This window comes from Leucobacter chironomi DSM 19883 (assembly GCF_000421845.1).
GTDB lineage: Bacteria > Actinomycetota > Actinomycetes > Actinomycetales > Microbacteriaceae > Leucobacter > Leucobacter chironomi.
The window spans coordinates 171,690-216,808 of record NZ_ATXU01000007.1; the positions used below are offsets into that span (position 1 = coordinate 171,690).

Below are 45,119 nucleotides of genomic sequence, written 5' to 3' on the forward strand. Positions count from 1 at the left end.
CGACGCCGACGGCCGACTGTGGAGCCCCGGCGTGCGTCTCGGCGTCTCGGCGTCGTCGTCGTTCTGGGACGATGCCCGCGGGGTTCCGGTGCTGGGCATCGCACACGCGCACACGCTCGATGAGGCGCTGCGGCTGCAGAACGCGGTGGGCGGCGGCGTCGCGGCGGGTCTGCAGTCGAACGACGCCGATGAGATCCTCGACTGGCTCGCCGGGGTCGAGGCGGCATCGCTGACGATCAACCGCCCCACCACGGCGGCACGCATCGAGCGGCATCCCGGCGGCGCTTGGAACGACGCCGCGATGGGCCTGCCTGCGCTCAGCGGCGGCCCCAACCGTCTGCTGCCGTTGGGTGCCTGGCAACTGCGAGAGGGCACGCGCAGCGAGACGCTGCACCTGCGCGGGCTGGAGCCCGAGGTGCGGCTGCTCATCGAGGCGGCGCAGTCGGTGCTGCACTACGAGGAGTTCGACGAGGTGCGGCGTGCGGCGCTCGCCGACGCACTCGCCTGGCGCACCTCATTCGGGCTGGAACGCGACACGATCGGCCTCGGTATCGAACGCAACGTGATCCGCTACCTGCCCGTCGTCACGCAGCTGCGGCTCGCCGAGGGCGGCAGCATCGCGTCGCTCGTGCGTGTGCTCGCCGCGGCGCTGCTCGTGCGCGCGCCCGTATCGGTGTCGACCGGCGAGGTGCTGCCGGCGGCGGTCACCGCCTTCCTCGAGCGGCAGGGCGTCGAGGTGTCGCTCGAACGCGACGACGACTGGGTGGAGCGTCTCGCGGTCTCCGGCCCGGTCACCGCAGATGGTGTGGTGGCCGACCGGGTGAGACTGATCGGCGGCGACGCGGTGCGGGCGGCCGAGTGGATGGGCGGGCTGGATCGCGTGGCGCTCTGGGCGCAGCCTGTGACGATGGCGGGTCCGGTCGAGCTGCTGACGCTGCTGCGCGAGCAGTCGGTGTCGGCGCGCGCGCACCGGCACGGTCTCGCGACCGAGGTGCCGGGCCTCGACGAACTCATCGAGGAGTGACACGGCACGGCCAGCGGGTCTTGCGGGGCTGGAGCGGACTCCGCCCGGGTGTCAGCCGAGGCGCATCGGGGTGTGCGGGATGCCATCTTCGAGGAACTCCTCGCCGCACGGCGTGAAGCCGAAGCCGCCGTACCAGGAGGCGAGGTGCGACTGGGCGTGGATCAGGATCGGGCGGCCTGCGCATCCCTCGATGGCGGCCCGCAGCAGCGCGGCGGCGACGCCCCGGCCGCGCCAGGCGGGGGCGGTGACCACGCGCCCGATGCTCACGAGGTTCGCTTCCTGAGCGCTCTCGTCGAGGACGCGCACGGTCGCGGCGATCTCGCCGTCAGCGGTCTGCGCCCAGAGCTGCGTCGCGCCGGCTTCGAGATCGCGGCCGTCGAGGTCGAGATAGACGCAGTCCTGCTCCACCACGAAGACCTCCTGCCGCAGCCGGGCGATGCGGTAGAAGGTGCTGGTGGGGATGTCGTCGACGCGGTCGGCCGTGACCAGGGTGAGTTCTTCGGGGAGCGCGGGCATGTTCCGATCCTGCCATGCCGGTGCGGCGCACGCCGATTTCCGTTCGCGAGAGTGAGACGCTAAAGTGGTCTCTTGGTCGTGCTTGCACGGCCGACGGCGGATTACCCGAGCGGCCAAAGGGGGCTGACTGTAAATCAGCTGGCACTGCCTACGGGGGTTCGAATCCCTCATCCGCCACCAGCAAAAGCCCGGTCAGAAGAAACTTCTGACCGGGCTTTCTCGTTGTCTGGACTGGCTGGGTGTTTCGAGTTGTATCGGCGGATGCCCCGGCGCGATCCGGTGGGCTACATTAGCGATATGCAATCACCCGATGCGCGGGGCATGAGTGGTGCCCGATCCTTCACGGAGTCAGCGGAACGCGTCGTCGCCTACCTCAATTCGCACACGCCGCTCACCGATTGGTCGGTGTCGCGCGTCGCCGGAGGCGAGCAGATCCACCTGCACGTGCATCATGATCATCTGCTCGAAGTGGGCGACCGCGTCGCGTGGACGGAGTCGTTCTGCAGCCGCATGTCGGCCGGCGCGAAGCACGTGGTGCGCAACTCCCTCAGCGACCCCGACTACGCCGACCTGGCCGCCGCCGCGACGGTGGGCGCGTATGCCGGGTACCCCATCGGGGACGATCGGGACGGGATCTTCGGAGTGCTCTGCGGTGTGCGGCCCGCACCGCTCAGGGACGACGAGGGGGTCGACGAGAGCCTCGTGTTCCTGCTCAGCGAACTGCTCACCTCTCAGCTCACGCTCTCACGGCGCATCGACCACGAGCGCAGACGGCTCGAGTTCACGGAGACGCTCGCGCAAACAGACCCGCTGACCGGCGTGCTGAACCGGCGAGGCTGGGAGCGCGTCGTCGCGGACGCGCAGGAGCGCCTCGACGCGTTCGGCGACCCGGTGGCCGTCGCGGTCATCGACCTCGACGGATTGAAGCGCATCAACGACGCGCGCGGGCACGCCGCCGGGGACGCCCTGATCGTTCGCGCGGCGCAGGCGCTGACGGGTGCGTGCGCCGCTGGCAGCCACGTCGCCCGCTGCGGCGGGGACGAGTTCATGGTGCTCGTGAACGGCGTCACCCCGTCTCAGCTCGAGGAGTGTGCGGCGGCGCTCGCGGCGGCTCTCGCCGCAGCTGAGGTGGAGGCCTCGGTCGGTCTCGCTGTGGCCGAGCCGGGTCGGGTGCCGATGGCCGAGGCGATCGCGGCCGCCGATGCCCGCATGTACCACCAGAAGCGCGTGCGGAAAGGCAGCGGACTGCTCACCGCCGGCTGAGGCCAGGCACCGATCACGGTCGCTCGCTCCGTGACCACGTCGCGGCCCTGAGTGCAACCCGCAGACAGCAGCAGGGCCCGGCCGGGAGCTGATCCCGGCCGGGCCCTGCGGTGTCGCGTGCTGCGCTTCAGTCGCGCAGCTCGTCCTTGATCTCGTTGCGCGCCTGCGTCGCGTCGCGCTCGGCCTCCGCCTTCTTGACGTCGGCCTCGGCCTTCTTCACCTCGGCTTCGGCCTTCACCTCGTCGAGTTTGTCCTTGGCCTTGTCGACGCCGTCCTCGACAGCGCGGCTGACCTTCTTCGCCGCGGCTTCAGCGGTTTCCTTCGCGTCCTCAAGAAATCCCATGATCGGTGCTCCTTTCTGCTGGAGCATCCAGGTTGTCGAATCAAGCTGAGGAGGAGGTGTGCGGATCGCGCGACCGGGATCCGCCCGCTCCTTCTGCCGCGGGGCCGGTTCGTTCCATCCCGGGGCTGGCGGTCCGGCTCAGGCGGGGGCGAAGCGGTTGCGCAGCTCGGCGGCCCGGCGGATGTCGCCTTCGATGGCGGTCTGCTGCTCGGCGGCCAGCGATCCCGACTTCTTGGCCTCGTCGAGCTTTTCGAGCCCGGCCTGCACTTCGGCGTCCAAGCCGTCGACCACGAGCTTCTGAATGCTCTCGGGGAGCCGCTCAAAATACGAGGTGTCCATACCTATTACCGTACAGCCAAGTTTGGCGCAGCGCTGCAGCGGGGTTCCGAAAACCGGGGGGCTCCCGCAGCGGATCGTGCCGACACTACACTCGATCGTATGTCTGACCTCGTCGTCTCCCTGCCCGCCGAAGAGCCGCTGCGCGACGTTCTGGGCGAGTTGCCCGGGGTCGAGTTCGTGGACTGGGATCTCGACACTCCGGCGCCGCGGCCGTTCTTCGACATCGTGGTGCCGCCGTACTGGGGCGGTGCGCGGTGCCTCTCGGCGCTCGCAGGGGTCGAAGCTCGGTTGGTGCAGTGGCAGTCGATCGGCTACAACGGCGTGGCGAAGCATCTGCCCGGCGGCCTGCCGTTCGCGAATGCGGCGACCGTGCACGAGGCCTCGACCGCGGAGCTCGCCCTGGCTCTCACCCTCGCCGCCCAGCGCGGCCTTCCGGAGTTCGTGCGCGCGGGTGATGAGAGCCGGTGGGAGCTGCGGAGCTTCCCGAGCCTGGCCGACCGCCGGGTGCTGCTCGTGGGCTATGGCGGTGTGTCGCAGGCCGTCGAGGCGCGGCTCGCCGGCTTCGAGGTGCAGATCGAACGGCTCGCCCGTTCGCCGCGGGAGCAGCGGAACCTCGCCGGCGACGCGGTCGAGGTGCGCGGGTTCGCCGAACTGCACGAGCGTCTCGCGGAGGCCGAGATCGTGATCCTCGCGGTGCCCCTCACCGACGAGACACGGGGGCTCATCGACGCAGCTGCGCTCGCGGCGATGCCCGACGGCGCGCTGCTCGTGAACGTGGCCCGCGGCCCTGTCGTCGAGACTGACGCGCTCGTCGCCGAGCTGCGCTCGGGGCGTCTGCGGGCGGCGCTCGACGTCACCGATCCCGAGCCGCTGCCCGAGGGGCATCCGCTGTGGGAGTGCCCGAACACGCTCATCACGCCTCACGTCGGCGGTGATTCGAGTGCGATGATGCCGCGGATGGCGGCGCTGCTCAAGCGCCAGATCGCGCACCTGCGGGCGGGGGAGTCGCCCGAAAACCTCATCGACCTCGGCTGATCGGGCCACGGGCTCGGTTCGCATGGTGCGTGCAGCCCGCCCATACGATTCGCATAACTCTCTTCGTTGGAATGGAGCACAGCCGGAACCCCTCGCGGTCTCCGGCTCCGTTCGACGATAGGAGCTCGGCGTGCCCGCCCCCAGCCTCACCCTCATCGCCGTCGACATCGTCGCGGCGCTCATCCTCACTCTCGGCCTCTACTATCCGCGGCACCGCCGCAGAGATCTCATGGTGGCCTTCCTCGGCGTGAACATCGGGGTGCTGGCGGTGACGTCGGTGCTGGGCGGTGCGCAGATCGCCGCGGGGCTGGGGCTCGGGCTCTTCGGCGTGCTCTCGATCATCCGGTTGCGCTCGTCGGAGATCTCGCAGCGCGAGGTCGCCTACTACTTCTCGGCGCTCGCGATGGGCCTCATCGGCGGTCTCGCGACCGACGAGCTGCTGATGCCGGTGCTGCTGACCGCGATGATCCTCGCGGTGATGTGGGTGGCGGATCATCCGGCGGTGCTGGCCCGCAGCCGGCATCAGGTGGTGCGATTGGACCGCGCGATCGCCGATGAACGCGAGCTGCGGGGCGAGCTGGAGCGTCGCTTGGGCGGCCGGGTGACCGCCGTGTCGGTGCAGGAGCTCGACTTCGTGAACGACACGGCGCTCATCGACGTGCGCTACCGGCTGCCGCAGGAGGCCCGGGGCCGCCTGGTGGCACCACTGCGGACGCGCGCGGTGCAGATCGCACCGGAGGAGGCGCGATGACCGCCGTCGAACGAACCGTCGAGCGATTCCCCGCGGTGACGCTCGGAGAACTCGTGGCGGGTGCCGAACTGCTGACGCGGGTCGATCGCAAGTACCTGCTGCCGACGGCGGATGCCGTGGCGGTGATCCGCGGTCTCGATGCGAGCACTCGGGTGCTCGACCTGGAGGGTGCGCGCGGATGCGAGTACGCCTCGGTGTACTTCGACACTCCGGATCGGCTGAGCTACCGCTTGGCCGCGCAGCCCCGCCGGCGCAGATTCAAGCTGCGCACGCGCGTGTACGCCGGCACCCGCACGGCGTTCCTGGAGATGAAGACCCGCGGAGGGCGCGGCGCGACGGTGAAGGATCGCATCCCGTACGCCGCGCAGCACCTGGATCGTCTGACCGCGGCGGGTCGCGCCTACGCCGCGGAGTCGCTGGAGAGCATCGGTTTCGATCCGGATCTCGAATCGCAGCTGCGCCCCGCGCTCACCACCCGCTATCGGCGCACCACCCTGCTGCTCGCCGACGGGAGCCGCGCCACGGTCGACAGCGGCCTCGCCTGGATCGACGCCGACGGGCGCTGCTTGGCGTTGCCGGGCCAGGTGATCGTCGAGTCGAAGTCGGTGGGTTGCATCACTCCGCTCGACCGCGAGCTGTGGCGATCCGGCCATCGTCCCCAGAACATCAGCAAGTTCGGCACCGGCACCGCGGCGCTGCATCCTGAGCTGCCGGGCAACCGGTGGGCGAGGCTGCTGCGCGGTCCGTTCGCTGCAGCATCCCGCACCCATCCGCACACCCTGAAGGAGCACCCATGACCCGCCCGATATTCGCCGCCGCTGCGATCGCCCTGTCGGGGGCGATGCTCGCGGGGTGCGCTGCCACCGCCGATGAGGCCGAGACGCCGACGGCGGTGGCCTCGGTGTCGGCCGGCGCCGATGTCTTCTCCGGAGATCTCAGCCCCGGCGAGGTGCTCGCCGCCAACGCCGACTACACGACGGTGAACGACGACGAGTGGTCGGCCGCCGACGCGGTCGACGTGGAGCTCTCCGGCTCGTCCGCCTCGTCCGCCGCGGCCGGGGTGCGGGTCGACGGGTCGACGGTCACCATCGCTGAGGCAGGCGTGTACCGGATGCACGGTGCGCTCGACGGGCGGCTCGTGGTCGCCGCCCCCGACGACGCGCTCGTGGTGCTGATCCTCGACGGCGTCGACATCGCCGATGCGGCCGGGCCCGCGATCGAGGTGCAGAGCGCCGACGACGTGGCGATCCACCTCGCCGACGGCAGCCAGAACACGGTCTCCGACGCCGCGTCGTACGCCGATGACGCCACCGCGAACGCCGCGATCGACGCTCGGGCCGATCTCACGATCTCGGGATCCGGATCCCTCGCGGTGCGCGGCAACGGCAATGATGGGATCTCGAGCACTGACGACCTGGTGATCCTGTCGGGCGACCTCACGGTCACGGCGGCCGACGACGCCCTGCGCGGGAAGGACGCGCTGGTGGTGGAGGGCGGCGCGCTCACGCTCGCAGCCGGGAACGGCGACGGGTTGAAGAGCGATCAGGAAGAGGATGAGACGCGGGGCTACATCCTCGTGACCGGAGGCGATATCGACATCACCGCAGGCGATGACGGGATGCAGGCCCGGACGGACACGGTGGTCACGGGCGGCACGGTGACGGCCGCGGTGGCCGACGACGGAGTGAAGGGCGAGGCGATCGTCTCGGTGGGCGGCGGCGAGATCACCGTGACCGAGTCGACCGAGGCGATGGAAGCCGTGAGTATCGGCATCTTCGCGGGCGTTCTCGACCTCACGGCCTCGGATGACGGGATCAACGCCGCCGGGCTCAATACGGGCGGTGCGGATCGCGAGACCGACACCGGCGAGCGCCTCGAGATCTCGGGCGGCACGATCACCATCGCCGCGGGCACCGACGGGCTCGACTCGAACGGCACGATCGGCATCTCTGGCGGCGACATCACGATCACGAGCGCGGACAACGGGGGAGATCTGCCGGTCGACGCCAACGGAGAGGTCACGGTGACGGGCGGCACGGTCACCGCGAATGGCGCGGCATGGGATCCGGCGACCGCTCAGCGCGGGAACGGGGGGATGGGCGGCCCCGGTGCGGGTGGCCTCGGCGGCACGCCCCCGGCGGCGGGCGAGGGGCTGCCGCCCGGCGCGCCGATGCAGGAGCGCTAGCGGCCGGGCGTCCAAGCGTATGCGATCCGCGGCACCTGCACTCGGCGTCTGCGAGCCGGATCATCCGCAGCCCGTCGCCCGGGGCGATCCGCACGCCCGGCCCGGAGCGCACCCGAGGGCGTAGGATGGTCTGATGCGCCGGGCCCGGAGTCCGTCGCGGCCCAAGATCCCCGCTTGCCCCTTGGAGTGAATAGAACATGGCTGAGCAGTCCCGCCTCGACAAGGTCATCGCCCTCGCCCGCCACCGCGGCTTCGTCTTCCAGGCGGGTGAGATCTACGGCGGTTCGCGTTCGGCCTGGGACTACGGCCCCCTCGGCACCGCGCTGAAGGAGAACATCAAGCGCCAGTGGTGGAAGACCATGGTGCAGAAGCGCGACGACGTGGTCGGCATCGACTCGAGCGTCATCCTGCCGAAGCAGGTGTGGGAGGCCTCGGGTCACGTCGAGGTCTTCAGCGACCCGCTGGTGGAGTGCCTGAGCTGCCACAAGCGCCAGCGCGAGGACCACCTCATCGAGGCCTTCGAGGAGAAGAAGGGCCGCGCCCCGGAGGGCGGCCTCGCCGAGATCGTCTGCACCAACTGCGGCACCCGCGGCCAGTGGACCGAGCCGCGCGCCTTCTCGGGCCTGCTCAAGACCTTCCTCGGCCCCGTCGACGACGAGTCGGGCCTGCACTACCTGCGCCCCGAGACCGCGCAGGGCATCTTCGTGAACTTCGCGAACGTGCTGCAGGCGGCGCGTATGAAGCCGCCGTTCGGCATCGGCCAGATCGGCAAGAGCTTCCGCAACGAGATCACCCCCGGCAACTTCATCTTCCGCACCCGTGAGTTCGAGCAGATGGAGATGGAGTTCTTCGTCGAGCCCGGCACTGACGAGCAGTGGCAGGAGTACTGGATGAACGAGCGCATGAGCTGGTACACCGACCTCGGCATCGACCCCGAGAACCTGCGCTTCTACGAGCATCCGAAGGAGAAGCTGTCGCACTACTCGAAGCGCACGGCCGACATCGAGTACCGCTTCGGCTTCCAGGGCAGCGAGTGGGGTGAGCTGGAGGGCATCGCGAACCGCACCGACTTCGACCTGTCGACGCACTCGAAGCACTCGGGCAAGGATCTCAACTTCTTCGACCAGACCAAGAACGAGCGCTACACGCCGTACGTGATCGAGCCCGCGGCGGGTCTCACGCGCTCGCTGATGGCCTTCCTCGTCGATGCGTACCGCGAGGAGGAGGTGCCGAACGCGAAGGGCGGCACCGACACGCGCACCCTGCTGGCGCTCGATCCGCGCCTCGCTCCGGTGAAGGTGGCCGTGCTGCCGCTGAGCCGCAATGAGAAGCTGTCGCCGCTGGCGCGCGAGCTCGCGCAGGATCTGCGCGACGACTGGAACGTCGACTTCGACGATTCGGGCGCGATCGGCCGCCGCTACCGTCGTCAGGACGAGATCGGCACCCCGTTCTGCGTGACCGTCGACTTCGATTCGCTCGACGACAACGCCGTGACCGTGCGCGAGCGCGACACGATGCAACAGGAGCGCGTGTCGCTGGCCGAGCTGCACGGTTACCTCGCGGCTCGGCTGCGGGGCGCGTAGCAAGCCGGCCGCGCGGCACGGGATCGGGCCGGGTGCCGGCGGATCGCCGTTCCCCTGAGAATGTCAGAGGCATGGGGCAGGATTCTGTTACGAGGATCCTGCCCCGATCTGCGCGCTGAGCGAGCGTCGGCAGGAAGTGAAGGAGACACCATGACCGTCCCAGAGCAGCACCCGGCCCCGCAGGCGGCTGCGCCGCAGCAGTGGGCGTGGGCGGCGCCTGCGCCGGTCATGCAGACGGTCGAGACGGAGCCGCTGGAGTACCACCGTCTGCTGCGGGGCACGGCCAACTACCGCTGGTGGAAGCCGCTGCTGCTGCTCGTGCTCTCGGGGGTGTACTTCGGGGTCTTCACCGTGATGCTGACGGTCGTGTTCATCCCGATTCTGATGGTGGGCGATCCGGGGTACATGAACGACCTCGCGGCGGGAACCACCGAGATCATCGACACGCAGCGGCCGCTCTCGGTGCTGATGAGCATGCTGTCGATCATCATCATGCTGCCCGCGGTGATCCTGGCGATGCTGTCGCTGGGGATGCGGCCCGTCGGGCGCATCTGGTCCGTGGCCGCGCGCGTGCGCTGGGGCCTGCTGCTGCGACTGCTCGGGGCCGCGGTGCTCGCTCTGATCGCGATGACGGTGGTGGGCATGGGTGCCGAGATCGGCCTGCAGGCGATCGTGGATCCGTCCGCGCTCTCCGAACCGTCCGCCGAGGCGACCCGCGACTTCGACGTGAGCGCCGCGATGGTCTCCCTGGTGCTGGTGCTGGTACTCGTGCCGATCCAGGCGGCCACCGAGGAGGTCGTGTTCCGGGGGCTGTTCATGCAGGTGCTCGGCTCGTGGCTGCGCAACCCGTGGTTCGCGATCCTGATCCCCTCGGTCGCCTTCGCCGCGGCGCACATCTACGACTTCTGGGGCCTCGCGGCGGTGGGCCTGCTGGGAGTGGTCGCGGCCTGGCTCACCTGGCGCACGGGCGGCCTCGAAGCGGCGATCGCGATCCACATCGTGAACAACCTGGTCGGCTTCGGGTTCATGGTGACCGGCTTCGGCGGCGAGACGGCGCAGACCGCCGAGGGCGGCAGTGCGGGCGGGCTGCTCGGTCAGATCGTCGGCCTGGGGCTGTTCGTCTGGCTGACGCTCAAGATCTTCCGCCGGGGCGGGCACGGGCGCTCTCGCATCGACCTGGTGCGGTCGCCGGCGCCGGCAGGGCCGGTGGAGCCGGTGACCGCGGCGGTTCCCGAGCAGCCGTCGCTCGCCGGTGATGCTCAGGCCGCGTCGCCCGCCGAGGCCGCGTCGCCGGGGCCGTCCGCTCCGGCCGTGCCGCCTGCGCCGTCGTTGCCGGCCAAGCCCGAGACCGAGGAGCAGCAGCGTGGTTGACGTCTATGTGATCGGCGGAGGGCTGCCCGAATTGGCGGCCGCGCTGGAGCTCGGCGAGGTCGGGCTGTCAGTGCGCCTCGGAGACTGGGACCTCGGCTCGGCCGAGCCCGCCGTGGGGCGAGCGCACGCGGAGGCCGGGGGCGATTCCACGAGTGCGCTGCTCGACCCCGACGGCGTGCTGCGCCAGCTGCTCGACCACGTCGCTGCGCCCATCGCCGAGGGCGGGCACGCGCATACGGGGGCGCGCCCTGTGGCGGTGCCGCCGAGCGCTGTGCTCGTGCACGGCGCCAAGGCGCACTGGGTGCCGCAGCCGGTTCCCGCCTCGCTCGGCATCCCCGCGGTGCCGATCTCGTCGCAGGCCGTCGCCGTGCTGGGCGGGCGCGCGGCGGCGCGCGCCTACCTCGACCGGGTGAAACCGGTGCTCACGATCGGCAAGGCGCACTCGCTCGGAGACCTCGTTCGCAACCGGCTGGGCGAGACGGTCGTGGAGCGGCTGGTCGATCCCTTCGTGCGCGAGCGCTTCGGCGTCGCCCCCGACGATGTCGAAGTAGCCGTCGCGGTGCCAGGGCTCAACGAGGCGTTGACGCGGGCGGGATCACTCTCGGGGGCGGTGCTCGCGAACAGCGACCGCGATGTTGCACGTGAAACCGCGGTGATTCCCGAGGCGGGCTGGGGTGCTGCTTTCGCCGGACTGCATCAGCGACTCGAGCTGTACGGAGCGAAGCGCGCCGATGCGACGGTTGTCGCGGTCGAGAGGATCGGCGACGAGGCCTGGCGCATCGAGGAGGCCGATGGCACGACGGTCGAGGCGCGCGCGGTCGTCGCGGGCCTCGATGCGGGATCGGCATTCGCGGCCGGGCGCGTGTTGCACGCGCTGCCGGGCGAGCTGCTGCCGCGGCGTTGGCGACTGGAGGTTCGGACGGCCGTCGCGGGGGCGCCGCTCGAGGCCCGTCAGAGCGACGCGCTGTGCGCCGTGCAGCTCTCCGACGGCTCCCGCTGGGCGGTTCGTATCGAGGCGACCGAGCCCGGAGAGGGCCGTGCGCGCCTCTCGGGGCCTGCCTTCGAGGCCGCCGCGAACGAGACGGGTCTCCCCGCCGAGCACCGTGCGCGCTCCGAGAGCGCCGCAGCCGAGGCGCTCGCGGGTGTCGGCCTGTCTGCGGGAGCCGCGAGCGAAGCGATACTGCGCGTGGCCCCGCATATCTCGGTCGACGAGCGGGATGCGGCCCTGCGCAGCCTGCAGGCCTGTCGAGAGAACACCGACGACCTGCTCGCCGTGGGTGACGCGCTGCATGGCGGTTCGGTCGCGGCCGCCGTGGCCGACGCGCGCACCCAGGCGGTGCTGCTGCGCCGCAGGCTCGCCGGCATCGCCGACTGACGTCGCGCTTCCGGCATGCGGCCCGGGGCGCCGGGCTGGGCCCGTGAGCGAGGCGTTCACGGCAACGGTGACGGGTGTGCTTGCCGTGCTCGCGCTGCCTGTCTACGCGCTGGTACGCTGATCCGTCGCGCGTGCGGATCGATCGGCCGCCATCCTGCAGAATCCGCGAATCTTACAGAACTCACGCGGCCGTGACCACCGGGATTCCCGAAGCGGCATGAACGACGGTGCGGGCGGTAGGCTAACGGCAGGCAAGTGAATCGCCAACGGCGGGAGGCAGTGATGAAGGGCAAGATCGCATTCGTTCTCGGCGCGGCAGTCGGCTACGTGCTCGGCACCCGGGCAGGCCGCGAGCGCTACGAGCAGATCAAGAACGGCGCCCAGAACCTGTGGCACACGGCCCCGGTGCAGCGAGGCGTCAGCGTCGTGCGCGACGCCGCGCAGACCCGCCTCGACGACCTCAAGGCCTCGGCCACGCGCGCGGGCAAGAACGCCGTCGCGGCGTTCCTGCGCGACGACGAGCCCGAGGCTCGTCCGGCTTCGCGCGCCACGGCCTCGGCGACCGCCGCGAAGGCCGTTGCAGACGGCGAACCGCGCGAGCAGAGCGCGTCCGCTCAGTCGGGCGCGTCCGCGAAGAAGTCCTCGAGCGGCACCGCGAAGTCGTCGAAGTCGACCGCCGCGTCGAAGTCGACCGGTGCGGCGAAGAAGCGCAGCTCGGGTGCGGCCGCGAAGTCTGGTGATGACGCATGAGCCGTAAGAAGGATCAGGCGGGCACGTTCGAACTGCTGACGCGCCTGCCGCAGCAGATCGTCTCGCTCGCCAAGATCGAATACGAGAACGCGAAGCGCGAGATCGTCTCGAAGGCGAAGAAGGCGGGCATCGGCGCCGGCGCCATCCTCATCGCCCTCTTCTTCGTGTTCTTCATGCTCGAAGCGCTCGTGATCGCGGCGATCGCCGCGCTCGCACTGGTCTGGCCGTGGTGGCTGGCGGCACTCGTCGTCGCGGCCGGGCTGCTCGTGCTCGCCGCGCTCGCAATTCTCGCCGGTGTCGCGCTCATCAAGCGGGGCAACCCCGTGCCAGAGGAGACCCTCGAGCGCGTGGGCGACGACATCTCGGCGATCAGCGAGGTGCGGATCAACGCAGACTCCCCGGCACCGCGGCACGCCGGCTCGCAGATGCCGCGCGTCGGCGAGGAAGGGAACTGGCGATGAACGCACACGAGAAGCAGCAGGGCGTGGTCCAGGCCGCGCAGGCGCGAGCCGAACTGTACGACACGCTCGCGCAGTTGAAGGATCGCCTCAACTACGCCCAGCGCGTCGACGATGCAGTGGATGACGTGAAGCACCGTATCTCCGAGCAGAAGCGGCGCAACCCGCTCGCCTTCGCAGCCGGGGTCGCCGGTGTCGCGGTCATCGCGGGTGTCGCGGTCTGGACCGTCGCCAGCGCTGTGATCAGGCGCTTTGAGTGATCCGAGCCGGGGTGTACGCAGGTTACAGTTGAGTTGCGTTCCTCCGGCCGCAAGCCCTCGTTTTGCTTCCTGGCGAGACGCGGAGTAAGAATAGGGTCGGATGGATTTCCATCCCAGGCCATACCGAGGGTTCGTTCACGACTGATCGTATGGCTTTTGTATTGGTGTCGAGTGAGTGGGGTGTATGTCGGGAGAGGCGAAACCGCTCAGCGGCCTGCGGGTGCTCGTGCCCAGGGGCGGCACCTGGGGAGACATCGTCTCCAAGGCGCTGCGAGAGCAGGGTGCCCACACGGTCATCGCACCGCTCGTCGACTTCGCGCACACGCGCGAAGAGGAGAAGCTGGTCGAAGCGCTGAAGACCCTCGAAGAGGGTGGCTTCGATTGGATGACGGCCACCAGCTCCACCGTGGCCGACGTGCTCCAGCACCACAACGCCGTGATTCCGCCCGAGACGAAGGTCGCGGTCGTCGGTGAAGCCACCGCGGTCGCCTTCCGCGACGCCGGCTATCACATCACTCGCACCCCCGAGCGTGAGAACAGCACTCACGCCCTCCTGGAGGAGTGGCCCGAGATCGACACGGGCGAGGTGCTGCGCGTGCTGACGCTGCGCTCCGACGTCGCGATTCCCGTCCTCACCCAGGGCCTCATCGAGCGCGGCCACCAGGTCACGCAGGTGCTCGCCTTCCGCACCGTCGGAGTGCCCGCTTCGGTGCACATCCGCGAAGACATCGAGTCGGGCCGCATCAACGCCGTGCTCGTCGCGTCGGCGAGGATCGCCGAAGAGGTCGCTTCGCAGTTCCCCGAGTTCCCCGACGCCACCATCGTGCCCTGCGTCGGCGTCAACACCATTGAAGCGGCGGCCGCCGTCGGGCTCCCCTCGGAAGCCGACGACCCCTCGCACCCGCTCTACGCCACCAAGCGCGCCCTCATCGAGACCGTCGAATCGGTCATCGATCAGAGCGACATGCTCGACTAGTTCGAACGAGCCCTGGCTTGGCCTGACCTGGCCCTGGCCTTGGCCTTGGCCTTGGCCAGACCTGGCTTGGCCTTGCCTGGCATGCCCTGGCGTCTGCCTCCCTTGGCACCTGAGTTGCCCGTCTGACCTGCCCGGCCTGCCTGCTGTGCCCCCTGCCCCGCGCCCAACAACGACGAGAGGCGGATTTCGCAGGTTGATCTCGAGATCAACATGCGAAATCCGCCTCTCGGCGCGCATGCGCCGGGTGGCGCAGGGGATCTGAAGCCCCGGAAGGCGCGTCAGTCGCGCACGATGACGAGGTCTTCGAGCGAGAACCGCGTGCGCGGCGCGGTCTCGCGCTCGCGCAGCACCTCCGACAGCTGCTCGGGGGTGCCGATCGCCCCGATCGCGGTGATCGACACCGGCATCAGCCGCTCATCGAGATCGAAGGCGGTGCTGAGAGCCTCGCGGTCGAAGCCGCCCATCTGGTGCGTGTAGTAGCCATCGGCGTGCGCCTGCACGGTGAGGTGCGCGACCGCCTGGCCGAGATCGTATTCGGCCCACGGACGGGGCTTGCCCTCGGCATCGGCGACCTCCGCGATGTTCACGATCAGCGCGGCGGCCGACACGGCCCACTCGCGGTTGAAGCCGAGCAGCGTCTGCTCGACGCGGGCGTAGCTCTCGCTGCCGCGGCGGGCCACGATGAAGCGCCAGGGCTGCGAGTTGTTCGCGCTCGGCGCCCACCGGGCCGCCTCGAACACGCTGCGCAGCGCACCCTCCGGGAATGCGTGCTCCGCATCGAACGCTCGCGGGCTCCACCGCTGCGCGAGCGTGTCGAGAACGGGGGCGGTGGTCTGGGCGGTGCGCGAACTCACGTGAGTCTCCTTCGAGATGATGCGGGAGGGCCCTCCACTGCGGGACCCGTGTTCCGCCTCACTGCAACACGCGATCCGCCGCCGCTATTCCCTCGGGGCCCGGGCCTCGCTCAGGAGCCGAGCAGCCAGGCGATCAGCGCGATGACGGGCAGCGACGCGAATGTCGTGAGGAAGACCGTGTCACGCGTCGCCGTCTCCGCGCGCCGATAGGTGGCGGCGTAGTTGTAGACGTTCTGCGCCGTGGGCAGCGCCGCGATGGTCGTCGCGACGAACACCTCATGCGCGCTCAGCCCGCACAGCATCGCGATCACCCAGGTGACGAGCGGCATGAGCAGCACCTTCAGGCCGCTCGCCGCGAACACCGACGCCCGCCCCGTGCCCCGCTGCAGCGCGCGCTGGCCGCGCAGCGAGATGCCGAAGCTCAGCAGCACCATCGGGATTGCCGCGGCGCCGAGCATGTCGAGGGGCGCCATCACGATCTGAGGCACGGGCAGGCCGGTCAGCGCCACGACGAGGCCCGCAATCGACCCGACGATGATCGGGTTCGAGAGCGCCCGCCCGAGCGCCACCAGGAAGCCGCGCTGGTTGCCGCGCACGCTTTCGAGGATCGCGAGCACCGCCGGAGCGAAGAACAGCAGCTGCACCAGCATCAGCGGGGCCACGTAGGCGGCGTCGCCCAGGATGTAGACCGCGACCGGCAGACCGAGGTTGTTCGCGTTGACGTAGCCCGCGCACGTCGCGCCCAGCGTGGTGCTCGCGAGATCCCGTTTGAACCACAGCCGCGACGCGACAACGAACACGGCCGCGACGATCACGGCCCCCGCGCTCGTCACCAGGATGACGGGCGAGAGGATCACCGCGGGATCGCTGCGGCTCAGCACCGTGAACAGCAGAGCGGGGGTGGCGATGTAGAACGCCACGTTGTTGAGCACGCGCCGTTGATCGCCCTGCACCACCTTGAACAGCGCGGTGAGGTAGCCGGCGCCGATCACGCCCAGGATCAGCGCGAATCCCTGCAGCACCCCCAGCATCGGAGGCCTAGTGCCCTCGGAACGCTTCGGCCAGCCACCACGCGCCCCCGTCGGAGGCGATGCGGGCGTCGAGCACGAGCGGGCCCGACGGGCCGGAAGCGAGCCACTCCCGCACCGCCGCGAGGTCGTTGCGATCCCGCACCGTGACGCCCTGCGCGCCGAAACCGCGGGCGATGCTCGCGATGTCGACGCGAGGGAAGGTCACCGTGCCGAGGTCGGGGGTGACGAAGCCGGGATCGTCGCTCACGCCGAAGTGATGGATCTCGGCACCGTAGGCGTCGTCGTTGTAGACCACCACGAGCAGCGGCAGTCCGAGCCGCACCGCGGTTTCGAGTTCGGCGACGCCCATGAGGAAGCCGCCGTCGCCCGCGCCGAGCACCGGCAGCCGGTCCGGCCGGGCGAGCGCCGCGCCCACCGCCGTGGCGAGCCCCAGCCCGATCGATTGGAACGCCTGCGTGAAGCAGAAGCCGTGCTCGTCAGGCGCATCGAGGTAGGCCGACGGGTAGCCCATGAAGTTGCCGGAATCGACTGAGATGATGCGCTCCGCAGGGATCAGCGCGTTCAGCTCGCGGCTGAGCACGCGCGGATCGATGCGCGCCCCGGAGTCGCTGACCTCGCGAGCGTCGTCGCCGATCTCGCTGACCTCGCGGGCGTCGTCGCCGGCATCGCCGGCACCGTCTCGCCCGGCTGCGCGTGCGGCCCGGACCGGACCGCCGAAATCGGGCGGGTCGAGGGGCACGTCGGCCCAGCGGCCCTCGGCGGCGATGCGGGTCGCGATCTCGGGCGTGCGGTACCGCGGGACGGTGTCGGCCCCGAAGCGGGTGAGCTCGCCCAGCACGGCGACCGCCGTCGATGCGACGTCGCCGAGCACCCCGAGATCGATCGGGCGCTGCGCCCCGAGCGCGGAGACCTCGAGGTCGATCTGCGCGATGCGTGTGTCGGGGCCGATCAGGCGCCCGTGCCGCATGGTCCACATGTTGAGCGCGCACCCTGCGCCGATGATGAGGTCGGCCTCCGAGATCAGCTCGGCCGTGAGCGGAGACGAGAAGCCGCCCGAGATGCCCAGGTCGAAGGGATCGCCCGCGAAGAGCCCCTTCGCCACCGCGGAGGTGGCCAGCAGCGCCCCGGACGCCGAGGCGAGTGCCCGCAGCTCAGGGCCGGCGCCGCGTGCGCCCCGCCCGGCGACGATCACCGGGCGTTCGGCCGACGAGATCAGCTGGACGAGCGCCGACACCGCATCGGAGTCCGCGCACGGCAGCACCGGGGCCGGGGGTGGCGCAAGCGTGTCGAGCGCCCGCAGTGCGTCGGCTGGCGCCGGCTGCGCCTGCACATCGAGCGGCAGATTGAGAACCACGGTGCGGCGTTCGTCACGGGCGGTGCGGAAGGCCCGCACCACATCGGCGAGAGCGCTCGCGGCGGAGTGCACGCGGTGCGCCTCGGCCAGCACAGACCGAGCGAAGCCCGGCTGATCCATCGAGAAGTTCGACCCGACCGCCGCACCGGAGGCCTCCGCTGCGAGTACGATGACGGGCGTGCGGCTCTTCGCCGCCTCGCCGATCCCCGTCGCCGCGTTCGTGAGCCCGCAGCCCTGGTGCACCGACACGAGTGCCACCGTGCCCGACATGCGCGAGAACGCGTCGGCCATGGTGGCCGCCCCGCCCTCGTGCCGCGCTGCGGTGAAGGGGACTCCGGCCCCGCGCAGCGCGTTCGTCACCGCGAAGTTGCCGGATCCGACTACGCCGAAGCAGTGACCGGCCCCGAGACGTGCGAGTGCGTGCCCCACGAGCTCGGCCACGGTGGCGGGATCGGGAGCCACGCTCGGCCCGGCCTCGGCGACGGCTGCATCGGCCGGGGCGGCTTCGGCCGGAGCGACGTGTGGCATCAGGCCTCCACGAGGGCGTACACGCGGGCGGGGCTGCCCGTGCCGCCCACGATGGGCAGCGGCGCCACCACGATTGCGGCGCCCGTGGGCGGCAGCAGTGAGAGGTTCTGCAGCGAGGTGATGCCGTACTTGTCGGCACCGAGCAGGTGGTAGTGCACGGGGAACGGCGGATCCAGCTCGGCGCCTCGCCCCGCATCGATGCCGACGGTCTCGACGCCGACACCCGAGATCTCGGCGCGACCGGCCAGCCAGGCCGCGCACTCGGCCGTGAACCCCGGCGTGTGGGAGCCGGTCTCGTCTGCGTTGAGGAAGGCCTCCTGCGAACCCGAGAAACGATCCCACCCCGTGCGCAGCAGCAGCCAGGTGCCGTGCGCGAACGCGCCGTGCTCGGCCTCCCACGCCTCGACGTGGTGCACGTCGAGCAGGAAGTCGTTGTCGGCCGCGGCCTCGGCCGAGAAGTCGAGCACTGCGGCCGGGCCGAACAGGCGCGCGGGCGGGATCTCGGAGACGTCATGGCCCTCACGGCCGCTGATCCAGTGGATCGGGGCGTCGATGTGCGTGCCGATGTGCTCGCCCGTGTGGATGTTCGCATGCTTCCAGAACGGGCCCGGCTCGTTGTACTCGCTCACCGTCTCGAGCGAGAAATCGATGAGGTTGGCGAAAGGCTCGGGCAGCCGCAGCGTCGGGGTCGAAGCCTGCAGCTTGTTCGTGAGATCGACCACGCGCAGCGATCCCGAGCCGATGGCGCCGAGCAGTTCTGGGATGAGGGACATGGATCCTCCTCGTCGAGGTGCGAATATGCGGTGAGCAGTGCCGTTCCAGGCTATCGCGCACCACTGACATCGAGCGCGACCGCGGCCTCCTCCGCGATGATCTCCGAGAGCCTGTCGAGCACCGGGGAGCGCAGATTCCAGCGCTGCCAGTACAGCGGCAGCTCGAACGCCGAACCCCGGACCAGCTCGACCATGCGACCGCTCGCGAGCGCCTCGGCGCACTGCCGGTGCGGCAGCATGCCCCAGCCCATGCCCAGCTCGACCGCCAGCGCGAACTCGGCCGACGACGGCACGAAGTGGCGGGGAGGCTCGATCGCCGCGGAAGGTCGGTCGCCGTGCCCGGAGCCCTCACCCACCGCACCACGCACGGCGCCGCCCGCGATGCGCTCGATGAAGCGCCGCTGGAACATGTCGTGCCGATCGAACTCGATCATCGGCGCCACCGCGAGCGCCTCCGGCGAGACCCCCTCGGAGAAGTGCGCGGCTACGAAGGACGGCGCGGCCACCGCGCGGTAGCGGTCCACGCCGATGAGGGCCGAGGTGCATCCCGGCACCGCCTCCGCCGTGGCGGTGAGCGCCGCCATCACCTCGCCGCTGCGCAGCCGCTCCGTCGACAGCGTCTCATCCGAGCGCACCACCTCGAAGCGGGCGCCCGTCTCCCGAGCCGCCCGTGCCAGCGCCGGCACGAACCAGGTCGCCAGCGAGTCGGCGTTGACGACGACGGGGATCAGCGTGCCGCCCGACGGTCCCTGCCCCAGCTCGTCGGCCACGTCGTCGAGCACGCGCTCGACCTGCCGGGCGGCCCGCAGCACCGCGGACCCCGCCGTCGTCGTCTCGACGGGGCGCGTGCGGCGCAGCAGCACCGACCCCACCCGCTGCTCCATCGAGCGCACGCGCTGGCTCACGGCCGAGGGCGTGATGTGCAGGCGCCGCGCCGCGCCCTCGAAGCTGCCCTCGTCGATGATGGCGGCGAAGGTGGCGAGGTGCTCGACTGGCAGGTCCACGGGGTCCTCTTCTCGTTCGGGCGGCCGGTGGCCCCTGTGGCCGGTGCGGCAGCTCGACCGCGGATCGGCCGTCGCTGCCGCCGATCCGCCCCCGATGTTTCGGAGCCCGCCCGTGTTTCGGACGCAGCTGCAAGGATGGATCCGAAACACCGGCGACCCCCGAAATATCGTCGGAGCCCCCGGCCGCATCCCACGCTACATGAAGCTCAGCTTATGCTGCATCACAATCCGTAGCGCTGCTGAAGTAGCGAAGCCGCCCCGCCCGCCCGTAACGTCGACTGCGTGATCCTTCCCCTCCTCATCGGCGCCGGCAGCGGCCTCTCCCTCATCGTCGCCATCGGCGCCCAGAACGCCTTCGTGCTGCGCCAGGGGATCCGGCGCGAGCACGTGCTGCCGGTGGTGCTCATCTGCGGCCTCACCGATGCCCTGCTCGAGCTGCTCGGCGTAGCCGGCATCGGCCTCGTCATCGAGCGCGCGCCGATCCTGCTCGAGATCGTGCGCTGGGGCGGCGTCGCCTTCCTGCTCTGGTACGCGTGGTCGGCCGCGCGCCGCGCGATGCGGCCCGAAGCGCTCGTGGCGGGCGATGGGCCGGAGGGATCCGGCAGCAGCCTCAAGCGAACGATCCTCGCCTGCCTCGCCATCACCTACCTCAACCCCCACGTCTACCTCGACACGATGGTGCTCATGGGATCCATCGGCAACGCGCAGGGCGACCCCGCCCGTTGGTGGTTCGTGGCGGGCGGCGCGCTCGCGAGCATCGCCTGGTTCTTCCTGCTCGGCTACGGGGCACGAGCGCTGACGCGGTTCTTCGCGACTCCGCGCTCCTGGCAGGTGCTCGACTGGGTCGTCGCAGTGATCATGATCGTGATCGCCGCCAGGCTCGTCTTCGGCGGCATCGGGGTGTAGCGCGGATCGGGGACCGCGGATCCGCTCAGCCCTCGGCGATCGCGGCCAGCAGCGCGTCGACGTCCTCGGGGCGCGTGTCGAACGCGCACATCAGGCGGTAGAGCCCCGGGTCGGTCGGCCACGCGCCGAACGCGAACCGCGAGCGCACCCGCGCCGCCACCTCGGCCGGCAGCGTCGCGAAGACCGCGTTCACCTCGACGGGGTGCGCGATCCGCAGCCCCGGCAGCGATCCGGAAGCCGCGAGCGCTTCGAGCCCCGCCGCGAGCCGGGCCGCCATCGCGTTCGCGTGGCTCGCCGAGCGCAGCCACAGATCGCCCTCGTACAGCGCGAGCAGCTGCGCCGAGGCGAAGCGCATCTTCGAGGCGAGCTGCAGGTTCATCTTGCGCAGGTAGGGCAGACCGGGGGCGGATCCGGGTCGCAGCACCACCACGGCCTCCGCGCCGAGCAGGCCGTTCTTCGTGCCTCCCAGGCTCAGCAGGTCGACGCCGACGTCGCTCGTCAGTTCCCGCAGCGAGACGCCCAGGGACGCCGCCGCGTTGCCGAGTCGCGATCCGTCGAGGTGCAGCACCATGCCGTGCTCGTGCGCCTGCTCGGCGAGCGCTCGGATCTCGTCGGCGGTGTAGCAGGTGCCCAGCTCAGTCGACTGCGTGATCGAGACCGCGAGCGGCTCGGCGCGGTGCTCGTTGCCCCAGCCCCACGCCTCGCGCGCCACCAGCTCGGGGGTGAGCTTGCCGCCCGGCGCCTCGACCGGCAGCAGCTTGAGGCCGCCCGTCTTCTCGGGTGCGCCCGTCTCGTCGGTGTGGATGTGCGCGGTGTGCGCGCAGATCACGGCGCCCCAGCGGGGCAGCGCCGCCTGCAGCGCGAGCACGTTCGCGCCCGTGCCGCTCAGCACCGGGAACGCCTCGGCGTCGGCGCCGAAGATCGTTCTCGTGAGGTCCTGGAAGCGGGCCGTCCACGGGTCGCCGCCGTACGCGGGAGCGTGGCCGACGTTCGCCGCCGCGATCGCGTCGAGCACCTCCGGGTGCACGCCCGCCCAGTTGTCCGAGGCGAATGAGACGAGGGGGGCGCTGGTGCTGTCGTTCACCGCTTCAGCTTATGCCCCGGGGTTGTGCCGTCGAGTCGGCCTGCTTATATCGAGTCGGCCTACTATTCGCGCATTTTCTGGGCCGACTCGATACAGATAGGCCGACTCAGCGGGGCGGGTTCGCGAGCGGGCATCCACCGGTCGGTGGATGCGGGGCGTCGCGAAGATCCCTCTGCCGGTCGCTGCCGCTGGGTGCGACGGCAGGCCAGGGTGGAAGCATGAACACTCCACACAGCGATCGCGGCGCAGCCGCGATCCGCGTCCGCGGCCTCACGAAGCACTACCGCGAGCAGAGCGTGCTCGCGGGCATCGACCTCGACATCGCCCCGGGCGAGACCTACGCCCTGCTCGGCCCGAACGGGGCCGGCAAGAGCACGACCATCGAGATCCTCGAGGGGATCCGCCGCCCCGACGGCGGCGAGGTGCGCGTGCTCGGCGAGGAGCCGCTGGGGGCGCCCCGCTCGTGGCGGTCGCGGATCGGCATCGTCGCGCAGAGCACCGACGATCTCGGCCCGTACACGCCGCGCGAGCTCATCGCGCACTTCGGGGCGCTCTACCCGCGACCGCGCGGCACCGACGAGGTGCTCGAACTGGTGGGGCTCACCGAGCACGCCGGCAAGCGGGCGAACAAACTCTCGGGTGGCCAGCAGCGCCGCCTCGACGTGGCGCTCGGCATCGTCGGCAGGCCCGAGCTGCTGTTCCTCGACGAGCCCACCACCGGTTTCGACCCCGAGGCGAGGCGCCGCTTCTGGGACATGCTCTCGGGGCTCAGCGACGAGGGCACCGCGATCCTGCTCACCACCCACTACCTCGATGAGGCGGCGCACCTCGCCGACCGTGTCGGCGTGCTCTCGGGCGGGCGGATCGTGGCGGAGGCCCCGCCAGGGGAACTCGGCGGGCCGCAGGCTCGGGTGCCCGTGGTGAGCTGGCGCGACGCGTCGGGGGTGCGGCGTGAGCAGCGCACGGAGACTCCGGGCCTGTTCGTGGCGAGCCTGTGTGAGAGCGCCGGGGCCGGCTCGCCCGGGGTCGGGTCACCCGGTGGGGGCGGATCCGCCGGCGCGGGCGGGGCGGCCGGATCCGCCGGTGTCGAGCCCGCCGAGCTGGAGGTGCGGCGGCCCTCGCTCGAGCAGATCTACCTGGACCTCATCGGAGGGTCAGACGCGCAAGCGCGGCTGGAAGCCGCTCAGATGTCGAACGGAGTGGCACGATGACCGCAGCACGAAGCGGGAAGACCGCGGCGGATGGCCGCATCGAGGCGGCGGACGGGGCCGGGATCGCCGGGCCGGGCCGGGCTTCCCACCTCGCCCGAGATGACCAGACCGCCCGCGGGGCTCGGAGCGGAGCCGCGACGGCGCTGCCCGATCCGCCATCCGCGCCGCGCCGCGCCGCGGGCGCACCGTCCGTTCTGCGTGCCGGGCTCGCCTCGATCGCTCTGGAACTGCGCGCCTACTTCCGCACACCCGACACGGTGTTCTTCACTTTCCTGTTCCCCGTCCTGATGCTCGGCATCTTCGGCGTCGCTTTCGAATCCGCGGGCGAGATCGCGCCCGGCGTCACGATGGCCGACTACTACCTGCCCGGCATGGTCGCGGCGGGCCTGCTGCTCACCGGCGTGCAGAACCTCGCCGTCGACATCGCGCGCGAGAAGAGCGAGGGCTGGCTGCGGCGGCTGGGCGGCACCCCCGTCTCGCCGGTCTCGTACTTCATCGGCAAGGCCGGCATGATCCTCATCACCTCCGTCGCGCAGCTCGCGCTGCTGCTCGCCTTCGCCGCGCTCGCGCTGGGGGTCGAGCTGCCCGCGGAGCCGGCGCTGTGGGGGCGTTTCGCGTGGCTGTTCCTGCTCGGGATCGCGACGATGACCCTGCTGGGGATCGCGCTCTCCGCGGTGCCGCGATCCTCGCGCAGCGCGACCGCGGTGGTGCTGCCGATCGTGCTGCTGCTGCAGTTCATCTCGGGTGTCTACCTGCAGTTCTCGATGCTGCCGGAGTGGCTGCAGAACATCGCCTCGGCGTTCCCGCTGAAGTGGCTGGCGCAGGGGATGCGGTCGGTGTTCCTGCCCGAGAGCTTCGCGGCTGCGGAGCCTTCGGGTGCGTGGGATCTGGGCCTCGTCGCGCTCAACCTGGCGGGCTGGCTCGTGGTGGGGTTGGTGCTCAGCCTGGTGACGTTCAGGTGGCAGCGCCGCTCGTGACCGGAGCGGGTGACCTCGATGCGGGCCGGGCCCGGTCTGGCCCGGCCCGGGCTTGCATCGAGGTCACCCGTGTGGTCTTTTCGTTGCATGTGAAACGACAACACGGGTGCCCTCGATGATCACAGGCGGATCGCGGGAGGCCTGCGCGCAGTCGATGTCAGAGGCCCGTGAGAGAGTGAAGCCATGAACGCACAGCACGACACCCCCGACAGCGAGCGGCCCCGCCGCCCGGTGTTGCGGTGGTGGGATCTGGGCGTTGCGGCCACGCTTGCGGTGCTGGGCGCTATCGGTGGGATCGAGCTGGCCTCCGAAGCGCCGGTCGCGCCGCTCGAGGCGGCCGTGGAGTTCGGGGTGCTCGCTCTCGTCGGGGTCTGGTACGTGGCCCTGGGTCGCGCGGCGCTGCGTCGTGCCGCGTGCGATGAGGGGGCTCAGCGGCGCGACTTCATCTTCCTGGGCGTGCTGGTGCTGCTCTGCGGCCTGGCAGCGTTCGTCATGCCGAGCTACGCCACGCTGCAGGTGATCGGCTACCCGATGATCTGGACGATCGTGGCCCGCTATCGCGACGCGATCAGCTGGAGCGCATTTCTTGCGCTCTCCGTGGGTGCCGGCTTCTTCGTCGGCTTCGCCCCCTCAGGGTTTGCCGACGGGCTGAGCGGAACCGCGGTGATGGTGGTGCTCTCCTTCGCCTTCGCGGTCGCCATGGGCACCTGGATCACGCGCATCTTCGAACAGGGCGAGCGGTACCGGCAAGTGGCCGAGCGCCTGCGCGCCTCCCAGGCGGAGGTCGCGGCGCTCTCGGAGCAAGCAGGGGCCGGGCGGGAGCGGGAGCGTCTCTCGCGGGAGCTGCACGACACGCTCACGCAGACCCTCGCGGGTCTCGTGATGCTGAGCGAGCAGGCGGATCGTGCGCTCGCCGCAGGTGACACTGATCGGGCGCGGGATCGCGTCGCGCGTGTGGAATCCGCGGCCCGAGAGGCGGTGGCCGAGGCGCGCGCTCTGGTGGCGACCACCCAGCCGCTCGGTGACGGCGGGCTCGAAGCCGCGATCGAACGCGTCGTGGCTCGGTTGCGGGCAGACACCGGGCTCGACGTGAGCTGCGAAGTCGAGACGGTGACGCTCGATCGCGAGCGGCAGGTCGTACTGCTGCGCGCGGTGCAGGAGGGCCTGGCGAATGCGCGCCGGCACGCGGGTGCCTCGCGGGTGCATGTGCGCCTCGTCGCGCGGCCCGGGGGCGGGGCGCTGCTGCACGTGGACGACGACGGGGTGGGGCCGAGGGGCGGCGTCTCGACGGCCTCGGCAGTTGCGGAGCAGATGAGCGCTGCCCGTCGGGGCGAGGCTGGTGCTGGTGCTGGTGCCGGGGGAGCTGCCGGTGAGAGCGGGGGCTTCGGGCTGAGCGGCTTGGCGGCTCGCGCGCGCGGTGTCGGAGGGGTGGTCGTGTTCGAGGCGTCGCCGCTCGGCGGGGCGCGCCTCGAAGTGGTGCTCGACGCGGAGCGAGCGGTGAAGGGAGATCGCGCATGATCCGGGTCATGGTTGTCGATGACCACCCCATCGTGCGGGCGGGAATCGTGGGTCTGCTCGACACCGAGCCCGATTTCGAAGTGGTCGCCGAAGCCGAGTCGGGGGAACAGGCGATCGAGCTGGTGCCCGATGCGAGGCCGGATGTCGTGCTCATGGATCTGCGCATGCCGGGCATGGGCGGGGTCGAGGCCACTCGGCGCATCGCAGCCATGCCCGCGGTGCCGCGTGCGGCGCTTGGGCTTGAGTCGGAGCCGGCGAGGTCGGCGAAGGCGAGGTCGGGGTCGGAGCCGGTTGGGTCGGCGAGGCCGGGGCCGACCGGGGCTGAGGGGGTGCCCGGCGCGCGCGGAAGATCCGCCCAGCCGGTGCGGGTGCTCGTCTTCACCACCTACGAGGACGACGACCAGATTCTCGCGGCGATCGAGGCCGGTGCCGGTGGGTACCTCGTGAAGGCCGCGCCGGCCGCCGAGCTCGCAGCGGGCGTGCGCGCCGTCGCCGCCGGGCAGACCGTGCTCGCGCCATCCGTTGCGGCCGCCCTGGCGATGGCCGCCCGCGGCCGGGCGGGAGCGCCCGGGGGAGCGCCCGCGGGTGCGTCCGGGGGTGACGCTGCGGGGGTGCCGGCGCCCGGTAGCCCGGCAGCGGCGGAACTCCGGTCGTCGCCGCGACTGACCGCGCGCGAGATCGAGATCGTCAGTCTCGTCGCTGAGGGGCTGAGCAACCCCGAGATCGCTGCCCGCCTGTTCATCGGCGAGTCGACGGTGAAGACCCACCTGCTGCACGTCTTCGAGAAGCTCGGCGTCTCCGACCGCACCCGCGCGGTCATCCGTGCGATGGAGCTCGGCCTGATCTGAGCCCTGCACCGGTTGAGGAGCCATGTCGCGTTTCCCGCGGTTCCACACAGTTCGTGGAAGAGCTTGTGGATAATTACACCGTTGTAATTCTCGGAGGGCAGGGTGGGGGATCCGCGTGAGTCTGCGGGATACGGCTGCTCAGTCGGGAGCACGACGCGATCTTTCCCCGCAGTTTCCCACAGCGCGCGGCGCAGGCTGTGGATAATTACACTGGTGTAATTCCCCGGGATATCCCCGGCGATATCCGCGTGAAACCGCGGCGGAAAGATGCGCGACGAGAAGCGATTCGCGATCCGCCCTTTCCGCGTTTCTTCGTAGGGCCTCCCGCGGCTGTGGATAATTACAACCGTGTAATTCGATTGGCCGAATCGCGGGAACCCGCATGGATCCGCGGCGGAACGCATCGCCGGGCATGTTCGACGCGATGTTTCCCCGCGGGTTCCCAGAGGGCCTCGATGCGCTGTGGATAATTACACCGTTGTAATTCACACCCCGCGCCCACCGAAGCGCGCCCACTATCAGGCTTTCCACAAGCCCGAGCCCGAGCCCGAGCCCGAGTCCAAGCCCGAGTCCGAGTCCAAGCCCAAGCCCAAGCCCAAGCCCTCCGCCCCCCTGCGCCCGTCGAAAGGCGGAAAACGCAGGTGATCCGCCCCATGATCCTGCGTTTTGCGCCTTTCGCACATGGTGCGGTCGCGCGGAGGGGCGGTGCTCGGGGGCGGGGAGGGGAGCGGCGGGTGAGGGGGTGAGAGATTGGGGCTGGGGGCGCGAATCGCTCAGTGCTGGGTGCGGGAGGCGTGCGGATCGCTGCGTGCTGGGACCGGGTGCTGGGTGCGGGAGGCGCGCGGATCGCTGGGTGCTGGGGCTGCGTGCTGGGTGCGGGAGGGAGCGCGGATCGCTGGGTGCTGGGGCTGCGTGCTGGGTGCGGGAGGGGCACGGATCGCTCAGTGCTGGGGGCCGGGTGTTGGGCGTGTCCCCGAGGCGCTGGCGCCGGGCTTGACACGGCGATCCCCGGTGCGTAGGTTCATTAGTGAAGTAATGAACCAAAGGGGCGATGCGGATCTTGATCCGCTCGCCGCTCCCATCAGAACGGAGGCGCCAGGTGTTCGATGACACGCGCCCCATCTTCCTGCAGCTCGCCGATCGCATCGCCGACGACGTGCTGCGGGGGGTCTACGCCGAGGAGGAACAGGTGCCCTCCACGAACGAGCTGGCCGCGCACCTGCGCATCAACCCCGCCACGGCGGGCAAGGGCCTCAACCTGCTCGTCGAGCGCGGCGTGCTCTACAAGCGCCGCGGCATCGGCATGTTCGTCGCTCCCGGCGCCAGAGCCCTCATCTCGAACGAGCGCCAGCAGGCGTTCGCGCAGCGATTCATCGTGCCGCTGCTGACGGAGGCCAGCAGTCTCGGCCTCGGGGCGCACGACGTCATCCGCCTCATCGAGCAGCAGCAGTCGGCGCAGCAGCAAGCGGCACCGCAATCGCCCGCCTCTCATCTCCCCGGCCCGCACCAGGCCGTGCCACCCGTCGTCGCCCCGTTCGCGGCGCAGCAAGCGAAGGAAGAACAATGACCGCACCAATCATCGCCACGCGCGGCCTCACCCGCCGCTATCGAGGCACGGTCGCGCTCGAGGACGTGACCCTCGACATCGAGCCCGGCGTGATCACGGGGCTCCTCGGCCGCAACGGCGCGGGCAAGACGACGCTCATGTCGCTCATCACCGCGCAGGATCGGCCGAGCGCCGGCACTGTCAGCGTGAACGGCCGTGATCCCTTCGAGCACGCCGACATCATCGAGCAGATGTGCTTCGTGCGCGACAACCAGCGCTATCCCGATGACTACAAGCTGAAGCACGCGATCCGCGCGGCTGCGATCTTCTACCCGAACTGGTCGCAGGAGGTGGCGGACCGGCTGGTCGAGCTGTTCCGCATCCCGACGAAGCCGATCGTGAAGAAGTTCTCGCGCGGGCAGCTGTCGGCGCTCGGCATCGTGCTGGGTCTCGCCTCGCGGTCGCCCATCACCTTCTTCGACGAGCCCTACCTGGGCCTCGACGCCACGGCGCGCGGCATCTTCTACGACGAGCTGCTGCGCGACTACGCGGCGCACCCGCGCACGATCATCCTCTCGACGCATCTCATCGATGAGATGGATCGCCTGCTCGAGCGCGTGATCGTGCTGGATCAGGGCCGTGTCGTGCGGCACGCCGACGTCGACGAGCTGCGCGGCGGCGCCTATCAGGTGGCGGGCAAGGCGGCTGCGGTCGCCGAGTTCGCCCGGGAGCGTCGGGCGCTGTCGCGCCGCACCATCGGGGGCCTCGGCACGGCCGTCATCGAGGGCGTCCTGGGCGATGCGGATCGGGCGGCGGCCGCCGTCGGCGGTCTCGAGATCACGCCGGTGTCGCTGCAGGACCTCGTCGCCGCCTACGGGCTCGGAGATCTCGCGGAGTCCGCGGGCGCCGCGGATCCCGAACTCGCCACTGTTTCGCCGCTCACCGGAAGGAGCGCATCATGAACCGCATCGTCAAGGTGACCCGGCTGCACTTCAACAAGCTCGGCACCTACACCCTCACCCCGCTCATGATCCTGGCGGTGGTGATGCTGGTCTCGATCATCATCCAGATCGCGATCCAGCGCGGCACCGGCCTCGGCCCCTCGTCGCCCGGCTACGCCGAGAACGCCCGCTGGAATCAGGCGATCGTGTGGTCGCTGCCCGGCTTCCTCATCTACTACGGGGTGCAGGCCATCGCGACGACCTACCCGTTCGGGCTGGCGCTCGGCGTGACGCGCCGCAACTTCATCCTGGGCACCATGCTCGCGAACGCGGTGCAGGCGGCCTATGTGGCGGTGCTGCTGCTGGTACTGCTCGGCCTGGAACTCGCCACGAATCACTGGTTCATGGGTCTCTATGTGCTCGACGTCTATGCGACGGGGTCGGGCAACCCGCTGATCCTGGGGCTCGGCGGATTCCTGGGCACCCTGTTCTGCCTCACGGTCGGCGGCCTCTTCGGCGCGGTGTGGGTGCGGTTCGGGCCGAAGGGTCCGGCGGTCATGGGTCTGGCGCTGGGCCTCGTGCTCGCCCTCATGCTGCTGCTGTTCGCCCCGCGGCTCGGCGAGATCATCGCGGCGACCACCGGGGCGTCGCTCGCGCTGGCCTCGATCGTGGTGATGGCGATCGCGCTGGTGGGCACGTGGTTCGCGATGCGTCGCGCCTCGGTGCGGTAGCGGGCGCGGGAGCCGCGATCCGCCGTCTCGTTCCATGAGGCGGCGGATCGCGGCTCCGCTGCTGCGCTCAGGCGGTGGGCGCGGTGGCGGCGCCGTCGGTGAAGGCGTTCTTCGGCACGAAGCAGAGCAGCGCGGCCGCGACGAGGGCGGTGACGCCGCAGATCGTCCACACGGTGAAGTAGCCGGCGAGGGATCCGGCGGTGCCCTCCGCGGCCGCGCCGGTGGCGCCGTGCATGAGCGCGATGCCGAACGTCGCGGACGCCACCGCGCCGCCCACGGTCTTCACCGAGTTGGTGAGGCCGGTTGCGACGCCCGTCTGCGTGTCGGGGGCGGCCGCGGCGGCAGCCGCCGGGAGCGCCGCCACGAGCGCGCCGGAGCCGGTGCCGGCGATCATCATGTTCACGGTGACCTGGAGATAGCTCTCGTGCAGTGGCAGGAACAGCAGGTATCCGATGCCGACGAGGCAGGCTGCGCCGATGAGGGCGACCCGGGGCGTCGCCCACCGCGCCACCTTCGGGAAGACGAGCGCGCCCGCGATCATCGCCACCAGGTACAGGCCGATGATGAGCGAGGTGGTGAAGCCGCTGGTGCCGAGGCCGTAGCCGTACACTTCGGGGTCGGTGCGCGCGAAGGTCGAGAGCGGGGCCTGGGCGCCCAGCACGCTGACGCCGAAGAGGCCCGCGGTGAGGAACACCGGTGCGAGCGCGGGGGAGCGGAACATGCGCACGTCGATGAGCGGATCCGGATGCCGCAGTTCGACCAGCGCGAACGGCACGATCAGTGCGACGCCCAGCGTGGTGACGAGCCATGCGGCGGGATCGGCGGGGCCGTTCAGGCGCAGCAGGCTGAGGCCGCCGGTGAACGCGATGAGCGCGAGCGAGACCAGCACGAGGCCGGTCAGGTCGAGGCGCCCGCCGGGGCGCAGATCGCTCTCTCGCACACCGAAGGCGACCACGACGAAACAGGCGGCGACGAAGATCGCGGGCACGATCAGCACGATCTGCAGGGGGAGCATGTCGATGAGCTGGCCGCCGAGGAGCGCACCGAGGATCGCCCCGAGTTCGAGGAACGCGACGAGGATGCCGGCGGCGCGCGCGGTGAGCAGCGAGGATCCTTCGCGCCCGCGACTGCGCGCCCAGATGATCGCGATCTCGAGCGGCAGCCACACCACGTAGAAGCCCTGCAGCGCCCAGGCCACGAGGAACACCGCGAAGGAGTCCGTGAACGGCAGCGCGAACGAGGCGATCGCGGTGAGTGCGGTCGACCACAGCAGCATGCGTTTGTGGCCGAACATGTCGCCGAGCTTCGCGAAGGCGGGCACTACGAGCGCCGAGAGCATGAGCTGGGTGCCTTCGAGCCAGTTCACGTCGGCGTCGTGCACGCCGAGGTGCCGGGCGATATCGGTGAGCATCGGCGTGTAGTAGCCCTGCAGGATCCCGCTCGTGAACTCGACGAAGGCGAGGAATCCGACCACGCCCGCGAGCGCGCCCAGCCGCACGCGCGGCTTCGCCGCCGGAGTCGCGGCGGCGGTCCGCCTCGCCGCGGTCACGCCGGCAGCCCTTCGATGAGGCGGCGGTGGAAGAGCTCCCCGCGCGCGAGCTCGGACACCTCGACGCGTTCGTCGACGCCGTGGATCGTGGCGCGCTGCTCGGCGTTCATCATGAGCGGCGCGAAGCGGTAGGTCGCCGGGGCGTAGCGGTGGAAGTAGCGGGAGTCGGTCGCCGCCATCGTCACGTACGGCACCGCGACCGCCTCCGGGTGCGACGCCGAGAGCGCGGCCGCGATCAGCGCGAACTGGGGGCCGTCCGAGGGCGACTCGGGCGACGCGTCGTTGCCTTCGAGCACCTCGACCGAGACAGCGTCGTCGCCGATGCGGCGGCGCAGGCGCTGGGCGGCGCCCTCGACGGTCTCGCCGAGGGCGAGCCGCAGGTTGAGGGTGGCGCTCGCCTCTGAAGGCAGCACGTTGTTCGCGGTGCCGCCGGCGAGGCGCGTCGGGGCGATGGTCGTGCGCACGAGCGCGGCCGCCTCGCCTCCGAGCGCGGCGAACGCGCGCGCGTTCAGCCACGGCCAGGAGGCGAGCAGCCGGTACAGCGGCCGCCCGATGCCGCGTGAGCGCGGTGCGAAGAGGCCGAGCATGCGGGGGATGGCGCGGGGCGCCCGGGCGCGGAACGTGCCGGGCGTGAGCCGGTTCACCGCGCGGGCGACGCGGCCGACCGCGGTGAGCTCGGGCGGCACCGAGGCGTGACCTCCCTCGCCCCGGGCGCTGAGCCGCACGGTGGCGATCCCCTTCTCGCCCACGCCCACCATGGCCGCGGTGCCCGTGACGAAGGGCAGCGGCGCGTCGGTCACGGCGCCGCCCTCGTCGAGCACGATCCAGGGCCGGATGCCTCGTCCGTGCAGGGTGTCCGAGATGGTGCGCGCGGCGGCGCCGAAGGTCTCCTCGTTGCCGCCGAACGAGAGCAGCACGTCTCGCGCCGGCGCGAACCCCGCCGCGAGCAGGTTCTCGACGGCTTCGAGCACCACGAGCAGCGGGCCCTTGTCGTCGAGCGCGCCCCGGCCGTGCACGTAGCCGCCCTCGATACGTCCCTCGAAGGCGGGAAAGCGCCAGTCGTCGCTCGGGTCGACGGGCACGACGTCGTAGTGCGCCATCAGCACCGCGGGATCGGCTGAGCTGTTGCGTCCCGGCCAGCGGAAGAGCAGGCCGAAGTCGGTGATGCGCTCCCGTTCCAAGTGCTCGTGCGTGAGCGGGTAGAGCTCTTCGAGCAGCGCGACGAAGGCTTCGAAGGGCTGCGGGCCGCGCTCATCGAGCTCGGCGGAGACCGTGGGGATGCGGATCATGCGCGAGAGGCGCGTCTCGGCTCCGGGCCGGGGTGCGACATCGACGTTGGCTGCCATGGCGCCAGTCTATGCGCGGCTCGAACCCGGCGTCCGGCCCCGGCCCGGCTCGGTCACGGCCCGCTCTGGCTGCGCCCCGGCCTGGCGCGCGTCTACTTCTCCTCCAGCGCTTCGCGCCACCCCTTCTCCTTCTCGATCCACTCGTTGTCCTGCGGGAAATCCTCCTCGCTGGTGATGCGGCGCACCTCCAGCTGGTTGCCCGGGCCGAGCGGGCAGCGCCGGGCCCACTCGACGGCCTCCTCGCGAGTGGGCACGTCGAGCACCCAGAAGCCGTTGAACTGCGATTCGGTGGTGCCGTAGGCGCCCTCGGTGACGAGCGGGGGATCGGCCGAGAAATCGACGACGGCGCCTTCCTCGGGCGGGGTGAGGCCGTCGCCGCCGGCCAGGATTCCCGCCTCCATGAGCGACTCGTTGTAGCGGCCCATGGCCTCGATGATCTGCTCGAACGGCATCTCCTTCGAAGCCTGCAGCGCTTCGTCGGTGGCCCGCATGATCAGCATGTACCTCATGGTGAACTCCATTCGTTTCGGGTGCTGATTCGACCCTGCCACCGCGGGCCGCGAATGGGAACCATCACGATGCCGCCGCGCACACGAAAAGCGGAGCCCCGGATCGCAGCTGCTCGTGGGAGCAAGCTGCGATCCGGGGCTCCGCTTCGGTGGGAGGGCGGGCTACGCCTTCGCGGGCGCCGGATCCCGGATCTCGTCCTGCGACGGGCCGCCGGGGTGCTCGGCGTCGGTCTCCACGTCGGTGTTGTCGAAGGCCTGGCCCTTGCGGGGGGCGTTGTAGAGGTCGATGTCGAGGATGCCCTCGCGCTTCGCGACGATCGCGGGCACGAGCGCCTGGCCGGCGACGTTCACCGCGGTGCGGCCCATGTCGATGATCGGGTCGACGGCGAGCAGCAGGCCGACGCCTTCAAGGGGAAGACCCAGCGTGGACAGGGTCAGCGTGAGCATCACGGTCGCACCGGTGGTGCCGGCGGTCGCAGCCGAACCCACCACCGAGACGATCACGATGAGCAGGTACTGCACGATGGTGAGTTCGATGCCGAAGAACTGCGCGATGAAGATCGCGGCGACGGCCGGGTAGATCGCGGCGCAGCCGTCCATCTTGGTGGTCGCGCCGAGCGGCACCGCGAAGGAGGCGTAGCCGCGCGGCACGCCGAGGTTGCGCTCGGTGACGCGCTGGGTGAGGGGCAGCGTGCCGATCGACGAGCGGCTCACGAAGCCCAGCTGCACGGCGGGCCACACGCCCGAGAAGTACTGCCTGACCGAGAGGCCGTGCGCCTTCACCAGCACCGGGTAGACCACGAAGAGCACGAGCGCGAGACCGGCGTAGAGCACCACCACGAACCAGGTGAGCGAGCCCATCTTGTCCCAGCCGTACTCGGCGACCGCGTTGCCGATGAGGCCGAGCGTGCCGATGGGGGCGATCCGGATGATCCACCACAGCACCTTCTGGATCACCGCGAGCGCGGATTCGGTGAGCTTGATGAACGGCTCGGCCTTCTCGCCGATCTTGAGCGCTGCGATGCCCACCGCGACCGAGATCACGATCACCTGCAGCACGTTGAAGCTGGCGGATCCGGTGAAGGAGCCCGTCTCGGCGTCGACGCCGCCGTTCACGCCGAGGCCCAGGAAGTTCGAGGGCACGAGGCCGGTGAGGAAGTTCCACCAGGTGCCGACGGCGTAGGGGTCGCCGGTCTCGAGCTCGCTCTGGGAGGCCTGCACGCCGGGCTGGAACACGACGCCGAGCGTGATGCCGATCGTGACCGCGATGAGCGCCGTGATGCCGAACCACAGCAGGGTCTGGCCTGCGAGGCGAGCGGCGTTCGTGACCTGGCGCAGTCCGACGATGCTCGACACGATGGCGGTGAAGATGAGCGGCACGACCGCGGCGCGCAGCAGCGAGACGTAGCTGCCGCCGATGGTGGCGAGCGTGGCGTGCAGGCCGTTCGGGTTGTCTTCGGCGTCGGTCCCGATCGAGCGGGCGATGCCGCCGAGCACGAGGCCGAGGACCAGGGCGGCGAGGATCTGCCACCCGAAGGAGGTCATCCACTTGGGGAGGCGGCGCCGCGTTGCGGTGGCGGTCGTTGGTGTCGACACGACGAGGGGTTCCTTTCGCTGGTGAGCGCGGATCGGAGGTGTGGGCGGATCCGCGCGAAGTGCGTGCGGGCGTGAAGCCCGGGCCGCAGGAGAGTGTAGCAAGCTATTCGCCTGAGTTATTCCAGGTATTGCGAAATGTTGAGTCGCGGGTTGCTGGGAGCGTTCTGCTGCGGGCGGATCGGCGGCGCGGTCGAAGCGCGGCTCGCGGCGCTGCCGACTGCGGTGAGGCCGGGGTATCCTGGCCCTATGGCAGATTCTTCGTTTGACGTGGTGAGCAAGATCGACTCGATGGAGGTCGAGAACGCGGTCAACCAGGCCCGCAAGGAGGTCGAGCAGCGCTACGACTTCAAGGGCGTGGGCGCCGACGTGACCTTCTCGGGCGAGAACATCCAGATCAAGGCCAACACCGAGGAGCGCGCGAATGCCGTGCTCGACGTGCTGCAGTCGAAGTTCATCAAGCGCGGTCTCTCGCTCAAGGCGCTCGACAGCGGTGAGCCCTACGCGAGCGGCAAGGAGTACCGGATCGACTCCAAGCTGAAGGAGGGCATCGATCAGGCCACCGCGAAGAAGCTGAACAAGCTGATCCGCGAGGAGGCCCCGAAGGCCGTCAAGTCGCAGATCCAGGGCGACGAGCTGCGCGTCAGCTCGAAGAGCCGCGACGACCTGCAGGAGACCATCGCGCTCCTCAAGGGCGCCGACGTCGACGTCGCCCTCCAGTTCGTCAACTTCCGCTGAGCATGATCGGCGAGAATCTGCTCGGCCCCGAGCCCACGCACCTGCAGCCCGAGCCGGAGGTCGTCGCGGCGCTCGCTGCCGGCACCGATCCCGAGTCCATTGTGCGCCAGCACCCCGAGTCGCCGCTCGCGTGGGCGCTGCTCGCCGACCGCGCCGACGCGGAGGGCCGCGAAGTCGAGGCCTACGCCTTCGCCCGTGTGGGCTACCACCGCGGGCTCGACGCGCTGCGCAAGTCGGGCTGGCGCGGAGCCGGCCCGGTGCCGTGGGCGCACGAGCCCAACCGCGGCGTGCTGCGAGCCCTCTACGCGCTGCGCCGATCCGCCGCCCGCATCGGCGAGCAGAGCGAGGTCGAACGGCTCACCGAGTTCCTCGACGGCGCCGACCCGCAGGCGATCGCCGCCATCGAGGCCGCCGGCGCCTGAGCCGGCATCGGCGAGGGATTCCGGGCTCCGGCGCCTCCCGGACGGCTCTCCGACCCGGCCGAATCGGCTTCGTCGGAGGCGGCGGGTAGACTGGGCCGGTATCTGCCACAGCTGCAAAGGAAGGGGCTGAGATGCCCGCAGTGCTCATCACCGGTGCCCAGTGGGGCGACGAGGGGAAGGGGCGAGCGACCGACCTGCTCGGCAGCCGCGTCGAGTACGTGGTCAAGTTCAACGGCGGCAACAACGCCGGCCACACTGTTGTGGTGGGCGAAGAGAAGTACGCCCTGCACTTGCTCCCGTCCGGCATTCTGACCCCCGGCGTCGTGCCCGTCATCGGCAACGGCGTGGTGATCGACCTCGGCGTGCTCAAGCAGGAGCTCGACGCCCTCAGCAGCCGCGGCGTCGACGTGTCGCGCCTCAAGGTGAGCGCGAACGCGCACGTCATCACCGCCTACCACCGCACCCTCGACAAGGTCACCGAGCGCTTCCTGGGCAAGCGCCAGATCGGTACGACGGGACGCGGGATCGGCCCGGCCTACGCCGACAAGATCAACCGGGTGGGCATCCGCATCCAGGACCTCTTCGACGAGAGCATCCTGCGCCAGAAGGTCGAAGCGGCGCTCGAGTTCAAGAACCAGGTGCTCGTCAAGATCTACAACCGGCGCGCCATCGAGGCCGACGAGGTGATCGCCGACCTGCTGAGCTTCCGCGAGATGCTCGAGCCGATGGTGTGCGACACCGGTCTGCTGCTGCACGAGGCGATGCAGGACGGCAAGACCGTGCTGTTCGAGGCCGGGCAGGCCACGATGCTCGACATCGACCACGGCACCTACCCGTTCGTCACCTCGTCGAACGCGACCGCAGGCGGTGCGAGCACCGGCTCGGGGCTGCCCCCGCACCAGCTCGACCGCATCATCTCGGTCGTCAAGGCCTACACGACCCGCGTCGGCGCCGGCCCGTTCCCCACCGAGCTCTTCGACGAGTTCGGCGAGCACCTGGCGAGCGTGGGCCACGAGTACGGCACCACCACGGGCCGGGCCCGCCGCTGCGGCTGGTACGACGCGCCCATCGCGCGCTACGCGGCCCGCATCAACGGCGTCACCGACTTCGTGCTCACCAAGCTCGACGTGCTGTCGGGCCTCGAGACGATCCCGGTCTGCGTCGCGTACGACGTGAACGGCGTGCGACACGACGAGATGCCCGTCAACCAGAGCGACTTCCACCACGCGAAGCCGATCTACGAGGAGTTCCCCGGCTGGTCCGAGGACATCACGGGCGCGCGCCGGTTCGAGGATCTGCCGAAGAACGCGCAGGACTACATCCTCGCCCTCGAGGCGATGAGCGGCGCTCGCATCTCCGCGATCGGCGTCGGCCCCGAGCGCGAGCAGGTCGTGGTGCGCCACGATCTGCTCGGCTGAGGGGGCGAGCGTGAGCGATCCGACGCCTGAGCAGCGCCTCACCGCGCTGCGCTCCAGCATCGACAACATCGATGCGGCGCTCGTGCACATGCTCGCGGAACGCTTCCGCTGCACGCAGGAGGTGGGCCGGCTGAAAGCCGACCACGACATGCCGCCGTCGGATCCCTCGCGTGAAGCGCGGCAGATCGAACGCTTGCGGTCGCTCGCGGAGGACGCGCACCTCGACCCCGAGTTCGCCGAGAAGTGGTTCAACTTCGTGGTGGCCGAGGTGATCCGCCACCACACCCGCATCGCGAACGAGTCGGAGTAGCGGACGGGCCGCAGGCCCCGCGCCGGGATCGCGCTTGCGAATCATTCGAACATATGTTCGAATGTGTGCATGAGGTGGAGCGGTCAGCGTGTGGATGCGGCGTCGGAGGCGACGCTGCCGGGGCTCGGCCTCGGCGAGGTCGCCGCGCTGCCCGGCCACCTGCGCACGGTCCGCGCCCCCGAGTTCGCCGGCCTGGTCTTCCACGAGGTGATCGCGAAGAGCGCGCTCAACCGGGTGCCCGCCTCGTCGTCGATGCCCTTCTCCTGGACCATCAACCCCTATCGGGGCTGCTCGCACGCCTGCGTGTACTGCTTCGCGCGGGGATCGCACCGCTACCTCGATCTCGACACGGGCCGCGACTTCGACTCGCAGATCGTGGTGAAGGTCAACATCGCCGAGGTGCTCGGCCGCGAGCTGGGCAGGCCCAGCTGGGCGGGTGAGCACGTGGCGCTCGGCACCAACACCGACCCGTACCAGCGCGCCGAAGGCCGGTACCGGCTCATGCCCGGCATCATCGATGCGCTCGCCCGCAGCGGCACACCGATGTCGATCCTCACCAAGGGCACCCTGCTGCGCCGCGATCTGCCGCAACTCGTCGAGGTCGCGCAGCGGGCGCCCGTCGCGCTGTCCATGTCGATCGCGGTGGCCGATCCCGGGCTGCAGCGCTCGATCGAGCCCGGAGTGCCGTCCGCCCGAGCGAGGCTCGACACGATCGCCGCCGCCCGCGACGCCGGCTTCGCCCCTGACGTCTTCGTCATGCCCGTGCTGCCCCACCTCACCGACTCGACCGAGCAGCTCGGCGCGCTGCTGCGCGACATCCGCGCCGCGGGCGCCCGCTCGGTCATGTACGGCCCGCTGCACCTGCGGTCGCACGTCAAACCGTGGTTCTTCGCCTGGCTCGAGCGCGAGCACCCTGAGCTCCTGCCCGCCTACCACTCGCTCTACCCGGGCAGCGCGAGCCGCGCCCCGCAGGCGTACCGCATGGAGCTGGCGGCGCGGATCCGCCCCATTATCCGGCGCCTCGGCCTGGAATGGGCGGCCCCGCGCGATCCCGGGCACCCGAGGGGCAGTGCGGGGCTCACCCCGGATCACGTCGCGGCGATCACTCCTCCGGGGGCTCCGGCGCCCACGCTCTTCTGAGCCGCTGAGCCGCTGAGCCGCTGAGCCGCTGAGCCGCTGAGCCGCTGAGCCGCTGAGGGTTTGGCATCGCCTCCGCGCTCAGGCGGCCGGTCGCGCCCCTGCGTCTTCTGCGGCCCGCACCGCGACGCGAGCTTCGGAGATCGCGTCGAGCACCCGCAAGCGCAGCGCGTTCCCGCGATCCGCGAAGCCGCGCTGCAGGCGGGCGTACTCCCGTTTGCCCGTCGCGGTCTCGATGGGGATCGCCGCGAGCCGTTCCCCCGAGACGCCGACGAAAGCGCTCACGTCGTACGGCGACGCCCGCATGTCGACCTCGCGAATATCACGCGCGAGTTCGAAGGCGTCGAGCAGCGTCTCGCCCGGCACGATCGGGCCGAGCTTCGCCGCCCACTTGTAGATGTCCATGCCGGCGTGCAGGCAGCCGGACTGTTCCAGCTCGGGCTGCGACTCCCGCGTCGGCTGCAGGGCGTTGAGCGGCGCGGCCGCGGGCGTGAAGAAGCGGAACGCGTCGAAGTGGGTGCAGCCGATGGGGTGGCTCTCCACGACGAGATCGGTGGCCTCGTGACCGATGCGCAGCGGCAGCGCCGTGTGCCGCAACTGCTCGGGGGTCATGCGGTAGACCATCGCCCACTCGTGCAGGCCGAAGCAGCCGAAGCGCGGCGCCCGGTCGAGCGTCTGGCGCAGCAGCGTCTCGACGTAGTCGACCGTGCCCCCGCGCTTCGCGAAGAAGCCGGCCACGTCGACGGTCGCATCCGCATCAGCTGAGGCTGCAGCGGGGACAGGGTCGGGCCGGCGCACGGGCGCGTAGTGCCTCCACGATCCGCGATCCCGAGCTGCGCCCTCGAGCACCACTCCGGCCCCCGGATGCCACCTGCGCAGCTCCGAGGGCTTCACCGAGTAGTAGGTCCACAGGAAGTCCTCGACCGGATGCCGTTCGCCGCGGAGCCTCCGCTCGCGATGCGCCGCGGTGAGCGCATCCGCGCGCAGTCGATGGGCGATCTCGCGGGATCGCCACTCCTCCCGACGCAGCATCAGTGCTCCATGCCCCGCAGCCTGTCGATCTCGCGGCGCTCGCGCTTCGTGGGCCTGCCCGCGCCGCGGTCGCGCAGCACCGGTGCCGGGCGCTCCACGCGGGGCGGAGGCGGCGGGGTCAGATCCTCGAAGTAGCGGGCCGCATCGGCGGCACTGCCGCGACGCGACGCGAGCCCCGTCACGCGGTAGACGCGGTCGAAGCCGTGCAATCGCACCCGTACCTCGTCGCCCACACGCACCGGCTGCGCGGCCTTCGCCGGCTGGTCGTTCACGCGCACGTGCCCGGCCCGGCACGCCGCCGTGGCCTGACTGCGGGTCTTCGAGAGCCGAACGGCCCACACCCAGCTGTCGAGTCGCACCGAATCCATGCAGATCAGGCTACCCGCCCTCGCTTCATGCCGGGCGAGGGGATCGGGCAGGATGGGAGGATGAGCGCCGAGTACGAGACCATCGCCGCGCCGGTCGAGGCCGAGCTCGAGATCTCGCGCTCCCGTTTCCTGACGCGGCTCGAGCGGGTCGAGACCGAGGAGCAGGCGCGCGAGGCGATCGCCCGGGTGCGGTCCGATCACCCGCGGGCCAGACACCACTGTTCGGCGTTCGTGCTCGGCCCGGACGGCCGGGTGCAGCGCTCCAACGACGACGGCGAGCCGAGCGGCACCGCCGGGGCCCCGATGCTCGACGCGCTCGTCTCGGCGGGGCTCAGCGACGTCGTGGCGGTCGTCACCCGGTACTTCGGGGGCGTGCTGCTCGGCGCCGGCGGCCTCACGCGTGCCTACCGCGCCGCGGTCGCGGAGGCGGTGCTGCGATCCGAGCGCGTGCGCCGCGGACTGCGCCGCGAGGTGGTGGTGACGAGCGGCTACGAGCTGGCGCCGCTGATCGAGGCGGAGGCGCGGAGGCGCGGCTACGGCGTCGGCGCCGCCGACTACAGCGATCGAGTGGCGCAGTGTTATCTCGTGGCCGAGGCCGAGCTCGCCGCTCTCGCCGGCGTCGCCGCCGAGATCAGTGCGGGAACTGCCGAGGTGCGGCCGGGCGACGCGGCGTACGTCGATCTGCCGGGCTGAATCGCACCTGTTCGGGGCGCGGTTGATTCGTTCCCCTCGGAGGGGCAACACCGAGGGGAACGAAGATGCCCCCGGCGACCTGGGGGACAGGACCGGGGGCTCAACCCCTCCCGCGGAGATGGACACCGGTGGGAGAGAATGACGTCTTCCCGGGGGGAACTGGGTTGAGCGCCAGTATTGATACTAAAAGCGTAGTTTTCACACAGGTGGGAAAAGCATCGAACTTCACCCGACCTTTCACCCGCGGGTGGGGTGCAGGGTGGAAAAGGGTGAAATCTCCGCGCGTAGAGCATCGGCCGCCCGCAGTTCCCCGTCGGAGGCCCGCGATAGCCTGTGGGGGTGAACTTCTGGTCAGAGATCGTCGGTCAGGCCGACGCGGTGCGAGCGCTCCAGCACGCTTCCGATCCCGCAGCCGCCGCACCCCCCGCGCACGCGTGGCTCATCACGGGCCCGCCGGGATCCGGCCGCTCCAACCTCGCCTTCCGCTTCGCCGCCGCACTCATCGCGCGCACCGAGGCCGACCGGCAGAGCGTGTTCGAGCAGGTGCGCGCCCGCACGCATCCCGATCTCGGGGTGCTCACCACGCAGAAGCTGCTCATCGACATCAAGGCCGCGCGTGAGATCGTCACGACGGCGCACTACGCGCCCGCCGAGGGGCGGTTCAGGGTCATCGTCATCGAAGACGCCGACCGCATGCCCGAGCGCACCTCCAACGTGCTGCTGAAGGCCCTCGAGGAGCCGCCGGAGCGCACCATCTGGGTGCTCTGCGCGCCCAGCGAGGCCGATCTGCTGCCCACGATCCGGTCGCGCACGCGATCGTTGCGCCTCGTCACCCCCAGCCCTGACGACATCGCGAGACTGCTCCACGAACGAGACGGCATCGACGCCGCCGCAGCGGAGCGCGCGGCCCGCCTCGCCCAGAGCCACATCGGCATGGCGCGGAGGCTCGCGAGCGATCCCGAGGCGATGGCGCGCCGCGAGCGCTCCATCGAGGTGGCGCTCTCGATCGGCACGCTCGGCGACGCCATGCGCGCCGCCGCGTCGCTCGTGAAGGTGGCCGAGGCCGACGCCGCTGCGCTCACCGAGCAACTCGACGCGCGCGAACGCGACGAGGCCCTGCGCAGCCTGGGCCTCGCGCCCGGAGCGGCGATCCCGCCCCAGATGCGGGCGCAGGTGCGCGCGCTCGAAGAAGACCAGAAGCGCCGCGCGACCCGCAGCCTGCGCGACGGCATCGACCGCATCCTCACCGACCTGCTGTCGCTCTACCGCGACGTGCTGCTCGCAGCCCTCGGCGCAGAGCCCGATCTCATCAACCGAGAGCAGGCGGCGCGCATCGCCGACCTCGCCGAACGGTGGTCGCCGGCGCGGGCACTCGCGATGGTCACCGCCGTCGAGACCGCGCGGCAGCGCCTCTCGCGCGGCATCACGCCCGGGCTCGTGCTCGAAGCGCTGTTCGCGGCGATCATCACGCCGGTGCCGGGCGACGCGTCGGTCGCGATCACGGCAGGAGCCAGGGCATGAGCGCCGGCACCGCCGCACGGCGGGTTCCGAGCCGGGCAGCCCGCCGGACGACGGGCCGCGCGGCGGCCGCGGCGATCCTCTCGGCCTCCCTGCTGCTCACGGGCTGCACGCCGCTGCTGTCGATCCTCGGCGGGGGCGGATCGCCGGCGGTCGAGCTGCCCGAGCGTCCGACGGGCGGTATCGAGGGCTTCGCCGCTCAGCAGCCTGCCTGGTCGTCCTGCGGCGACGGGATGCAGTGCGCCGACGTGTACGCTCCGCTCGACTGGAGCGACCCCGATGGCGAACCGATCACGCTGCGCCTCGTGAAGCACCCCGCCACCGGCGACGACCGTCTCGGCACCCTGTTCGTGAACCCGGGCGGCCCGGGCGCCTCGGGTGCCGAGTACGTGGCCGAGAGCATCGACTACGCGGTGCCGGCCGAGGTGCAGCGCGCCTACGATGTGATCGGCTGGGATCCGCGGGGAGTGGGTCAGTCGACGCAGGTGCGCTGCTTCGACGCCGCCGGCATGGACGACTTCCTGTTCGGAATCGAGTCGGGGGCGCAGCCGCAGCGCGGCGACGACGCCTGGATCGACGCGGCCCTCGAAGAGTCGCGCGTCTTCGGCGAAGCCTGCGAGGAGGGCACCGGCGAGCTCATCGGCCATGTGAGCACAGCAGACACGGTGCGAGATCTCGACATGCTGCGGGCCATCGTCGGCGACGAGCAGCTGCACTACCTCGGCTTCTCGTACGGCACCTACATCGGTGCCCGCTACGCCGACGCCTACCCCGAGCGCGTGGGGCGCCTCGTGCTCGACGGGGCGATGGACCCCACCGCGTCCCTCGCCGACGTGGTGCGGGAGCAGACCCGCGGCTTCGAGCTCGCCCTGCGGGCCTACCTCGCCGACTGCCTGCAGCGCAAGGACTGCCCGTTCACCGGCAGCGCCGACGACGCGATGGACCGCATCGGAGCACTCCTCGACAGGGTCGACGCGAAGCCTCTGCAGGGGGCCGACGGCCGAATGGTCGGCGCGAACACCATGCTCACCGCGATCATCACGCCCCTGTACTCGCAAGGGAACTGGGGCTACCTCGACCAGCTCTTCACCACGGCAGAGCAGGGCGACGCCGAGGTGGCGCTCTCGCTCGCCGACTTCTACTACGATCGCGTCGGCGGCGAGTACGCGAGCAACTCGACCGAGGCGTTCTCCGCGATCAACTGCCTCGACTACCCGGCGGGAGAGCTGGACCGGGATCGCATGCGAGCCGAGGCCGCCGAGCTCGACCGCATCGCGCCGACGATCGGCCGCTTCCAGGGCTTCGGCGACGTGTCGTGCGCCGGATGGCCGGTGAGCGGGGTGTCCGAACGGCTGCCGGTGAAGGCCGCCGGAGCCGCTCCGATCCTCGTGGTCGGCACCACCGGCGACCCGGCGACCCCGTACCGCTGGGCCGAGGCGCTCGCGGATCAGCTCGAGAGCGGCGTGCTCGTCACCTACCGCGGCGAGGGCCACACCGCCTACGGCGAGAGCGCCTGCGTGCGCGACGTGGTCGACGCGTACCTGCTCAAGGGAGTCGTCACCGCGCAGGATCCGCTCTGCTCGTAGCCGCCGAGGCTTGGCGGGGGTGAGCGCCGCGCGACTCGAATCGGGCTGTCCGCTTGTGGTAAAGTAGGCGCTTGTGTGCGGGACCAGTTCCGCACCAGGCCGCCTTAGCTCAGGGGTAGAGCAGTTCCCTCGTAAAGAACAGGTCGTCGGTTCAAATCCGACAGGCGGCTCTCCTGGCCCTCGTCATCCATGACGGGGGCCATTCCTGTTTCTAGCCACTCGACAGGCACGGAGCAAGCGTTAGCCCACGCGCGCAGGTAGATGGGGCGCGGAGTGCGCCGCCCTGCTTCCCAGTGGACGATTGACGCCTGAGACGCGCCAATCAACTCGCCAAGCTCAATCTGTCCGAGCCCTGCCTCATCGCGTGACTTGCGTAGTCGATCAGCGAGGGTCCACTGGGGGACACGGAGCCTGGTTCGTTCTGCTGTCGCTGTAGGTGTCATGTGGAACATTCTAGCGACAAGTTCGCAAAACTGTACATCGGCGGCGTGTCGAATGACACCCGTGTAATTCTCGTGCATAGTGTTCAGCTATGCAAACAAGTTCAGTTTTAACGACACGCGAGTTGGCTCAGCGACGCGGCGTCACGCGCCAGCATATCGCCAGGCTCGTGCGCGACGGCAAGCTGACACCCGCGACCACACTCTCGAATGGCGCGTACCTCTTCACCGAGGATCAGGCCAACGCTGAGACGGGTGAGTCGTGAGCGTCGAATCGCTCGCGCTCGCCCTGCACCACTCGCGAGCTAAGGGCAGCGCCAAGCTCGTGCTGATCGGGATCGCGAACCATGACGGCGACGGCGGCAGCTACCCGGCCACCGCCACCCTCGCGAAGTACGCCGGTTTCGAGGGCTGGGACGCCGAGCCTGAGGACGACACCCCCGAAGCTAAGAAGGCCGCTAAGAAGCGCCGTGAGAACGCCAAGAAGGCCGCACGCGAAGCCGTGCGAAAGCTCGAAGCGCTCGGCGAGGTCGAGGTCATCACGAACGGCGGCGTGCAGGGCAAACCCGAGCACGAGCGCACCAACCTCTATCGCATTCTGCTCGTCTGCCCGCCCGAGTGCGACCGCTCTGCACAGCATCGCCTTGTGGATAACTCCGAATCAGACCCCCGGGGCCACAGCCCCGCCCCGGGGCCACAGCCCCGTACCCCCCGGGGCCACAGCCCCGCCGAACCGTCCCTTAACCATCCACCTGTGGGGAACTCTGTAGCTACACCCCGGGAGTCGCGCGGGGACGACCGCGAAACCGACTCCGCCGATGTGGTGGATGAGTACGCGGCCTGGTCGCCCGGCCAGAAGATCGCCGAGGCCGCACGCCGAGCCGCCGAGGCCGAGGGCAAGCACCAGCCGATCAAGCGCCCGGAC

At 70.6% G+C, this 45,119-nt stretch carries 46 protein-coding genes, 2 tRNA genes and 1 pseudogene (1 of these 49 only partly in view); 33 read left to right on the forward strand and 16 right to left on the reverse strand.

Annotation, left to right across the window (positions count from 1 at the left end; all coding sequences use genetic code 11):
* Nucleotides 1-1,024: the 3' portion of a proline dehydrogenase family protein gene (locus H629_RS0109540; RefSeq protein ID WP_024357041.1), read on the forward strand. The gene continues 2,984 nt to the left of window position 1, outside the view; only the last 1,024 of its 4,008 coding nucleotides appear in the window; the start codon falls outside the window, past its left edge; the stop codon is at nt 1,022-1,024.
* Between the two features lie 51 nt (nt 1,025-1,075).
* On the opposite strand, the gene H629_RS0109545 is transcribed toward H629_RS0109540, so the two are convergent.
* The gene (locus H629_RS0109545; RefSeq protein ID WP_024357042.1) at nt 1,076-1,540 is read right to left on the reverse strand and encodes a GNAT family N-acetyltransferase; all 465 of its coding nucleotides are present in this window, start codon (nt 1,538-1,540) and stop codon (nt 1,076-1,078) included.
* A 95-nt stretch (nt 1,541-1,635) separates the two neighbouring features.
* Between H629_RS0109545 and H629_RS0109550 the strand changes: the two genes are divergently transcribed.
* Nucleotides 1,636-1,720, forward strand: a tRNA-Tyr gene (locus tag H629_RS0109550).
* A gap of 117 nt (nt 1,721-1,837) precedes the next feature.
* Entirely contained in the window at nt 1,838-2,803 is a 966-nt protein-coding gene (locus tag H629_RS14580; RefSeq protein WP_076623984.1) for a GGDEF domain-containing protein, read from the forward strand.
* A gap of 127 nt (nt 2,804-2,930) precedes the next feature.
* Here the strand turns inward: H629_RS14580 and H629_RS0109560 are convergent, their stop codons facing one another.
* Both H629_RS0109560 and H629_RS0109565 read right to left on the reverse strand, forming a co-directional pair.
* Entirely contained in the window at nt 2,931-3,146 is a 216-nt protein-coding gene (locus tag H629_RS0109560; RefSeq protein ID WP_024357044.1) for a hypothetical protein, read from the reverse strand.
* Nucleotides 3,147-3,284: 138 nt separating this feature from the next.
* Nucleotides 3,285-3,485, reverse strand: a complete 201-nt coding sequence (locus H629_RS0109565; RefSeq protein ID WP_024357045.1) for a hypothetical protein — start codon at nt 3,483-3,485, stop codon at nt 3,285-3,287.
* A 99-nt stretch (nt 3,486-3,584) separates the two neighbouring features.
* On the opposite strand from H629_RS0109565, the gene H629_RS0109570 reads away from it, so the two are divergent.
* The 11 genes from H629_RS0109570 to H629_RS0109620 all read left to right on the forward strand — a co-directional run bounded on the left by H629_RS0109570 (nt 3,585) and on the right by H629_RS0109620 (nt 14,229).
* Nucleotides 3,585-4,520, forward strand: a complete 936-nt coding sequence (locus H629_RS0109570) for a 2-hydroxyacid dehydrogenase (RefSeq protein ID WP_024357046.1) — start codon at nt 3,585-3,587, stop codon at nt 4,518-4,520.
* Nucleotides 4,521-4,650: 130 nt separating this feature from the next.
* Nucleotides 4,651-5,271: a DUF4956 domain-containing protein gene (locus H629_RS0109575; protein ID WP_024357047.1), complete on the forward strand. Its 621-nt coding sequence runs from the start codon at nt 4,651-4,653 to the stop codon at nt 5,269-5,271.
* Nucleotides 5,268-6,068, forward strand: a complete 801-nt coding sequence (locus H629_RS0109580; protein WP_024357048.1) for a polyphosphate polymerase domain-containing protein — start codon at nt 5,268-5,270, stop codon at nt 6,066-6,068. The genes H629_RS0109575 and H629_RS0109580 overlap by 4 nt, the downstream gene beginning before the upstream one ends.
* Nucleotides 6,065-7,456 carry a carbohydrate-binding domain-containing protein gene (locus tag H629_RS0109585; RefSeq protein WP_024357049.1) on the forward strand — a complete coding sequence of 464 codons (1,392 nt, stop codon included), beginning with the start codon at nt 6,065-6,067 and terminating at the stop codon, nt 7,454-7,456. Before H629_RS0109580 ends, H629_RS0109585 begins: the two co-directional genes overlap by 4 nt.
* Nucleotides 7,457-7,653: 197 nt before the next feature.
* Nucleotides 7,654-9,039 (forward strand): glycine--tRNA ligase, encoded by a 1,386-nt coding sequence (locus H629_RS0109590; protein WP_024357050.1) that lies wholly within the window; start codon nt 7,654-7,656, stop codon nt 9,037-9,039.
* A gap of 150 nt (nt 9,040-9,189) precedes the next feature.
* Nucleotides 9,190-10,410, forward strand: a complete 1,221-nt coding sequence (locus H629_RS0109595; protein WP_024357051.1) for a CPBP family intramembrane glutamic endopeptidase — start codon at nt 9,190-9,192, stop codon at nt 10,408-10,410.
* Nucleotides 10,403-11,785, forward strand: a complete 1,383-nt coding sequence (locus H629_RS0109600; RefSeq protein WP_024357052.1) for a hypothetical protein — start codon at nt 10,403-10,405, stop codon at nt 11,783-11,785. Before H629_RS0109595 ends, H629_RS0109600 begins: the two co-directional genes overlap by 8 nt.
* A gap of 282 nt (nt 11,786-12,067) precedes the next feature.
* Nucleotides 12,068-12,535, forward strand: coding sequence for a hypothetical protein (locus tag H629_RS0109605; protein ID WP_024357053.1), 468 nt, complete (start codon nt 12,068-12,070; stop codon nt 12,533-12,535).
* On the forward strand, nt 12,532-12,996 hold the full coding sequence (locus tag H629_RS0109610) for a phage holin family protein (protein WP_024357054.1): 465 nt from the start codon (nt 12,532-12,534) through the stop codon (nt 12,994-12,996). The genes H629_RS0109605 and H629_RS0109610 overlap by 4 nt, the downstream gene beginning before the upstream one ends.
* Nucleotides 12,993-13,253 (forward strand): DUF3618 domain-containing protein, encoded by a 261-nt coding sequence (locus tag H629_RS0109615; protein ID WP_024357055.1) that lies wholly within the window; start codon nt 12,993-12,995, stop codon nt 13,251-13,253. The genes H629_RS0109610 and H629_RS0109615 overlap by 4 nt, the downstream gene beginning before the upstream one ends.
* Before the next feature lie 184 nt (nt 13,254-13,437).
* A complete protein-coding gene (locus tag H629_RS0109620; RefSeq protein WP_024357056.1) occupies nt 13,438-14,229 on the forward strand; it encodes a uroporphyrinogen-III synthase in 792 nt (263 codons plus the stop codon).
* 278 nt (nt 14,230-14,507) lie between these two features.
* On the opposite strand, the gene H629_RS0109625 is transcribed toward H629_RS0109620, so the two are convergent.
* From H629_RS0109625 to H629_RS0109645, 5 genes are all read right to left on the reverse strand, one after another.
* Nucleotides 14,508-15,083, reverse strand: a complete 576-nt coding sequence (locus H629_RS0109625) for a nitroreductase family protein (RefSeq protein ID WP_024357057.1) — start codon at nt 15,081-15,083, stop codon at nt 14,508-14,510.
* Between the two features lie 110 nt (nt 15,084-15,193).
* A complete protein-coding gene (locus tag H629_RS0109630) occupies nt 15,194-16,114 on the reverse strand; it encodes an AEC family transporter (RefSeq protein ID WP_024357058.1) in 921 nt (306 codons plus the stop codon).
* A 7-nt stretch (nt 16,115-16,121) separates the two neighbouring features.
* Entirely contained in the window at nt 16,122-17,996 is a 1,875-nt protein-coding gene (locus tag H629_RS0109635) for a thiamine pyrophosphate-binding protein (protein ID WP_084705384.1), read from the reverse strand.
* Complete coding sequence (locus tag H629_RS0109640; protein WP_024357060.1) at nt 17,996-18,769, reverse strand: cyclase family protein; 774 nt, start codon at nt 18,767-18,769, stop codon at nt 17,996-17,998. The genes H629_RS0109635 and H629_RS0109640 overlap by 1 nt, the downstream gene beginning before the upstream one ends.
* 50 nt (nt 18,770-18,819) lie before the next feature.
* Nucleotides 18,820-19,773 (reverse strand): LysR family transcriptional regulator ArgP, encoded by a 954-nt coding sequence (locus H629_RS0109645; protein WP_024357061.1) that lies wholly within the window; start codon nt 19,771-19,773, stop codon nt 18,820-18,822.
* Between the two features lie 282 nt (nt 19,774-20,055).
* On the opposite strand from H629_RS0109645, the gene H629_RS0109650 reads away from it, so the two are divergent.
* Entirely contained in the window at nt 20,056-20,679 is a 624-nt protein-coding gene (locus H629_RS0109650; RefSeq protein WP_024357062.1) for a LysE/ArgO family amino acid transporter, read from the forward strand.
* Nucleotides 20,680-20,704: 25 nt separating this feature from the next.
* Here H629_RS0109650 and H629_RS0109655 read toward each other — a convergent pair whose 3' ends face one another.
* Entirely contained in the window at nt 20,705-21,763 is a 1,059-nt protein-coding gene (locus H629_RS0109655) for a threonine aldolase family protein (protein ID WP_024357063.1), read from the reverse strand.
* Nucleotides 21,764-21,981: 218 nt separating this feature from the next.
* Between H629_RS0109655 and H629_RS0109660 the strand changes: the two genes are divergently transcribed.
* The 7 genes from H629_RS0109660 (at nt 21,982) to H629_RS0109690 (ending at nt 29,535) form a co-directional block, all read left to right on the forward strand.
* A complete protein-coding gene (locus H629_RS0109660) occupies nt 21,982-22,974 on the forward strand; it encodes an ABC transporter ATP-binding protein (protein WP_024357064.1) in 993 nt (330 codons plus the stop codon).
* The gene (locus tag H629_RS0109665; RefSeq protein WP_024357065.1) at nt 22,971-23,951 is read left to right on the forward strand and encodes an ABC transporter permease; all 981 of its coding nucleotides are present in this window, start codon (nt 22,971-22,973) and stop codon (nt 23,949-23,951) included. The genes H629_RS0109660 and H629_RS0109665 overlap by 4 nt, the downstream gene beginning before the upstream one ends.
* 183 nt (nt 23,952-24,134) lie before the next feature.
* Nucleotides 24,135-25,469 (forward strand): sensor histidine kinase, encoded by a 1,335-nt coding sequence (locus tag H629_RS0109670; RefSeq protein ID WP_024357066.1) that lies wholly within the window; start codon nt 24,135-24,137, stop codon nt 25,467-25,469.
* Nucleotides 25,470-25,477: 8 nt separating this feature from the next.
* The gene (locus H629_RS0109675) at nt 25,478-26,317 is read left to right on the forward strand and encodes a response regulator transcription factor (RefSeq protein WP_240471087.1); all 840 of its coding nucleotides are present in this window, start codon (nt 25,478-25,480) and stop codon (nt 26,315-26,317) included.
* A 1,099-nt stretch (nt 26,318-27,416) separates the two neighbouring features.
* A complete protein-coding gene (locus H629_RS0109680; RefSeq protein WP_024357068.1) occupies nt 27,417-27,884 on the forward strand; it encodes a GntR family transcriptional regulator in 468 nt (155 codons plus the stop codon).
* The gene (locus tag H629_RS0109685) at nt 27,881-28,825 is read left to right on the forward strand and encodes an ABC transporter ATP-binding protein (protein ID WP_024357069.1); all 945 of its coding nucleotides are present in this window, start codon (nt 27,881-27,883) and stop codon (nt 28,823-28,825) included. The genes H629_RS0109680 and H629_RS0109685 overlap by 4 nt, the downstream gene beginning before the upstream one ends.
* Nucleotides 28,822-29,535, forward strand: coding sequence for a hypothetical protein (locus H629_RS0109690; protein WP_024357070.1), 714 nt, complete (start codon nt 28,822-28,824; stop codon nt 29,533-29,535). The genes H629_RS0109685 and H629_RS0109690 overlap by 4 nt, the downstream gene beginning before the upstream one ends.
* Before the next feature lie 67 nt (nt 29,536-29,602).
* Here the strand turns inward: H629_RS0109690 and H629_RS0109695 are convergent, their stop codons facing one another.
* From H629_RS0109695 to H629_RS0109710, 4 genes are all read right to left on the reverse strand, one after another.
* Nucleotides 29,603-31,084 carry an MFS transporter gene (locus H629_RS0109695; protein WP_024357071.1) on the reverse strand — a complete coding sequence of 494 codons (1,482 nt, stop codon included), beginning with the start codon at nt 31,082-31,084 and terminating at the stop codon, nt 29,603-29,605.
* Nucleotides 31,081-32,430 (reverse strand): M20/M25/M40 family metallo-hydrolase, encoded by a 1,350-nt coding sequence (locus H629_RS0109700; RefSeq protein ID WP_024357072.1) that lies wholly within the window; start codon nt 32,428-32,430, stop codon nt 31,081-31,083. Before H629_RS0109700 ends, H629_RS0109695 begins: the two co-directional genes overlap by 4 nt.
* A gap of 92 nt (nt 32,431-32,522) precedes the next feature.
* Nucleotides 32,523-32,939, reverse strand: coding sequence for a YciI family protein (locus tag H629_RS0109705; protein ID WP_024357073.1), 417 nt, complete (start codon nt 32,937-32,939; stop codon nt 32,523-32,525).
* A 162-nt stretch (nt 32,940-33,101) separates the two neighbouring features.
* Nucleotides 33,102-34,484, reverse strand: a complete 1,383-nt coding sequence (locus tag H629_RS0109710; protein ID WP_024357074.1) for a dicarboxylate/amino acid:cation symporter — start codon at nt 34,482-34,484, stop codon at nt 33,102-33,104.
* 297 nt (nt 34,485-34,781) lie between these two features.
* Here H629_RS0109710 and H629_RS0109715 point away from each other — a divergent pair, with 297 nt between their 5' ends.
* The 5 genes from H629_RS0109715 (at nt 34,782) to H629_RS0109735 (ending at nt 38,560) form a co-directional block, all read left to right on the forward strand.
* Nucleotides 34,782-35,270 carry a YajQ family cyclic di-GMP-binding protein gene (locus tag H629_RS0109715; protein WP_024357075.1) on the forward strand — a complete coding sequence of 163 codons (489 nt, stop codon included), beginning with the start codon at nt 34,782-34,784 and terminating at the stop codon, nt 35,268-35,270.
* Nucleotides 35,271-35,272: 2 nt separating this feature from the next.
* Entirely contained in the window at nt 35,273-35,692 is a 420-nt protein-coding gene (locus tag H629_RS0109720) for a DUF3151 domain-containing protein (RefSeq protein ID WP_024357076.1), read from the forward strand.
* Between the two features lie 131 nt (nt 35,693-35,823).
* On the forward strand, nt 35,824-37,110 hold the full coding sequence (locus tag H629_RS0109725; protein ID WP_024357077.1) for an adenylosuccinate synthase: 1,287 nt from the start codon (nt 35,824-35,826) through the stop codon (nt 37,108-37,110).
* A 10-nt stretch (nt 37,111-37,120) separates the two neighbouring features.
* On the forward strand, nt 37,121-37,420 hold the full coding sequence (locus H629_RS0109730) for a chorismate mutase (RefSeq protein WP_024357078.1): 300 nt from the start codon (nt 37,121-37,123) through the stop codon (nt 37,418-37,420).
* 69 nt (nt 37,421-37,489) lie between these two features.
* Nucleotides 37,490-38,560, forward strand: a complete 1,071-nt coding sequence (locus H629_RS0109735) for an Rv2578c family radical SAM protein (protein ID WP_024357079.1) — start codon at nt 37,490-37,492, stop codon at nt 38,558-38,560.
* Between the two features lie 78 nt (nt 38,561-38,638).
* Here the strand turns inward: H629_RS0109735 and H629_RS0109740 are convergent, their stop codons facing one another.
* On the reverse strand, nt 38,639-39,589 hold the full coding sequence (locus H629_RS0109740; RefSeq protein WP_024357080.1) for a hypothetical protein: 951 nt from the start codon (nt 39,587-39,589) through the stop codon (nt 38,639-38,641).
* Nucleotides 39,589-39,957: an RNA-binding S4 domain-containing protein gene (locus tag H629_RS0109745; protein ID WP_024357081.1), complete on the reverse strand. Its 369-nt coding sequence runs from the start codon at nt 39,955-39,957 to the stop codon at nt 39,589-39,591. The genes H629_RS0109740 and H629_RS0109745 overlap by 1 nt, the downstream gene beginning before the upstream one ends.
* 60 nt (nt 39,958-40,017) lie before the next feature.
* Between H629_RS0109745 and H629_RS0109750 the strand changes: the two genes are divergently transcribed.
* From H629_RS0109750 to H629_RS0109765, 4 genes are all read left to right on the forward strand, one after another.
* Entirely contained in the window at nt 40,018-40,650 is a 633-nt protein-coding gene (locus H629_RS0109750) for a YigZ family protein (protein WP_024357082.1), read from the forward strand.
* A gap of 339 nt (nt 40,651-40,989) precedes the next feature.
* A complete protein-coding gene (locus tag H629_RS0109755) occupies nt 40,990-42,171 on the forward strand; it encodes a DNA polymerase III subunit delta' (protein ID WP_024357083.1) in 1,182 nt (393 codons plus the stop codon).
* Nucleotides 42,168-43,754, forward strand: a complete 1,587-nt coding sequence (locus H629_RS0109760) for an alpha/beta hydrolase (RefSeq protein WP_024357084.1) — start codon at nt 42,168-42,170, stop codon at nt 43,752-43,754. Before H629_RS0109755 ends, H629_RS0109760 begins: the two co-directional genes overlap by 4 nt.
* Before the next feature lie 98 nt (nt 43,755-43,852).
* A tRNA-Thr gene (locus H629_RS0109765) sits at nt 43,853-43,924 on the forward strand.
* Between the two features lie 54 nt (nt 43,925-43,978).
* Here the strand turns inward: H629_RS0109765 and H629_RS15790 are convergent.
* Nucleotides 43,979-44,275: pseudogene (locus H629_RS15790) on the reverse strand (helix-turn-helix domain-containing protein); the annotation flags it as partial.
* An 11-nt stretch (nt 44,276-44,286) separates the two neighbouring features.
* Between H629_RS15790 and H629_RS15220 the strand changes: the two are divergent.
* Together H629_RS15220 and H629_RS0109780 are read left to right on the forward strand one after the other, a co-directional pair.
* Nucleotides 44,287-44,460, forward strand: coding sequence for a helix-turn-helix transcriptional regulator (locus H629_RS15220; RefSeq protein ID WP_152485692.1), 174 nt, complete (start codon nt 44,287-44,289; stop codon nt 44,458-44,460).
* Nucleotides 44,457-45,119, forward strand: a 663-nt coding sequence (locus tag H629_RS0109780) for a hypothetical protein (RefSeq protein ID WP_024357085.1), incomplete at its 3' end; no start/stop codon positions are given. The genes H629_RS15220 and H629_RS0109780, both read left to right, overlap by 4 nt.

Bases quoted from the DNA above. Each gene is read 5' to 3' on its own strand.
- H629_RS0109585 (WP_024357049.1), top strand. From the start codon at position 6,065: ATGACCCGCCCGATATTCGCCGCCGCTGCGATCGCCCTGTCGGGGGCG.
- H629_RS0109725 (WP_024357077.1), top strand. From the start codon at position 35,824: ATGCCCGCAGTGCTCATCACCGGTGCCCAGTGGGGCGACGAGGGGAAG.
- H629_RS0109590 (WP_024357050.1), top strand. From the start codon at position 7,654: ATGGCTGAGCAGTCCCGCCTCGACAAGGTCATCGCCCTCGCCCGCCAC.
- H629_RS0109690 (WP_024357070.1), top strand. From the start codon at position 28,822: ATGAACCGCATCGTCAAGGTGACCCGGCTGCACTTCAACAAGCTCGGC.
- H629_RS0109640 (WP_024357060.1), bottom strand. From the start codon at position 18,769: ATGTCCCTCATCCCAGAACTGCTCGGCGCCATCGGCTCGGGATCGCTG.
- H629_RS15220 (WP_152485692.1), top strand. From the start codon at position 44,287: ATGCAAACAAGTTCAGTTTTAACGACACGCGAGTTGGCTCAGCGACGC.
- H629_RS0109700 (WP_024357072.1), bottom strand. From the start codon at position 32,430: ATGGCAGCCAACGTCGATGTCGCACCCCGGCCCGGAGCCGAGACGCGC.
- H629_RS0109685 (WP_024357069.1), top strand. From the start codon at position 27,881: ATGACCGCACCAATCATCGCCACGCGCGGCCTCACCCGCCGCTATCGA.
- H629_RS0109570 (WP_024357046.1), top strand. From the start codon at position 3,585: ATGTCTGACCTCGTCGTCTCCCTGCCCGCCGAAGAGCCGCTGCGCGAC.
- H629_RS0109760 (WP_024357084.1), top strand. From the start codon at position 42,168: ATGAGCGCCGGCACCGCCGCACGGCGGGTTCCGAGCCGGGCAGCCCGC.
- H629_RS0109580 (WP_024357048.1), top strand. From the start codon at position 5,268: ATGACCGCCGTCGAACGAACCGTCGAGCGATTCCCCGCGGTGACGCTC.
- H629_RS0109545 (WP_024357042.1), bottom strand. From the start codon at position 1,540: ATGCCCGCGCTCCCCGAAGAACTCACCCTGGTCACGGCCGACCGCGTC.
- H629_RS14580 (WP_076623984.1), top strand. From the start codon at position 1,838: ATGCAATCACCCGATGCGCGGGGCATGAGTGGTGCCCGATCCTTCACG.
- H629_RS0109710 (WP_024357074.1), bottom strand. From the start codon at position 34,484: ATGACCTCCTTCGGGTGGCAGATCCTCGCCGCCCTGGTCCTCGGCCTC.
- H629_RS0109620 (WP_024357056.1), top strand. From the start codon at position 13,438: ATGTCGGGAGAGGCGAAACCGCTCAGCGGCCTGCGGGTGCTCGTGCCC.
- H629_RS0109565 (WP_024357045.1), bottom strand. From the start codon at position 3,485: ATGGACACCTCGTATTTTGAGCGGCTCCCCGAGAGCATTCAGAAGCTC.
- H629_RS0109660 (WP_024357064.1), top strand. From the start codon at position 21,982: ATGAACACTCCACACAGCGATCGCGGCGCAGCCGCGATCCGCGTCCGC.
- H629_RS0109745 (WP_024357081.1), bottom strand. From the start codon at position 39,957: ATGGATTCGGTGCGACTCGACAGCTGGGTGTGGGCCGTTCGGCTCTCG.
- H629_RS0109665 (WP_024357065.1), top strand. From the start codon at position 22,971: ATGACCGCAGCACGAAGCGGGAAGACCGCGGCGGATGGCCGCATCGAG.
- H629_RS0109705 (WP_024357073.1), bottom strand. From the start codon at position 32,939: ATGAGGTACATGCTGATCATGCGGGCCACCGACGAAGCGCTGCAGGCT.
- H629_RS0109560 (WP_024357044.1), bottom strand. From the start codon at position 3,146: ATGGGATTTCTTGAGGACGCGAAGGAAACCGCTGAAGCCGCGGCGAAG.
- H629_RS0109735 (WP_024357079.1), top strand. From the start codon at position 37,490: ATGAGGTGGAGCGGTCAGCGTGTGGATGCGGCGTCGGAGGCGACGCTG.
- H629_RS0109615 (WP_024357055.1), top strand. From the start codon at position 12,993: ATGAACGCACACGAGAAGCAGCAGGGCGTGGTCCAGGCCGCGCAGGCG.
- H629_RS0109610 (WP_024357054.1), top strand. From the start codon at position 12,532: ATGAGCCGTAAGAAGGATCAGGCGGGCACGTTCGAACTGCTGACGCGC.
- H629_RS0109715 (WP_024357075.1), top strand. From the start codon at position 34,782: ATGGCAGATTCTTCGTTTGACGTGGTGAGCAAGATCGACTCGATGGAG.
- H629_RS0109605 (WP_024357053.1), top strand. From the start codon at position 12,068: ATGAAGGGCAAGATCGCATTCGTTCTCGGCGCGGCAGTCGGCTACGTG.
- H629_RS0109740 (WP_024357080.1), bottom strand. From the start codon at position 39,589: ATGCTGCGTCGGGAGGAGTGGCGATCCCGCGAGATCGCCCATCGACTG.
- H629_RS0109595 (WP_024357051.1), top strand. From the start codon at position 9,190: ATGACCGTCCCAGAGCAGCACCCGGCCCCGCAGGCGGCTGCGCCGCAG.
- H629_RS0109750 (WP_024357082.1), top strand. From the start codon at position 40,018: ATGAGCGCCGAGTACGAGACCATCGCCGCGCCGGTCGAGGCCGAGCTC.
- H629_RS0109720 (WP_024357076.1), top strand. From the start codon at position 35,273: ATGATCGGCGAGAATCTGCTCGGCCCCGAGCCCACGCACCTGCAGCCC.
- H629_RS0109635 (WP_084705384.1), bottom strand. From the start codon at position 17,996: ATGCCACACGTCGCTCCGGCCGAAGCCGCCCCGGCCGATGCAGCCGTC.
- H629_RS0109670 (WP_024357066.1), top strand. From the start codon at position 24,135: ATGAACGCACAGCACGACACCCCCGACAGCGAGCGGCCCCGCCGCCCG.
- H629_RS0109630 (WP_024357058.1), bottom strand. From the start codon at position 16,114: ATGCTGGGGGTGCTGCAGGGATTCGCGCTGATCCTGGGCGTGATCGGC.
- H629_RS0109675 (WP_240471087.1), top strand. From the start codon at position 25,478: ATGGTTGTCGATGACCACCCCATCGTGCGGGCGGGAATCGTGGGTCTG.